The organism is Phyllobacterium brassicacearum, from assembly GCF_003010955.1.
Taxonomy (GTDB): domain Bacteria; phylum Pseudomonadota; class Alphaproteobacteria; order Rhizobiales; family Rhizobiaceae; genus Phyllobacterium; species Phyllobacterium brassicacearum.
The window spans coordinates 57,672-115,119 of sequence record NZ_PGGO01000007.1 but is presented as its reverse complement, the minus strand read 5'-3'; the positions used below and the strand labels follow the sequence as shown (position 1 = coordinate 115,119).

Below are 57,448 nucleotides of genomic sequence, written 5' to 3'. Positions count from 1 at the left end.
CGGCTTTGGAATGATGCAGGATATCGAACGCATCTGCATGCACCCAACTTCCGAGGATCGCGACTGGTTTCCTGAATTTGCTGGCAATGGCGATTGGCGCGCCACGCTCAAGGATGCCTGGGCCAACCACCGGGACGAGTCGTTCCTTCTACAATATCTGAGCCCGGCCTTGATCCGGAAAATGCGTCTGTTTGCACTGGATGACGAGGCAAAGGAGAACCACTATAAGGTCGCCTCGATCCATAATGAACGCGGCTATGAAAAGGTTCGCAGCACCCTTTCCCGAAACTACGATCTCGGCATGAACCAGCCAAACATACAGGTTGTGGACGTAGACCTCCTTGGTAACAGGCAATTGCGCCTGCAACACACCGTGCGGGAAGGCATCGTACTCAGCGAAAGTGCACGCGACTCGACGCTGCGGCATGTGCGTCGTCTTTGGGGTTATAACGTGAGTCTCGTTGGGGTCGAGGCAAATTCAGACAAGATTCTCTACGAGACCTCGACTGACAAGCTTGTGGGATAGGCGGACACTCGCTCCCACCTTGCAAACGACTACGAGGAGACGCCGGTGCCGGGTGAACGCAAGGCAATACTCGTCCGGATAAGAGGAAGGGTTCAGGGGGTTAGTTTTCGCGTCTGGACGCGGATGGAAGCGGAAAAACTCGGACTAACGGGTTGGGTACGCAACGAAGCTGATGGTAGCGTCGCCGCACTCGTTGCCGGGTCGGATGCGGCGATAGAAATGATGCTGGCACAGTTCTGGAAAGGACCACCCGGCGCGTCGGTTGCCAGCGTAGTATTCGAGACCGCCAAAATCGGCGACATCCCAGGCACATTCAGCATCACAGGCTAACGAGATTGTGTCCTTTGGCAACGCCGCACGATATGGTGACGTTGTCATATTTGGGGCCGATTCTAATGCGTCGCATAATACTCTTCCGTCATGCCAAATCGGATTGGCCCGAGCGGGTCGATGATCATGATCGGCCGCTTGCCGAACGCGGCCGACTGGCAAGCCCGCGGATGGGTCAATACCTAGCCAAAGAGAAACTCCGGCCCGACCTCGTCGTAACATCGTCGGCGCGCCGTGCGAGAGAAACGTGGCAGCTCGCGCGGTCCGCTTTCAAGCAGGATATTCCCGAGAAGATCGAACCGCGCATCTACGACGCCGCGCCTTCCACGATCTTTGAAACCATCAAACAAACCCCGCCCGATGTTCGTGTGCTGCTGCTCGTTGGACACAATCCCGGCTTTCACGAACTCGCGCTCAGCCTCATCGGAGAAGCGCGACCGGCAGACATGTCAAGGCTACAGCATAAATACCCGACGGCCGGACTTGCCGTGATCGATTTTGATATCGCGGCCTGGACAGAGCTGCGCGAGCACCTTGGCCAACTCGAACGATTTGAAACGCCGAAATCCGTTCAAGGCAGGTAGCACACACGGTCGGCTCGCTGGGCTCTGCGTCACATCTATAGCCTGTCTGCGGATGGGGAGCACGGAGCTTAATCCAGTCCTTGCGGCCACTGGCGGCCGTTAAGAATGCCGTTGGCTAACGAAATCTCGATGCATGACTTTCTTGATCAAGATCCGCAGGTCAGAGAATATTGCAGAACTAATTGGAATACTAATCTATCAACAATAAGTATTATACGCCGTTTATTAAAAAGATTAATGAAGTCTTAAGGTGCTTGACACTGCTTTTGACAGCGTGCTTATTTTGCTCTGCAAGTTGTAAGACGTTATCAACCGCCCTCCACAATTTGTAGTCTGGCCACAGCTTTAAAAGAGCTCTCGGAAAGGTATAATCGTGTCAAGTAGTAACGTATCACTGATTGAATCCTCGATTGCACCGGCCAGCAGCCCTTTAGTAGAACGACATACAACAATCGATCACTGTCATGCAGTGTGGAGTCAATTTGGATTACGGATCCCGCGTGTAGCGCTTTTTCCGGACGCAGTCGTCCCGCACTCGCGCTACCTTCGCGAAGTGTTTGATGTTGTCGACAACGGCGACGTCGACGCTGTTTTGCTGACCAATGACAAGCAGCTGTTTGCCCTGGACAAGTTCCGCAGCGCGCGCGATTTGTTCCTCGTCCCGGTAATAAATGTAACCGGAAAATCCAGCCCCGCCGCGGACGTGAATTTCAATCTGAGGAACGCTCAATCCTGGGTTGAAACCGCGTCTCGCATCAAGCAGTTCTCCGAGCGGCGGGCCCGTCTGTCGTACCGGTTTCATTCACCCAGTTCACCAGCCGTACGTATGCTTGCATACCTGTTCGTATCAGGGGACGACCTCACCCCGGTGAGACAGCCGGACTCCCCATATTACTTTGCCTATAAGGGCTTTCCGAATACGCGCTCGACGATGCTGGTCGCGGAGGCGCTTGCCGACAAAGGTTGGCTGGAACGGAGCTTTTTTGACCGGCATCACGAATGCGCGGGCTGCCATTCCCATCGTTTGATTGTTCGGGAGGAATGTCCGGCTTGCCATTCGCCGAATCTGTCGGAAGTGGATCTGATCCATCACTATAGCTGCGCAAAGCTGAGCCCGGAAGACGATTTTCGTCGGGGAACTGCGCTGGTTTGCCCGAAGTGCAGCAAGCAATTGCGCCACTATGGCAAGGACTACGACAAACCAGGGCGTGTCGAATTCTGCGGCCGGTGCCAAAAGACAACCTCGGAACCTGCGATCGGCTTCGTCTGCCAGGATTGCGGAATGCGGGTGGATGGCGATGCGGTCAACGTAACTGACGTCTTCTCGTACTCCTTGTCGGATCAAGCTGGAGCATTGCTCGCAACCGAAACGGCCGAAGTCGAGTATTTCCCCAAGGCCCTGTTGCAGGCCTTCCCCGATGAACTCCAGAGGAGAGTTCTTCAGCTCTCCCACTCCAAGGAGTGCGCACCTGATTTCGTCGTCGCGGAAATCCAGTACGGCGCGCGGGACGACTTGCTTCGAAACAAAGGCGAAGCGGCCTTCCGTTCAATGCGAAAACTCTTGGCTGATAATCTTCAGGGATTACTCGGCGACAATGCATCCGTCCACTCATCGCACGACCGGGATTATGTGCTTTTCCTGGGTGTCGACGAAACCGGGCTGGGTGCCTACTCGGCGAGCATGTTGAATCGTTCTGAGTCCGTCCTGTTCGACAAGCTGCATCCTACGTTGCTGGTATTGTGGTCTGGACGTGAAGGAACAGAGCGGTGAACGATCTCGATATTGGATTGTCGTTTCTTCTCAACCAAACAACCGCAAGCCTGGTTGCGGTCTTTTGGTACACGCTGATCTTTGATGTCCCCAGATACGTTCTGCCATTTGCTTTTGCCGCCGTCACGATGCGCAATCGCGCCTCCGGCGATGACCCGGCACCCACGATTCAGGAGATTGCGCCCGCCGGGGTAAGTATCGTTCTCATCGGTCACAACGAGGCCGACTCAATCGGTGCATGTGTTCGTTCCTTGAAGGAACAGTCCTTTTCAGATTTTGAGATCGTCATCGTAAGCGACGGCTCAACGGATGGCATGAGCAAGGTCGCACGGGAAATGGTACGGAACGGAGAGGCCACCTGCATTCTTTCCACGGGCGTTCGAGGCGGAAAGGCGAGCGGGACCAATCTCGCATGCGAGATCGCGCGAGGCGACATCATCATCAATATCGACTGCGATTGTTCATTCGACCGGTTCGCAATCGAGCAGCTTCTGAAGCCGTTTGAAGACCCAAGGGTTGGTGCAGCTTGTGGCGACATTGCCCCACGCAATGCGAATTCCAGCGTCGTTTCGCAGTTTCAGGAAATAGAATATCTGGAGTCCATCTCCGTTGGCAAACGGTTCAGCGCAGCCATCAACCAGGTGACATGCGCCTCTGGCGCCTTCAGTGCGTTTCGCCGGACAGCCCTGCGCGAGGTCGGCGGGCTGGACGTTGGCGGCGGTGAGGATCTCGATGTCACCTTGCGGTTGAGGCAGGCGGGGTGGCGCATTGCCTATGTGCCGGATGCCGTATGCTATACGGATGTTCCCGTCACCGTTTATAGCTACATCCGGCAACGCCTGCGCTGGGAGCGCGACGCGGTATGGATCCGGTTTCGTAAACATCGCCGATTACTGAATCCGTTCAATCCGAAGTTTCGATTGGCCGAAGCCTTTCATCAGTGCGACTTCGTGCTGTTCAATGTTGTCGGGACTTGCATATTTCCCGTCTACGTTGCCTGGGTTGCGATCAATTTCGGTGCGCTTGCTATTCCGATCCTGATTGCGATGCAAATCGCACTGCTGACCTTGGACGCGTTTATGCTGGCGCTATCGTGCTGGACGACCGGGCGTGACACTTTCTGGCGAAACCTGCTGTTCCTCCCCGGCTACTCGATATTCATGTCTTACGTGATGCGAAGCGTGCGCCTCCTGGCCTACATCGACGAGTGGTTTTTCTCCGGATCCCACCGGGACAACTACACCCCCTTAAAAGTCCGTCACGAACGTGCATGGTGAGGCTCCCAAATGAAATATATCCGAAAAAGACTACGCATCGATAACCTCGACAGGCAACAACGATCTGCATCCGGAAGATTGGGCAGGTCGGTATACTTGGCAGTTTTGGTGGCGTTTGCTCTCTGGCTCGGCAATTATCTGGTCGGTAGCATGTTCATACTGTCGGCGGACGGTATTGTCCTGAACCAGCGTTTTGCGGTTTCCGCGAGCTATCCGGCGACAATCACCAAGGTACTCGTCAGCGAAGGGGACAGCGTTACCGAGGGAATGCCCCTCGTTGAGCTCGAATCTTTCGAGATGGTGAAGGAGATTGCCGAACTTTCAGTCCGCACGAGCGAACTTGCCGTAAGGGAAGGCGAATTGCGCGGGAAGGCGACCACAATCATGCAACTCTTGCCGCTGGCGCAGCGATCGGCGCGTGAAAGCAACGACGCAGTTGCTCGCCTTGACCGGGTTTCCGCACGAGGCCTCGTGCTGGGCGAGAGGCGCGACGAAGCTCTGACGGCCAATTTTCAAGCCGCAGAACGTTATTCCGGGCTAACAGCTCAGGCCACGGTCACGGAAAACGAACTTCGGGTTGTCGAGAAGTCCAGGCAAGGCGCCGCCGATGCGGTCAGCAAGCTGGAAGGGATTTATAATCAGGGCAAGATAAGAGCAGCGGCGTCGGGAGTCGTAGGCTCCAAAATCCCGGTCCCGGGACAGGTCGTGCGCCTGGGGGATGAGCTGCTTCAAATCAATGGAGGCAAGTCCTATCTGTTTGCTTATTTGCCTGAACAGTATCTCTTTCCGATCACGGCGGGCATGAAGGTCGAGGTTAGCGGTGGCAACAACCGCACAACCGGAACGATCGAAAAGGTATTGCCCATCGCGGATGCATTGCCTGCAGAATTCCAGAACATGCTTCGGCCGCGTGATCGGTCCCGCCTGATCCGCATCGCACTGCCCGAAAATCACCCATTTGCAATGACCCAGAAAGTGGTCATTCGAGGCTGCGTCGCCGGCTGGTGCTGGGTACAGTAGTCCTGGAGCAGCCGGGGGGCCCTTGAGGCTCTCAAATCATGGCTGGCGAATACGGGCCCGATATGACCGTTAAATTCGCCGCGGGTTGACACCGATGTGTTCACTTGAGGCTGGTCATGATACGCTAGGAAACTGGCATTGAAATGACGCAATGCGCCCCGCTGTTCAGCCCGCATTGCTCTGGGTGTCGATCATTTACAAAGAAGCTGGAGAACGACGATGGGCCTTCGTATAAACGATACTGCACCGGATTTCACCGCCGAGACCACGCAGGGAGAAATCCATTTCCACGATTGGATCAAGGACAGCTATGCCGTGCTGTTCAGCCATCCGAAGAATTTCACACCGGTCTGCACGACCGAACTCGGCTACATGGCTGGGCTTGCCCCCGAATTCGCGAAACGAAACGCCAAAATCATTGGCATTTCGGTCGATCCCGTTGAGAGCCATGACAAGTGGAAGGCTGACATCAAGGCCGCGACCGGTCATGAGGTGGACTATCCCCTCATCGGCGACAGGGACCTGAAGGTAGCAAAACTTTACGATATGCTGCCGGCCGAGGCAGGCGACACATCGGAGGGCCGCACACCGGCCGACAACGCAACCGTGCGTTCCGTTTTCGTTATCGGCCCCGACAAGAAAGTGAAGCTCACGATCACATATCCGATGACGACCGGCCGCAATTTCGATGAGATATTGCGCGCCATCGACAGCATCCAGCTGACCGCGAAGCATCAGGTGGCAACACCTGCCCAGTGGAAACAGGGCGAGGATGTCATCATCACGGCGGCGGTGTCGGACGAGGATGCTACACAACGCTTCGGCACATTCGAGCGCGTGCTGCCCTATCTGCGCAAAACCAAACAGCCGGTAAACTGAGCGCAATCAATCTTTGCCAAGGGAACCTGCCGGACCATGAACATGGGCCCGGCAGCTTGTATCGGATGCCCAAGCAATCTGATAGTGATGAATACTGCTGCTTTTTGAGAAGAGACCCGTCGACTTCCTGAAGGGTACAGGAATGGCAAAGAAAAGCCGAGAGTTAAAGGTTACGCGCATCGAGCGGACAGGTCTCTATGCGGCGCGTCAGTTTCTTGACCGTGCACTTGAGGAAGCGTTGAAGCTTCGGATCCCTTTTGATGTCTATTTTCAAGATCCACTGGTTGCCGAAGAAAACCCCAAGCTAGCATTTGACGAAGATAATTTCGTTCCCTGGGAGCCCGGTATCGGGGATGGACCAACGAGCGCGCGTTTCGCCGTCGTCGATTATGACGGCAGCACCGAGATGCTGTCACCTCCGGCACGTTGGGACGAAAAGCTCAACGCCTTCGTCGATCCGAAGGGAAAAACTCTCAATCGGCACAACAAGGATTCCTTGCAGTTTCACCAGGTTAACGTATGGGCGATTTTGCAACGTGCGCTGGACTTTTTCGAGAATGGTTTTGGCCTTGGACGACCCATTCTGTGGGGGGTTGAAGGCAGCCGATTGATCGTCGTTCCCCATGCTGGCTATGGTGAGAACGCCTTCTACGACCGGCAGAGCAAATCGTTGCAGTTTTACTACTTCGACCGCGACAAGGAGCGCATCTTTACGTGTCTCTCGACCGACATCATCAATCACGAATTCGGGCACGCCGTGCTGGACGGGATACGGCCACACTTCATCGAATCCGTTCTCCCGGAGACGGCAGCATTCCATGAATTCATGGGCGACCTCACTGCCATTTTGATCACATTCCGCAACAACGCCTTTCGTCAGCAACTCATTGCCGAAACAAAAGGGGATCTGGAGAGTGAAAGCACGCTTTCGAAGCTTGCCGAGCAGTTCGGCAAGCATGTTGTGAACAAGCCCTATCTGCGCAGCGCCAGAAACGATCTGAAATATGCGGACGTCGCAAACGATCAGCGACCGCATTTTATGTCGCAGGTCCTCACTGGAGCGATGTTCGACATCGTCCTCCGACTGTCCAAATACTATGTGGCCGAAAGAAATCGCACAGTGCCTCAGGCGTTCTGGGATACTATCCAGCGCATGCAGAACATGGCTGTTCAGCCACTCGATCTGCTCCCGCCCGTTGACGTCACTTTCCGGGACTACGCATTGGCCGTGTTGCGCGCTGAGGAGATCGCCAATCCGACGGACCCCGACGGCTACCGCGTCATGATGCTTGATGTTTTCGAGCGCCGGGGCATCCTCGAACCATCCGAAACTGCCGCACTCAAAATCTCGCATCATGTGTTCGATCGTCTGGATTTGGATGTCTTCTATGACGTCGACAGGATTGCGAGTTCTCGTGCCGAAGCATATCGCTTCCTCGATGATAATCGCAAAGCACTCTTCATTCCCTATGGCGCTGACATCGTCGTCGCTGAACTTTGCACGGCTCAGAAACTCACCCGGCAGGCGCGACGGCAGCCCAGGCAAATTCTGCTTCAGTACATCTGGCGGGAAGATATCATCCTCAAGGGTGATGAGTTTGGCCGCTTCAACGGGCAGATAGCGAGCTTTCTCTGCGGAGGTACGCTTGCCCTCGATGAAAACGGCAACGTCCTGGCATGGGCGCGCAAGCCTGGTACTCTTCCACTTGCCCGCCCAGGCAAAGCGGCTGACGAGGAAGCCCAGGAAGGCAAGAAACGACGTGACGCTTTTCTTGCCGCCTTGGCGCAGCGCATCAAAGCAGGACGTATAGGCACAGCAATCGGTGGCGAAAGAGGATTGCTGGCGAAAAGCGTGGCGCCTCTTACATCGCGCACGGTCAACGGAGCGGTGCGGTTTGAACTCTCACCCCACATTGGCATCCACGACGATGAACATGATGTGCTGGGAGGCCGCTCATGGCAGATAAGCTCCTAGTCAGGGCCTATAATGTTGAGGTCGGCGACTGCTTGTATTGCCGTATTCCGAAAGCACACACCGTCGGCAACATGGTCGATGATTTTCACATATTGATCGATTGCGGATCGGTCGGTGGTATCATCCACCTGAAGGCCGCAATCGAAAATCTGCAAACCATGTTGCCCGATGCAGGGAACAGCAAGAAGCGTCTCGATCTGCTGGTTGTCACGCATGAGCACAAGGACCACATTGCCGGCTTCGATCCGGAGTTCTTCAAGCGCATCAAGATTGAGAACATCTGGATGAGTGCGGCAATGGACCCAGCGCATCCGCAGGCTTCAGCGACCCATCAGCTGCATGACATGGCGACGATTGCCATGCGCAACATCGCGCGCATGAATGTTGCCCTGAGTCCGGAGTTGCAGGACCTTGTCGCGCTCTACGGCATTGACAATGATGGTGCCACGGAAGCCCTGCGAACGACCTTGCCTGCGGCCAATGGTATTGCGCCAACCTATGTTCACGCCGGGATGACGCCAGCCGAGCTCGGGCTATCGTCGCTGACCGGCACGACAATCAAGGTCCTCAGTCCGGAACGCGACATCGATCACTTCTATCTTGGCAAGGATTCCGACGAAATACTTCACGGGTTCTCCTCCTCCATCGTGAGCCTGCGGAACACTTCAAAGAAGAAAACAGAAATGTTTCCCGCAAACATCGGCAAATCAGATTTCCGTCAGCTGCAATCCCGCATGATGTCCGGTGCTTTCGCCTTTGCTGAATTGTCGAGCACCGTCACCAACAACACAAGCGTTGTCCTTCTCATCGAATGGCAAGGAAAGCGGCTGCTCTTCGTCGGCGATGCAGAATGGAATACGACCTTCCGTGAGGCGAAGGCGAATGGTGCCTGGAACGTCATGTGGCACCAGCGCAAGCCAGAGCTGAACGCCGCGATCGATTTCTTGAAGATCGGCCATCACGGCAGCGAGAATGCGACACCCTGGAACGATCAGGCCGATGGGCAGGTGACTGAGCCAAGTGCGATACTCGATGCCATATTACCCTTGCCGGCCAACAATTCCCGCCCCACGGCGAAGGCTGCCGTATCGACAAAACGCAAGAACTACGAAACGATACCACGCTCGGAACTTCTCAAGGAGCTTGGCAGGCGCGTTCAAAACGTACGGAATTATCAGCAGCGTCTCGGAGTCGCTGCTTTCGATCTTCCGAAATATGACGAGTTCGAAAAGAACTGGCTCGATGCCCCTCAACCTTGGCGGACAGATTGCGAGAATGCCCTGAGCGGCAATGATTTTGTCGACATCGAGATTGAGAGCTAATTCAGGCCAGCGCATCCGTACGAGCCGACCTTATCAGTGCCCGATACCGGCGCATGTCTGGATCAGGGACGCGACTTAGCGGTCGTGTCCTTTTCGGGCTCTGATCGCATACCGATGTTGAGTAGTCCTCGCCCATCCCTTCAGCAAGCTGAAATTCTTGGACTGTGCACGGTGGATTGCGCGCATGTTCGTATCAATCGCGACATCGGCGAAGCCTGTCTGACGCAGCAAGTCCGCCACGGCGTCGGCGCGTGCGCCTTTTGAGAAATGCACGCGAGAGAGAATATTGCGATGGGTGTCCAAAAGATCCGGCGAGCGGACCGCGTCGGCCTTCACGATTCCCAAGTGTTGGCAAACAGTGGCAAATCGGACGATCAGCCGCTCCAACCGGTTCGAATTGACGAAATCCCCGTCAACGATGAGCAATGTACCGCCGGGTTTGAGGATGCGAAGCCATTCGGCAAAGGCGGCAGCTGGATTAACCAGCGTCCAGACCAGGTGCCGATTGATGATGGCATCGTATTGGTCCGTTGGCTCCATCGTGTTCTCGGCATCGCCCAGACGGAAAGCAATCCTGCGTCCCCGGGCTTTGGCCTTGGCGCGTGCGAGCTCAAGCATTGGCTCCGCCCAATCGATCCCTGTTACCTCGAAGCCGAGGTCATCCATGAGGTGTGACACGACACCTGTTCCACTGGCGAGATCAAGTGCTTTACGCCCCCTGCCCTCGCCCAGATGCCTGAGGATGAGATGGTGCCATGCGGCACGCTCGTCCTCGGAGAATATCTCGTGCCCGGGCGACTGATCAAAGGTTGCGGCACGCTCCGACCAATAGGCTTTGATTTCGTCACGAAGATTGAAATTGGATCCGTGCGCTAGGTTGTCCATCGTGACGTCCTGTGGGTTTGGCTGGAAGCGTTCTAAAAGATAAATGTTGACGGTTAAAGTCATGAAATAATAGAACGCATCAGCTTTCCACTGGAGTTACGAAGAATGCGTTTTCTTGGCAAGGCGGCTTTGGCTGCCATGGGTCTGACCATTTTCTTTTCCGACCATGCTCTTGCGGAAAAGATCACCATCAAGGATGTGACCGGGCGCGATGTTGAAGTCAACGCTCCAGTCGGACATGTCATTCTTGGGGAAGGCCGGCAGATTTATTTCGTCGCTGCGCTCGATAAGAATGAACCGTTCAAGCGTATAGTCGGCTGGCGCGACGATCTGACAAAGGCGGATCCCGAAAGCTACGCTGCCTATCTCGCGAAATATCCCGACATTGCCAAACTCCCGACCTTCGGGGGCATGAAGGACGGGACATTCGACGTGGAACAGGCGGTCGCATTGAAGCCGGACGTCATCATCATGAATGTCGACGCCAAGACTGCAACGGAAGAAGCAGGCTACATCGAGAAACTCGGCAAAGTGGGTATACCGCTGGTCTATGTCGACTTCCGCGAAAAGCCGATGGAAAACACCGAACCGAGCATGCGCATTATCGGCAAGCTCTTCGGCAAGGAAGCAAAGGCCGAGGAATTCATCAAGTTCCGCGCCGATAATATTGCCAGGGTCACTGACATTCTGACCCGGGAAAATCCGGCGAAACCGCTTGTCTTCATCGAGCGTGCCGGAGGCTATTCTGACGATTGCTGCATGTCATTTGGCAATGAGAACTTTGGCAAAATGGTCGAGTTCGCTGGCGGCACCAATATGGCCAAGGACATCATTCCAGGCACGTTTGGCACGGTCAATCCAGAGCAGATCATAGCCTCGAACCCGGATCAGATCATCATCACCGGCGGCAATTGGCAGGGCTATGTCCCCGGCGGTGACTGGGTCGGCGTCGGCTACGGCGCGGACGAAAAGGAAGCGCTCCGCAAGCTGGAGAACTTGACGAAGCGTCCTGCTTTCACAGGCGTCAAGGCGGTCAGAGAGGGCAATGTCCACGCCATCTGGCACCAGTTCTACAACAACCCCTACCAGTTCGTCGCCATCCAGGAGATCGCCAAGTGGTTGCACCCGGATCTCTTCAAGGATCTGGATCCCGAGACGACGTTTAAGGAATTGCATGAACGTTTTCTGCCGCTTCCGTACAAGGAAGGCTACTTCGTCTCTCTGCGCGCCGAAGGCTAGCGCGCAGCGGCTCCCCGCTTTCTTTAAAGAGGTTTGCAGATCATGACATTGAAGACAACGCTCCTGGCTTTCGTGGCCGCCATCTTGACAATGGCAACTCCAGCCGCTGCTGAAAAGACCGTCATTACCGACGTGGCAGGGCGAAAGGTCGAACTGGAACTGCCGGCAAAGCGCGTCCTGGTTGGCGAGGCGCGACAGATCCATGTGATCGCGGCACTGAAGGGCGAGCACCTGTTCGACACGATCGTCGGCTGGCGCGATGACATGATCAAGAAGGACCCGGACTCATATGAAGCTTACCTTGAGCGTTTTCCGGCGCTCAAGGACCTGCCACAAGTCGGCTATATTCCAAGCGGTACCTTCAGTTTGGAGGGAGCAATCGCCCTCCAGCCGGACGTGCTGACCCTTAACATTGAGGCGCAAAAGTCCGCTCAGGAATCCGGTATCGAGGAAAAGGCGGCCGCTGCTGGTATCGCGATCGTCTATCTCGATTTCCGGGTCGATCCGGCCAAGAACAGTGAAATAAGCGTCGAACTGCTCGGCAGCATCTTTGGCGAGCCCGCGAAAGCACAGGAATTCATCGATTATCGCCGCGCCCAGATTGCGCTCGTCACCGATCGCCTTGCCAGAACAAGCGACCTGGTACGCCCCAAGGTCTTCATTGAACGCTCTCCCGGAATCTCCGGAGACAATGTGTGCTGCCGTACCTTCGGGCCAGCCAATTTTGGTGAGATGGTGGAACAGGCAGGCGGCCATAACATCGCGAACGACGTGCTGAAAACCACCTTTGGCGATCTCAACCCCGAGCAGATCATCGTCAGCAATCCCGACCATGTGATCGTCACGGGCGCCAACTGGGCAGCCGAATCCGACATCAACCAGTTCGTTCACGTCGGACGCGGCGCTGATCCTGCCAACGCCCGCAACAAGCTGGAAGCCTTGATGCAGCGCCCCGCCTTCTTCAGCCTCGCAGCGGTAAAGAATGGCAAGGTTCATGCCGCCTGGCACCAGTTCTACGGTGTTCCGTACGAGTTCATTCCGATCCAGCAATTTGCCAAATGGTTTCATCCCGAGTTGTTTGCCGACATCGATCCCGACAAGACCTTCCGGGAGTTCCATGAACGGTTCCTGCCGGTCACCTACAAGCCGGGATACTTCGTGTCCCTTCCTTCCGGTGGAGAGTGATGGTCACTGTGGCAGATAAAATTGCAGCCGCAGAAGGGCACGGTCGTTACCGTGCCCTGGTCTTGCGCCGGTTGCTGCTGATTGGCGGCTTGTGCATTGCACTGTTCCTCTCTGTCGCCATCGACATGGCGCTCGGCCCGGCAAACTACGCGCTTTCCGATGTGCTTAAGGCCCTGTTCCAGTCGAGTACAGTCAGCGACCAACTTCGGGTTGTCATCTGGGATATCCGAATGCCGATTGCTCTGATGGCGGTAACCGTCGGAGCCTCGCTTTCGGTTGCAGGCGCGCAGATGCAGACGATCCTCGCAAACCCGCTGGCCAGCCCGTTCACGCTTGGCATATCCGCGGCGGCCGGGTTCGGCGCAGCACTCGCCCTGGTTGGCGGGATCGCAGTATTTCCGGTAGCAACGCAGTTTATGGTGCCGGTCAACGCCTTCCTTATGGCGATGCTGGCAGCGCTTTTCATCCATTTCGCATCAACCATGCGCGGCGTGACCGTTGAAACTATCGTCCTTCTCGGCATCGCCCTGGTCTTTACTTTCAATGCGCTCCTGTCGCTGCTCGAATATCTCGCCTCCGAGCAGGCCCTCGCGGCAGTCGTGTTCTGGACCATGGGAAGCCTTACCAAGGCCACCTGGCCAAAGGTTTGGGTCACCGCGGCAGTTCTCGTTGTGACACTCCCGCTCTTCGCCCGCCGCGCCTGGGCATTGACGGCCTTGCGGCTCGGCGAAGACAAGGCAGCCAGTTTTGGCATCAATGTTCGCCGCTTGCGGCTTGAGACCATGATGACGGTGAGCCTGCTCGCCGCCATACCGGTTTCCTTCGTCGGCACGATCGGCTTTGTCGGTCTTGTTGGTCCGCATATCGCGCGCATGCTTGTCGGTGAAGATCAACGCTTCTTCCTGCCGGCGTCGGTGATTTGCGGTGCGCTTCTCTTGTCGACCACCTCCGTCGTCAGCAAGACGCTCATCCCAGGCGCTGTCCTCCCCATCGGCGTCATCACGGCACTTGTCGGCGTTCCGTTCTTCTTTGCGCTCATTTTCACACATCGGAGGCGTTCATGGTAGGGTTGGCGCTTGAAGGCCTCGGGGCCCGATACGGCAAACGCATCGTCCTCTCCGGGGTGAACACCGGATTGCTGTCTGGCGGCGGCATGACCGCTGTGATCGGACCGAATGCGGCAGGCAAATCAACCCTGTTCAAGCGCATTGCCGAACTGACGTCGGGACCGGGCCTCGTGCATCTGTCCGGCACCGCCGAGGGCAAGGATACCATCTGCTATATGCCGCAGGACACGGGAGTCAACGCAGTGCTTACCGTTTACGAGTCGATTCTGCTCGCATCCAAGCAGGGTTCAGGCTGGAAAGTCCATGACAGCGAACTACACGAAATCGACCGTATCCTCAGTGCGCTGAGGATCGACGATCTCGCCTTCCGCAGCCTCGGCGAATTGTCTGGCGGTCAGCGGCAACTCGTATCGATTGCCCAGGCACTCGTGCGCAAACCGGAAATCCTGCTAATGGATGAACCGACATCGGCGCTGGATCTTTTTCGTCAGGTGGAAGTCCTCAGCTTCATGAAGAGCCTCTCTGCCCGCTCGAACATGGCCGTGATGATTGCACTGCATGATCTCAACCATGCCTTGCGCTACTGCGACAATACAATTGTCATCGCCAATGGAACGATGATCGCCAGCGGTCCGACCAGCGACGTTATTACGCAAGAGCTGCTGCGCGACATATATCGCGTCGATGCCCGGATCGAGAATTGTTCGCAGGGACGGCCTGTCATTATTGTCGACGGATCATTGACCTAGCCGAAGCACGCCTGTCGCAATCACAACTCACCGAGTTGCACGAGCATCCAGCACATGCCTGCCACGGCTATCGCCAGGAGCGAGGCGATCCAGACGTGAACGCCAAACCTGACCGTTCCCAAGGCCGACGCATAGACAGCCTTGGCCACGGTATTGGAAAGCACCGCAAGACCTATTGCCAGTGATGCAGTTTGAGGTGAAAGCGTTGAGAGCATGCCTGTAACCGTTACTGTCGCGGCATCCACGTCGGCAAGACCAGACAATGCGGAAGCAATCAGCAGGCCCCCATCGCCAAAGAACTGGCTCGCAACGCGAACGAGAAATCCGACCCCGACAAGCAGCAATGCCATTTTGACGACCTCGACGAGGTCGAAGGGATTTTTCACACTGAGCTCGGGATGTTCCGCAGCGCTCCGTCTTGCTATCAGATAGGCGTATCCCAACATGGTCGCCGCTCCACCAACAAGCACGGGCAGCAACAGCATGGTGAGGGGACGTGCCAACATGGCCACCAGGAACATGGTGCGAAGCATGGAGACACCCCCTGCACTGATGGCTCCGGCAGCGAGAGGCCGGGCCAGGTCTTCTGTTAAAGACCGGCGAGCGTTCGAAACTGTTGTTGCCGTGGACGAAATCAAACCTCCAACGGCTCCTCCGACGATTTCCCCCGTGGCGCTTCCGAGAATGCGCACGGCGGCGTAACCGCAAAAGGAAATTGCAGCGAGTGCAATGACCATCGTGAGGATTCTTGACGGCGAAATGCCACCGAATGGTCCGATTGGCTCGGACGGGACAATCGGAAGGATGACGAACGTCAGGGCGAGAAGAATCACCGCTGAACGCAGTTCCGTCCAGCGAAGTTTTCGCATGGCTGCATGCAGAAAATCCCGGCCCGCGAGCACGGCGACTAGCGTAACCCCTCCTGCCGAAGCGACCGTCATATCTCCAAGGACGGCGACAACAGCGAAGGCGAATGTCAGCATCGCCGCAACCACAGATGTCACGCTATAATTTTGCTCGGCAATCGCCTCACGCAACTGAAACAGCGTGAATACGAAAGTAAGTGTAATCAGAAACCCGATGATGATTATTCCAGAGAAACCTCCGGGAGGCGTGATCGAATGCTCGATGAGGCCAGTTGCGCCGCCCAGCATGCCGATCAGCGTAAATGTGCGGATTCCAGCGGTGCGGCTACCGTCGTCCTCATCCTTTTCACGCCAGTGTCGCTCGACGCCGACAGCTGCGCCGATCGCGATCGCCAATCCCATACGTTGAAATATTTCAAAGTCTTCCATGATAGGAATATCCGCCCGATACTCCCCTCTCGTCAATCGATGCGGATTCTATCAGATCACAATCTCGGGCAGTTCGGTTTTCGCAGCCGTCTGCAGGTGTTCAGCCTCTTCCTGCTCAATCCACCGATAGGGAGAACGCAGCCGCGTTCCGACCGGTCCCCAGTTGCCGATGGCAGCGAGCAGCTTGTCGAGTGCCGCATTGGAATAGCCAAACTTCTGCCTGAACGGCACGATATGCTCGTCCATGAACCTGCATATTCGCTGCTCGATCTCAAGCGCAGCACCAATGTCGTTCTGCATCAGTTCCGTCCAGTGTTGCGCGCCGCGTGGGCTGAGGCAGGCAACATTCGAAAATGACCCGGCAGCCACCCCTTCCCCGACTCCGGTTGCGAGATGGTGTCCGGGAACGAACAATGAGACCCCGTGCACGTGCTGCCGGGCATCGGCATACCAGTCCTTGCCGCCATCGGCGAGCTTCACTCCGACGACCCCCGGTGTGTTGGCCAGAACGACGCCGAGTTCCGGCAGCGAAAGCACACGCTTTGCGTGGGGCGGATTGTAGAGGATCAGCGGGATTCCGTTGGCAGTGTCACTTGCCCTGTTCAGGAAGTCGATCGCTTCCTCGTTGGTTACGGGCCACCAGTCCGGCAATATGACCTGGATGGCGGCAGGCTGCAGCACCGCGGCGCGACGCACGCGATTGAGCATGATTGCCGGGTCGGGCTGGCAGGCGCCGATGATGAACGGCATGCCCGCTTTTTGGCAACGCTCGGCCAGCATCAGCTGAATGCGATCGAACTCTTCCTCAGTCTGGTTGTGGAATTCGCCTGCGGTGCCGTTGGAGTAGATGCCATCGACCTTCGCGTCGATCAGGATATCGATTTCGACGCCGAGTTTCCTGAACTCAATCGCATCGTCCGCCTCGATGGGCAGCAGCAGGCTGGCCCAATTGCCCCTGATCGCATGTTCTCCTGATTTCACATTGAGCTCCTAGTTCAGATCGTCGCGGATACAGGCCTTGAAGTGGCCCGGCCCCACTTCGCGCAATTGCGGCACCGCGCCACCGCAGGCCTCAAGCGCGTTCGGACAGCGCGTGCGGAACACGCAGCCGCTTGGCGGGTTGGCCGGGCTCGGAATGTCGCCTTTCAAGATCTGCCGGTTACGCGGTGCATCGGGATCTGGCGACGGGATCGCCGAGAGGAGCGCCCGTGTGTATGGGTGCTGCGGCCGCGCATAGAGGTCAGCGCTCGGGGCAATCTCCATGATCCGGCCCAGATAGAGCACGATGACCCGGTCGCAGATATATTCGACCACCGCCAGATCGTGCGAGATGAACAGCATGGTGAGGCCGAGCCGCTGCTGCAGATCGCGCAGAAGATTGATCACCTGCGCCTGGATCGACACATCCAGCGCCGACACCGGTTCGTCGGCGACAATGAATTCCGGCGCGAGCGTCAGCGCGCGTGCAATGCCAATGCGCTGGCGCTGGCCGCCTGAGAATTCATGGGCATAGCGATTGATCGCGTCTGCCGGCAGGTCCACCTGTTCCAACGCGGCGCGCGCCCGGTCAACACGCTCCTTGCGCGTACCGATGCTCTGGATGTTCAGCCCCTCCGTCAGGATTTCGCCGATCGTCATGCGCGGTGAAAGGCTCGCGAACGGATCCTGGAAAATATACTGCATTCGGGGCCGCGTCCGCCGCATCTGCGAGGACGACAGCTTGGTAAGCTCCGTTCCGTCGAATTGAACGCTGCCGGAGGAAGGTTCCACAAGCCGTAAAACGGAGCGCCCGATCGTCGTCTTGCCGCTGCCGGACTCCCCGACAAGCCCCACGACTTCGCCTTTGGCGATATCGAAAGAGATGCCTTCGAGGATGTTGAGCCGCGTGCCGCGCGAGACATAATGCTTGGCGAGGTCGCGGACAGAAATGAACGGCGCAGCTGTCATTGACCGACCTCCTGCCAGCGGATGCAACGGCTTTGATGTGCGGGATCGACGGCGGCGAGCCCCGGCACCGCCACCCGGCAGGCGTTGATCGCAAACCGGCAGCGCGGCGAAAATGCGCAGCCATCCGGCATGTTCGCAAGGCTCGGCATCACGCCGGGGATAGCCGCCAGTTTTTGTCCGGCATGTTTCAAGCGCGTCGCCTCCCCTAGCCGCGGCATCGAGGCGAGCAGGCCGAGCGTGTAAGGATGGCGCGGGTTGCGGAAGACCTCAGCGACCGGACCTTCCTCCACAATGCGCCCCGCATACATGACTGCCACGCGGTGCGCGATCTCCGCCACCACACCGAGATTGTGGGTAACGAAGAGCACGCCCATGCCACGCTCGCGCTGCAACGTCAGCAAGAGGTCGAGGATTTGCGCCTGGATCGTCACGTCGAGCGCGGTCGTCGGCTCGTCGGCGATCAGCAATACCGGGTCGCAGGCCAGCGCCATGGCGATGGTTGCGCGCTGTCGCATCCCACCCGAAAGTTCGTGCGGGTACTGCCCCGCCCTTCGCCTCGCGTCGGGAATGCCAACCTGTTCCAGAAGCGCGATGGCCGCATCCATAGCCGGCTTGCGACTGGCGTTGCGGTGGATGCGAATGGGTTCGGATATCTGATCGCCGATCGTGAAAACCGGATTGAGGCTGGACATCGGCTCCTGGAAGATCATGCCGATATCATCGCCGCGGATTTTCCGCATCTGCTGCTCGTCCAAAGCGACGAGATCCCGCACCGAACCATCCTTGCTCCTGAAGCGAATGCTGCCGGCCGCTATTGCGCCGACATTGCGGGTCAGCAACCGCATCACCGACAGGCTCGTCACCGATTTGCCCGAGCCTGATTCGCCCACCAGCGCAACGGTCTCGCCAGCGGCTACGGTCAAATCAAGGCCGTTGACAGCCGTGATCTCGCCGCCGCGGGTCCGAAAGATCGTCCGCAATCCGCGGATATCAAGGATAGGTTCGAAGGGCGCGTTCATTTCCTGTCTCAGCCAAGCAGGCCTGTTGACCGCAAAATCACATCGATCCTTGCAGTCTCGGCTTCGTCGAGCGCCGCGCGCGGCCGCGGCATGACGTTGGTGGCGATGACCCCGAGGCTGCGCATCGCGGTCTTGAAGGCGCCGGCACCGGAAGCACCGTCGCTGACCCTGCCCTGCGCAACCCATACGATCTCGAACAGGCGGCAAAGACGCTCCTGTTCCTTGCGTGCGGCAGCCCAGTCGCCGCGCTGGGCGGCATCCCAAAGCCGCACATAGCCATGCGGGTCAACATTGGCGAGCCCCGGCACCACGCCATGGGCGCCCATCTGCAGCGCATTGTCGACGACGATCTCGGAACCCGTCATCAGGAAGACGTCTCTGTACTCGGCAAGATCGAGCAGCGCGTAGCGGAAATTGCCATCATCGCCACTGGAGTCCTTGATGCCGATGATCACGCCTTCCCTGGCAAGCGTCGTTACTGTCGCGCGCGCCAGCTTGACGTGCACGCATACCGGGATGTCATAGGCTACCAGCGGAATGTCGACGGCGTCCCTGATATAGCGGAAATGGTCCAGCGTCTCGGACTGGCTGGTGACCGTATAGAATGGCGCCGTCACAACCACGGCAGCAGCCCCGGCGGCTTTGGCAATCCTGGCGTGGTTGATCACACGATCCGTCGTCGGATCGATAACACCCGCTATCACCGGCACGCGTCCATTGACCACTTTCACCGTATGCTCAAGGATTTCCTGCCGCGTCCGCTCATCGTGGAACACCACCTCGCTGGTCGAGCCAAGGACGAAGACGCCATGGCTCCCTCCCCCGATCAGGTGTTCGAGAACCCGCGTGTAGGATGGATAGTCGACCGTGAAATCCGGATTGAGCGGCGTTACGACGGGAGGAACAACCCCATGGAATTTTGTCATTTTGCTTTCTTTCGTTGTCAGTTCAGTTCGGCACGGGGATCGAATGCGTCCCTCAGACCATCGCCTATGAAGTTGATTGCAAGGACGGCAAGGACCAGCGCTCCACCGGGGAACAGCCATTGCCAGGGAAATTGTTCGAGCACCGCCGTTGAACGCGCCGCATTCAGCATGTTGCCCCAGCTGGCAGCGGGAGGTGCAATGCCGAGCCCAAGAAACGACAATCCCGCCTCGAGCAGGATCGCGTTGGCAATCTGCAGCGTGGCGTAGACGACGAGAATATCGATCGAGTTCGGCAGGCCATGCCGGAACAGCAGATGTCCCAGCCCGGCCCCCATGCCGCGCGATGCCATCACGAAATCACGCTCGCGCAGTTCGAGCAGGCGTGAGCGGATCATGCGCGACAGTAGCGGCCACGAGAGCAGCGAGATAACCAGAACCGTCGGCCAGATACCCGTGCCGGCAATCGATGCCAGTACCAAGAGAAAGATCACCGGCGGCAGCGTCATGACCAGATCGACAAAGCGCATCGTCACAGCATCGGTCCAGCGCCCTGCAAGCGCCGAGATGGCGCCGACAAGAAAGCCAATGATCGCCGATATCACTGTGGAGGCCACCGCCACAAGGAGCGAAATACGTCCGCCCTCGAGTACTCGGGCGAACACGTCCCGACCGACACCGTCGGTGCCAAACCAGTGTGTCGCCGTTGGTCCGCTGTTCATGGCGAGAAGATCAATGTCGTTTGGCTTGAACGTCCACCACAAAGGATAGGACAAAATGAGCAGCAACATCGGCACGATAACGCCGACACCGAAAAGCGCCGCCCGGTTGTGCCCGAAGCGATGGAACGCGCGGGCGGTCGGTCCGGGGCTCGGGCGCGGTGTTCGAGCAAGCATCTCAGCCCACCTTGATGCGCGGATCTATGACCGCATAGGTGATATCGGTCAAGAGATTGACGACGATGACGCAGGCCCCGATGATCAGCGTCGAGCCCATGATGACAGGATAGTCGCGTGTCTCGACCGCATTGACGAGAAGCAACCCCATTCCCGGCCAGTTGAACACACTTTCGATGAAAATCGCGCCGCCGATCGCAAGTCCGATCGTCGATCCGATCAGCGTCACGACAGGCAGCAGTGCATTGCGCAAGGCATGCTTGGCGATGACCCAGAATTCCTTGACGCCCTTGGCACGCGCCGTGCGGACATAGTCCTGGTTGAGCACTTCCAGCATCGAAGCGCGCGTGTAGCGCATGATCAGCGCGGCTTGGGCAATGGAAAGCAGTGCCGCCGGCAGGACCAGATGATGCAGCAGGTCGCCGATGGAGAATTCGGCGCCGGGTGTCAGCATGCCCCCCGACGGTGCCCAATTCAGGGAAACGGCGAAGATATAAAGGCCGATCAGCGCACTCAGGAATGGCGGGCTGGAAATGCCCGCTAGCGCAAAGACCGAGAACGACAGATCCGCGACGGAATTCCGCCGCACCGCGCTGACAACGCCAGTAATGATGCCGGCCATGATGGCCATGACCAGCGCAGAACCCATGAGCAGGACTGTTGGCGCGATGCGCGACAGCACCAGGCTTAGCACCGGCTGGTCCTGCCGCTTGATCGAGAAGCCCAGATTGCCGGTAAGCGCCTCCCTGAGCCACGCCACATATTGTACCGGCAAGGGCTGGTCGAGCCCGAGCTGGCTACGCAGGTCCGATAGCTGTGCTGGGGACATCGGTATGTTCGGATCGATATAGGCATCGATCGGATCACCGGGCGTGAGCCGCAGGAGCAGGAAGATCAGCATGCTCAAGGCGATGAGCATGCCGGCTCCGATCAACAGGCGGCGAAGGCTGTACTGAAGCATTTTGATTCCATCTTGCCGGGGTGACCTAGGTCACCCCGCACTTTCAAGGGCTCGACTATTCGCCGATCGACCATTTCTCCGGATGGGCCGCGTAGGGTCCACCCCCCGGAGCCGGTGTCCAGATGAAATCCTTGAGCTTTGACGACACAACGCCATAGCGGTTCGCCACCCACATGGTTGCCCATGGCAGATTCGCATTCATCACCTTGCACACATCCTGGTAGCGGGCATCGCGTTTGGATGCATCCGGTTCGGCAAGTGCCGCATCAAGGGCTGAATTCAGTTCCGGCATGCGCGCCCGAACGACGTTCGGGCCTGCAGGCGGAATCTGCTTTTCATTGAGGCCGACATTGATGCTGCCCGCGTCCGGCCCGTTCTGCAGACCCGCATAGACCATCTGGAACTGCGCAACATCGGGCTTCGGATTAAGCACGATGCTGTTATAGGTCGGCGTATCGACTGCGCGCGGCACGACATTGATCCCGACCTGCGCCAGCATGGCCTGCACCGCGGCAAGCACATTGGTCGCCAGCGGCGTGGTGTAATAGGTCAGAAGTGTAATCGGCTTGTCGCCGTTGATGTCGGCCCAGCCAGCTTCTTCGAGCAGCTTCTTCGCCTTCTCCGGATCATAGCCATATGTGTCGATACCCTGCGGTATCAGCTGGTCGACGACATAGGCACAGTTTGCCGGTTTGGCAGCACCGGCATAGAGACTCTGGATAATTGCATCGCGGTTAATCGCATACATTACGGCCTGGCGGACACGCACGTCCTTCCAGATCGGGGACTCATGGTTGAAGCCGAGATAGTTCACGACATAGGAATCGCCTTCGATCACTTTGAAGGCCTCATCACCCTTGAACGTCGACACATCATTCGAGTCGACGTAGGTGAACTGGATTTCACCCGCACGCAATGCCGCGATAGCGGCCGCCGGATTGGCAAAATACCGGTTGATCACACGCTCGAGCGCCGGCTTTCCTCCGCGGTAATCGATATTGGCAGCAAGTTCGACATACTGGTCAGTGACGTATTTGGTGAATTTGAATGGTCCAGTACCGATTGGCGCAGTCGACCACCAGCTGTTCTTGGCAAGCTGGTCGACAGGAATGGCGGCCAGAGCATGCTCGGGCAGCATCATCACCTTGGTCATCGTATCGAGCGTGCTTGCGCTCGGAGCACTCAGCTTCACCACCAATGTGTGCTCGTCCGGCGCTTCCACTGACGCAATCGCTTTCAACCGCGCAGCAAGCACGGACCCCGATCTTGCATCCATGGCGAGTCCCATGGTGAACTTCGCATCCTTGGATGTGAGCGGCTTGCCGTCATGCCATTTGGCATCAGCCAGCTTGAAAGTGTAGGTCAGCTGGTCTGCACTCACCTCGTAGGAGTCCGCCAAGACGCCAACCACCTTTTGCAGCTTCTCGTCATAGGCGACCAACGGCTCAAAATAGACGCTGAGCCAGGTAAATCCGGCGGTCGCCGCAAGCGGGTTGAAATTGCCCTGGAAACCTCCCGGTCCCACGTCAAACCCGCCTGAAAGCGTCGCTGCCTGCGCCGGTCCTGTCGAAAGGCCGGCCGCTCCCGCCAGCGCAACGGATATCGCCAGCGCCGAGGCTATTATTCTCAGTTTCATGGTATCCTCCCATTGGATGAATCGATCTTGTTATGTGCAATCACCCGAGCGATTCCCTCGTAATGACTGTCGAGACGGTTGCGTGCGTCTTCGAGATTTCTGGCTTCGACCGCATCAACGATTGCTTCGTGGTGGCGCCACGTAGCCATCGGATCGGTGTTTTCGAGATTGACGAAGTCGGACGCCTTGTAGAATGCGAGCCAGAACACCTCGATGAGCCGCACCAGCGTCTCATTGCCCTGGCAGCGGAACAGCAATCTGTGAAACTGCCTGTCCTCCTCGACGAATGCCTCATTGCGTTCAGCATGGACGCGCATCTGGGCAACGACCTGCCGCAGCTCGCGGATATCTTCGTCGGGAATCAACTGCAGTGTCTTGCCGATGAGCCCGACTTCCAGCGTGCGGCGAATTTCGAGCACTTCCTCGACCTGGCGCAGTGCATCGCCGAGACCATAGGCGAGATTGTCCAAAAGCGGCTCGAAGGAGAATGCCTTGACGAACACCCCAACCCCTCGCCTCGACTCCAGCACTCCCAGCGACTCCAACGCCTTGATCCCTTCACGAAGGGAGTTCCTGCTGACACCGAGCTGATTGGCAAGCTCTCCTTCCGGCGGCATGGGCGCGCCGGCTTCGAGACCGTTTTCATTGATGTAAGCGCGCAGGCTCTCCTGCACGGAAACGTGGAGCAAGGGCGCGCGATGCAAAGGCTTCAGCGATTTGAGGGTCATCATTGTCCCGATCTTCTCAATGCCGACTACATAACCACTTGTAGGATATCTGTCAACAGGACATTGTCGATCCCAATATGAACAAGGTTCGATGAAATCGCTTGTAGTACTCGCAACGCTATCTGATAGAGTTGCCCTCAGAGATGCCTGGAGGAAGAATGACCAGCAAGAATGTCGAGCCGCTGCGCCCCCTCGGACGCGGGTCGGGAACACTGATTTCGCCTGCCTCGGCAGCGCGCTGGCTGATCGTCGCCATTATTGTCGCCGGCATCTATTTCTTTCACGGTTTCCTGGTTCCCGTTCTTGCGGCGCTCGTCATTGCGTTTGCCAGCTGGCCAGTCTTCAGGCGTCTGCGGATGGCACTGGGTGGCAACAAGACCGTTGCTGCCATCGCTGCGATCCTGCTTCTGCTCACATTTATCATCGTCCCGGTCGCCCTGGCAGGGGTCTACGCCGGCAATGAAATTAGCGAGTGGGTAAAATGGGCGGTCGAAGTCAACAGGTATGGCGCCCCACCGCCGCAATGGATCGTAGGACTGCCGCTCATTGGTGAGTGGCTCAGTCAAATGTGGGTTCAGCATGTCGGGCCTCCAGGCGCCCTTGGCCATCTCCTGCAAATCGGTACCGGCGCGAACTTCGGAAGCATCTACCGGGCGGTAGTCATCGCCGGTGGCGGTGCATTCACTCTGCTCCTGACGACGATCTTCATGCTCATCGCCCTCTTCTTCATCTTCAAGGATGGCGAAGCATTCGCGGAACAAATCGACCGGTTGGGGGAGCGGCTGTTGCCAACGCGCTGGGAGCGCATATCGCGTGTTGTCCCGGCGACCATCAGTTCGACCGTCACAGGCATGACCATCATCGCCATCGGCGAAGGTGTTGTCCTTGGAGGCGCCTACTGGATTGCTGGTGTTCCGTCACCGGCAACGCTCGGAGTTATCACGGCAATCATGGCCCTGGTTCCGGGCGGCGCGCCACTGTGCTTTTCGCTCGTCTCCCTGTATCTCGTCGGTAGCGGCTCGCCATTGGCGGGTCTGTTGCTGTTCATTTGGGGTTCGACGGAATTGTTCATCGTTGACAAGACGCTGCGCCCCAAACTCGTAGGCGGCCCCGTCAAGCTGGCGTTCCTTCCGACCTTCTTCGGATTGATTGGCGGCGTGAAGACGATGGGGTTCCTCGGACTGTTTATCGGACCAGTCCTGATGGCGCTGCTGGTGGCGATCTGGCGGGAATGGCTGCGGGAAATCGGCGCCGATGAGCGGGATGAGCCTCTCACGGCTGATAACACAGCACTCACCCTGAACGACACCAATAGCAATATCAAGGAATTGAGCGCCGGTTATCAGAGAAAAAGCGACTGAGTGCTCTACCGGCCGATGGCCTCGCCCGTGCTCTTCAGGAAGAAGTGCATCTTTTCAGGGTCGATTGGTACGTTGATGATATCATCATGGACGATCGCAGAACCGGCCGGCACCTGTGCCGTAAAGGCGGCAGAACCCGCCGTGCCAATGGCAAGTGTGTGAGGTCCAAGCGGTTCGACGTCAGCGACCTTCACCGGGATTGTCGGGAAGGAAGGAACCGCCGTCATGGTGTGCTCCGGGCGGATGCCCAGCACGACAGGATTACCGACCGCATCGGCAAGTTTGCCGGAGCGGCTTGGTGGAATGGGAACCAGGACGCCATCCGCGGTACGGAATTCCAGTGCAGTGCCGCTCTGCTCCAGTGAGCCCTCCAGGAAATTCATGCTTGGCGCACCGATGAAGGCAGCGACGAACAGGTTCTTGGGCAGCTCGTAAAGCGTTATCGGATCCGCCGCCTGCTCGATACGGCCCTGGTTCATCACCACCACACGATCGGCCATGGTCATGGCTTCCACCTGATCATGGGTTACGTAGACGATAGTGGTTTGCAGCCGGCGGTGCAGGAGTTTGATTTCGGTACGCATTTCGATGCGCAGCTTGGCGTCGAGATTGGACAGGGGTTCGTCAAAGAGGAACACGTCGGGCTGGCGGACAATGGCACGGCCAATGGCAACGCGCTGGCGCTGACCACCCGAAAGAGCGTTCGGCTTGCGATTGAGATAGGCCCCCAGATTAAGAATGCGTGCCGCTTCGGAAACTGCCTTTTCGATCTCGGCCTTGGTCGTACCGCGCACCTTCATGCCGTAGCCAATGTTTTCGGCAACAGTCATATGCGGATAAAGCGCGTAATTCTGGAACACCATCGAACAATTGCGCAGGCCAGGACGAAGGGCTGTCACATCGCGGTCGCCAATGCGGATTTCACCCGATGTGGCCTGTTCCAATCCTGCGATCATCCGCAAGGTGGTGGTCTTGCCGCAGCCGGAAGGGCCAACGAGAACTACGAACTCCTTGTCCGCGATCACCAGATCAAGCGGCGGAATGACCGAAACGCCGCCAAAAGATTTGGTGACCTGCTGCAAGCGCACTTGGGACATGCTTTGTCCTTCTCCAAGAGAGTTGAAAACCCGCCCCGGTATATGTCCGGGGCGGGAAAGATAGCGCCCACTTATTTCTGCGGCAGGCCCATGGATGCACGATAGGCAGCAAGCTGCTTGTCGCGTCCAAACTCATCCGTCAGCTTGTTCCACTGGGCTGCGACGCTGTCGAGTGCCTGCTGCGGTGTGACTTCGCCTGCAAGCGCCTTGGAAAGCTCGATCTCGAGGATTTCGGTATAGGAGAAATAGCCCGGCAGACGCATGTCGAGAGCGACATTCTTTGCCGTCACCGAGTCCTTCTGGGCGCCGAGATACTCCTTCGCCTCGCGTTCGCTGAACAGTTTCGACCACAGATCGATTTTGGTTGTGTGCGAGATGCGGTAAGGGTTCACACCCGTCCCGCCAGTGATCGCGGCCTGGCCGGAGACTTCGGGGCTTGAGAGATATTTGATGTAATCCCACGCAGCTTCCTGCTTCTTGGAAGAAGCTGGAACTGCGGCCTGCCAGCCGCCAAACGCCATGAACGGTGACTCCACAACGTGGTCGAACTTGTCCCACTTCTTGGTCTTGTAGTTCCAGATCTCATCAGAGCCGGGCAGCAGGGCCGATCCGACATTTCCGGAGACTTTCGACTGCTTCGGATCCGCAGCGATCACACCAGTATCTCCCCAACCGATCGACTCGGCTGCCTGGCCGCCGGCAAAGGCCGCATTCACTTCGCCGAAGGAGAAGTTCAGCGCGTTGGGCGGCGCCAGCTTTGACGAACGGATATATTCCTCAAGACCGCGAACCCAGCCAGGATTGTTGATCTGCGTATCCATCGTGTCCGGATCAAAGAACATGGAGCCCTTGTGATCGGGATGATTGGTGTAGGGGGCTGCATGGCTGAAGAAGAACCAGAACTGCTGGCCGCCGCGGCGGAATGCTTCGGCAGTGCCCCAGACACCCTTGTCGGGTTGCTGGAAGAACTCGGCGATGTCGAGATATTGCTTCCAGGTCTTGGCCGGCGCCAGATCATAGCCGTACTTTTCCTTGAAGGCCTTCTGGTTGTCCGGGTTTTCGAAGAGATCGATACGGTATGTATAGGTATGCACGTCACCGTCCATGGTCTGCGACAGGACCTTGCCATTCCAGACCATCAGCGATTCCCGATAGACAGGTGCTATGTCTTCCCAGTCAGCCCCCGACTGCATCGCCGTCGGCATTTCCGATAGATAGTCGGTGAAATCCGGTGCCCAGGCCGGCGCAAAGGCGATGACGTCGAAAGTGTCCTCACCCGATGTCAGCGACGTGACGATCTTTGGATAGAGTTCAGACCAGGGGAACTCCACCACATTGACCTTGCCGCAGGTCTTCTGTTCCCAACCCTTGGCGGCAAGCTGCAGCGCCGAGGCGATATAGGGGCCGGTTTGGGTCGTGGCCGACAAAGTCACACCCGTGTAGTCCGGGTCGCATGCCAAAGCCGACGTGGCGCCGGACATCGCGAACAATGCCACGGCCGTTGAGCCTAATAGAAATTTCCTCATGTGTTTCCTCCCTGGATAAAATGACGAAATGTGGATGGACGGTCACTTGATCGCACCCAAAAGCAGACCTGACCGCATCAGCCTGCTCAAAATGCCCGCCATGATGACCATGGGTATGATTGCAACCAGAGCGGCTGCCGATATTGCCCACCATTCATCGCCCCGCTGGCTGTTTTGTCCGGCGACAAGAATGGGGAGCGTCTGCCACCTCGAACTGGTGAGGAAGAGCGCAAAGAGAAACTCGTTCCATACGAAGGCAAGCGTGATCATGAATGTCGCAATCAGTCCCGGCTTGGACATGGGCAGCACGATACCGAAGAAAATGCGCCAGGTCGGAACGTTGTCGACCATCGCCGCCTCTTCGACTTCGACCGGCAGGGCCTCAAAAAAGTCGCGCATCAGCCAGATCACGATCGGCAGCGAGAAGGCGACATAAGCAAAGGTCAGCCCGATATACGTATCGACCAGCTTGAACCCCATCTTGCCGATTTCCGTATACATAAGGAACAGCGCGAAGGCGGCGACGATCGGCGGAAACATGCGCTGGCTGACGAACCAGAACACAATGTCGCTGTTGCCCAAAACCGGCCCGGGAAGCCGTACTCTGCTGGACCCGACGGCCAGGGTCAGCGCAGCAACGAACGCATAGACCAGCGACGGCCCCTGGCGCAAACCAAGGAGATTGTATCCTATCAAGTAGCCGCCAAAAGCGACGATCACGAACAGGAGCGCAGTCAGAAGCTTTAGTTCAAAGTCAAAGCGCACCAGCGCATAGGCCGCCATCGATCCGATCGCCGTAGCGAGAAGCGATGCAGACAGACCGACAATCGTGGACGCGATGAATGTGTTGTAGAACTGGCCACGCTGCCCCGAAAGAAGTTCGTTCCAGGCCGACAGGCTCGGTTCAAAATCCACGAAGGGAATGAAGGTCGGGCCCCCGACCACACCGAGCGGCGATTTGAACGACGTGATGGCCACCCAATAGAGCGGGAAAAAAGTGAAGGCCAGCCAAAGCAGGCATCCTGCGAGTGCCCACCAGCGGCCATTACCCTTGAGTGCGCGCACGCTCATTTGTGCTTCTCCAGATAGGGCTTCAGGATGGCAAGATAAACGACGCCGATGATGGTAATGAAGATGAGGAACAGGAAGGACAGCGCCGAGGTGTAGCCAAGATTGAACTTCTTGAATCCCTCTTGATAGGCGAAGAGCGTCAATGTTTCCGTGGAAATGCCGGGGCCCCCGCCCGTCATGACAAAGACCGTATCCATGATCTTGTAGCTCTCGATCAGCCGGATGAAGACGACCGCAACCGAAATTGGCAGCATCATGGGAAACGTAATGCCCCAGAATTGCTGCCACGGACTGGCATTCTCAAGGGCCGCCGCCTCGTAGACATCGTCCGGGAGCGTCTGCAATCCCGCCAGAAGCATCAGGATGACGAAGGGCGTCCACTGCCACACCTCGACCGAGATGATCGCGCCGATGGCCCATTTGGTCTGCGTAAGGAACGGAAGGTTCGAGAAACCGAGGACGGTCATGAATTCGTTGAGTGGACCCATCGTCGGATTGAGAATCTGACGCGCGATCAATGCTACGGCAACCGGCGCCACGAGCATCGGCAACAGAAAACCGACACGAAAGATGCCTTCACCGGGAACTCTGGCGTTGAGCGCCAATGCCACTGCGAAGCCGATGACATACTGCAAGGCGACCGCAATAAAGGCGATCACCGATGTAGTCCAGGCAACATGCCAGAAGCGCGGATTCTGCAAGAGCTCGGCGTAGTTGCCGAAGCCCACGAAGCGCGGCGGGATCGGTGGCACGAGGCGCAGGCTCATGAAGCTCGTGGTCAAAGAATAGATCAGCGGAAAGATAGAGATGACCAGCACGATCAGCAGGGCGGGCCAAATGAAGACATGCTTGATCGGGTCGTTACGGGTCATGCCACACCTCGCCTTCAGACCGTTTCCGGCGGTATCACCCCTTTGGTGAACAGGAAGCAACCGTAGAAGCGGGTCTCGCCTGTGGTGATCACACAATAGGCCTTTTTGGCTTCCTCATAGAAGGCGAAACGCTCGATGCCATACATTGTCGCGGATTTCCCCTCGGCCGCATCGATTTCCACTTGGACTTCCCGCTGTACCGGTGGGATCTCATTTGGTGCTCCCATGATTTCCATGCGTCCTGCTGACGGTTGCAACGGTGTGTCCAGTGGCATCACCGACAGGATGGCCTTGATTGCGCGCGCAGCCGAAACATTGTCGATCCGCAAAAGCTTGCCGAGCCGCGTCTGCCGCGCGATTGCATCGGAAGGGAAATTGGTGTCCGAAACGACCAGGGTATCGCCATGTCCCATGGATCGCAGCGCATGCAACACATTCGCATTCAGAGCCGGGTCGATATTCTTGAGCATGGAAGTCCTCCGCTGATAGGTCATTCCCTGGCAAACCATGCTGAGGAATGTTTCAAATAATCTGCCTCGACACAGAACCAGTGCGCGTTGGCCTGCCGGTCGATCTGCATAATCGACAAAAGCCCATTCCAGATTTCCGCCGACCGGCCATCACCGGTGGGTCAAACGTTCATCTATTCCGAAGTGCCACAGTGCATCCACATCGTTGTGCGCGGCAAGTATCTTCGCAATATGTCTCCCAACCTGGTCCGGTGCTGGCCACACCAGCGGCACATCCACCAGATCAGTGAGTTTTGTAACATTTCTCCCGTACTTTTGTTATGTTTCCATCAAAACTGTTCACGGTCAAGTAGCCGTCCAGTTGTCCCTGCATTATACCCGTGACACGTCAGCCGGCATGAGCGATATCCGTTTCGCCTTCCTCGGTGATGAGTGACGAGAACGCGTCCATTGGTGCAAAAAAGGCTGCCTTGAGCTTACCGATCTTGCTGCTGTCAACCACAAGAAAACTCCTCTGCGCCAGCGAGATCACCTTCTGCTTTACCGGCGCCTCGTGAAAATGCGCACAACTCGCTCCCCGGTTCAAATCGACCCCGGCGGCCGAAATAAACGCAGTGTTGATCCCGAGATGATCCAGTGTTTCGAGGCCCGATGCACCGGAGAACGACGCCGAAGACGGATAGTAAAGGCCGCCAAGCATGACAACATTGGTATTTGATCGACGGGTCAGCTTCTCGGCCACGTTGAGGGCATAACATACCGCTGTTATTGAATAACTCTCAGGAACGTAGTCGATCAAACTGAGCAGCGTGGTGCCGCAGTCGATGAATATCGTATCGCCGGGACCGATATGTTTGGCGGCGTGTGCACACGCTTCCCTCTTTGCGGCGGCATGACTATCAGCGGCCCTCGCCAATTCATATGGGACGTCAGCATCGAGATCGGCGGCAGGCACGATATGACCGCCGAGATAGCCGAACTGGTCGGGATGTTCAGCCACGTCGCGCCGAACCGTCATCTCCGATACGTTCAGCAGCGATGCTGCTTCCTTAAGATGAAGCACCCTTCGCTCCAGGAGAGCGCCGGATAGATCGACGATGCGTTTCGCTTTGCGGCTAACCATGAAGTACCCTCCATTGAAAACCTGAACGCCGCGCATGTCCTGCGGCAAGTTTTGCAATTTTGTGATAAACATAACAAGCCAAACACAAATGACAATGCGGCTTCACCCGGCCAGGCGAGCGTGGTCTGGGCGGCGGGTACCGATCTCGCTGCGCCCAGATTCTTCGCGGAGGTCCCTGATTCCAGGAGATATCTCATCCGGATGTTCCTCGGCCTATTGATCATAAGGGATCTTATCATCGGCACAGTACGGGTACGCTTGATCGTCAGCACTACTGGCCCCGACAATATAGGTCAGAAGATCGCACATGCGCTTGGGGGGATTTTCGATCATACCGAATGGTGGCGCCCAACTTTGTACCTTCATGGTCATCAATTGCCTGAGCGGCGCGAGATGCAGCTTGCCGCGTTCGCCGACAAGCGCGAACGCATGGGCTAACTCGTAGAGGCGGCGCTTGGTCTTCCAAGGAACGATGCTGTCCTTTGCAGACAAGGTGTCTGCCATCATCCGTTCTATGCGGTCCAGCGCCAATGGGTGACCGGCAGCAGCAGCAATTTGTGCGGCGCTTGTTCCCATAGAGTCATTCGCGGACATTTGCTTATATGCAAGCTCGGCATATTCAGCCGATCTTTCACGGAAACCAGCCAGAACGGATCTTGCCAAAGGTCGAATATCTTCACTCTCGAAGATCCCGGACTGCTGTGGCAAATCATTGAATGCCGAATTGGCAATTGCCGTCACGACATAGGGGTCTGGTTTACTGAGCCGGGCCGCCAAATTCAGGTCGTACTCCGTCAGTCGTCCCGGTTCGAGCATTCTGTATTCGGAAACAAGACGTGCGACCCGATCATATGTGCCCTCAGGACCACAGACATTGACGGTGTCTTCGGCGCGCCTTCGAAGAAGGCCTGACCCCAAAAATTTCATTGCGCCGATGCCCAAGCTGTTTAGTCGCCCTTGAACCACCTCCAGCGTTCGGACGGCAACTGAGAACAACGCCATCTCATCGGCGTTTGGCTCAACACATCGCTCAAAAGGATTCATAGAGAGCGGAATTGCGTCGCCAAGCTGGACGGCCTGCGCAGATTTTTGCACGACGATCGAGCATCCAATGACGAAGCCTGCACCTATCAAGAGCAGGGCGAGACCCAATCGTTGGATGGCGACCTTCATCAAGGTTCTCCAACAAGGTTTAGAAACATTAGGTGCTGGTCGCCAATAAGCTTTGATCGGGTGCCCAGATACAGCAATAGCTGTTAATACTCTTTTAAACCGGGCCAGCCAGTTCCCCCTCAAGCCGACTACGCGGCCGGTAACGGCATCAAAGTCATCCGACCCCCGCACCCATTTTTCCTAAACGATTGTTTTTCAATCGCTGCATCCGCCATACCGAAGCTAAACTCACATTTCCTTCTGCTACACTTTGTTAACCATAATTCGAAGCCAGAATTACAACGCCGCCGGGCAGCACTCAGAGATGTGCTTCCCGGCGATCGTCAACGCTTCGTTACCAGTCGAACATGGGTACCATTTGCCCGCAGCTGGGCGAGAACCATCGGCCATACCGAAAACTCTCCCCTCGCCGCCTTGTCGGTGAGCGATCGCAGGTAGCCGCCGGCGGAATTGATCTGCTGCGCTCTCTCAAGGATACACGCCATGACGATCGCGGCGTTCTCCTGCCCGAGAATATCGCATGCTTCTTCATAGGCTGACGGACTGACACCGAGCATCGAACGAACGACGACGGCCGCGGCCATCAGATCGGACCAACTGCCAATACCGTGTTTGGCGTAGGCAGCAATTTCCGGACACGCCTGGCAAACAAGGCCAAGTGGGACCGGCTTGACGGTCTCCGGACTTGTAGCGCTGGCATCCTGCAGAACAGCGCTTATCGTTCGTGTTGTTGTTATTGGTTCATCTGTGGGATTGCCGCCAGATTTGGCCTCCAGGGCTTGCTCGACCTTTGACCCTTGGCTTTCTGGAAAGCTGGGTTCAAGTTCAGTGGTGGATTGGGTATTTGAATTTTGTTTGTGGCGCTCAGAATGAGACTCTTTGGCGCTTGTTTTTTGAGAATTCAGTTTATTTTCCAACAGATTGGATATCTCGAGATGGATGCATTCCAGACCATCGACAGCTGGCTCCAGATCGTCGATCGTTGCCTGGCGTGCGATACCATCGATAACAGCGCGAAACCGCGCGTAATGGGCGCTCCAGTCAGTTTCTGGCAGTTCCTCAAAGCCGAGCTCGATCAGCTTGACGATATCCCGGCGCAAGAGCGTCACGCGCTCCTTCATCAGCTTGAGCTGCAACCGCTCTTTGCGCACGCGCTCAGCCATAGCGTCGATTTCGGCCGCCTGCACTACAAGCGGAGATAGGGAGAAGCCAAAAGCCTCGCCGCCCTCCCCTCCCCTCGACCGGCGGGCATACCGCTTGCCGTTGGGACTATCCTTGCGGAAGATCAGGCCGGCTTCCACGAGCGCGCTCAAATGACGCCGCAGCGTTGCCGGCGCCATGCCATGGGCGCGCAAGGACAACTGAGCATTCGACGGGAAGACGACGAGGCCGTTTGCCTCGTTGAGCTCCGCCTGCGGATAGAACGTCAGAAGCGCGTTAAGGACGACGAGTGCCCTGTCGGAAACGCCGATCAGCACCCTCGCCTCGCAAATGCTGCGAAACAGCTTCCATTTGTCGATTGACGCCTCCGGATCGACCTCCTGCGCCAATGCCTGCGTTGCCAGCATGCCAAGCGACATCGCCCGCCGCCCGAAGGGCGTCGTGAGTGCATTTCCCGTCTGCATTGTCTTTCACCTCTCATTAGGCAAAAGAAATCCACTCGCCAAAACGACGCCAAAAAGTCTTGACACTGATTCGGGGAAATGCGATTCTCGATCTTGCTAGAGATATGAGAGAAGCCTTCCGAGACAGCGATGTTGAGGTGGGCTTTTTTCTTTTGCGGATTACTCTCCTGTGTTCTTTGCGACTTCCGATTCCTTGAAGGCCTGATAAAGCTCTTCGAGATTCTCGGTAATGTAAGCGCCGAAGCGGGACGCGTTCTTGGCTTTCAAGGCCAACGTGAATGCCCTGCCCGTATCGGTGATATTCGCGTTCACTGCCTTGTCTTTTGACGCCCAGGCCTTCGCGGCCGGCCGGGCCGTCTTCGCCGGGCGGTTCGAACGGGTCAGAAAGTCGAACAATGCGTTGAACCGGGCATCGCCAGTCTCCGCAGCGAAATCCGCTGAGGCAACGAATGCCCTCGCCTTGGCCTCATTGCCCGGGACTTGCAGGAGCTTCGACAATTGCCACCAGCGATCGCGGCCGGTCGCCTTGGCCGTCCCGATGGCGAGAATGATTGCCTCCTCGATATGCGCAGCGACGGACTGCATCTTGGAGAATGTTGTCGCGTCGAGGGCTAGCGCCGATTTGATGACCGGCTGGTCATAGCCGAGATCGGCGAGCCGCTTGGCAAACAGCGCCCGCTCGATGAACGATAGGTTCGAGCGCGCGGCGTTTTCCTGGCCCTGTGCAATGACGTGGTCTTGATCCGCCAGCGGCTTGACGACGGCACGGACCTGCCGTCCCAGGTGTTTGGCGACTTTGACACGCCTGTGGCCGAAGACGATCTGGTAACGCCCCGAAGCTGTCGGGTGCGGCCGCACGAGAACGGGGGAATCCTGCCCCCTCTCCCGGATCGCCACCAGCAGCTCCTGGAACGCCTCATCGTCCTGGTCGAGCCGGTCGGCAACGAATGAACTGTCGACGATATCCGGATCAAGCTCGACGACGCTGCCCTTGGCAAGCTCCTCGAACGAACTCTTGATCGAACGCGAAGCGCCGTTCACGACATAGGACAACGCTTCATTGCGCTCCACTTTTGGCGGTGCGGGGTTCATCACGCTGCTGAAAATATCCTTACGGGCCATCTAGCTACTCCCGCCTAAGCCTAACTCTATGATTTCACGTGTGAAACCTGCTGTTTTTACCGTGGTAAACCGCTTTTGCATCTCAACGCCCCCATGCCCGGTGCACGAGAGCGGCAATCTCGGAATTCACCGCATCCAGGGCTTCGATCGCACGCTCGTAGGTGGTGCGCGTAAAGCTGGTCTTCTCGACCTCGTACAGCGTTTGCTTTGTCAGCCCGGCGTCGGAAACGGCCGTCGACTTCAGCATCGGGTTGGTCAATATTTCCTCGGCCAGCATCGATTGCATGAAGCCAACCATCTGCGCTTGCGGAATGTCCATCGGCTCGTAGCGGGTAATGAGGTAGCGGAACCAATCGAGTTCAACGCGGGCCCCTGCCTGCTTGACAGTCTTGAGGATGCCGCCGAGCATCAGCAGAAACTGCGACATCGACATGAGATCGAGCATCTGCGGATGGACTGTGATCAGCACCGATGTCGCTGCCGACATGGCCGTCAGTGTCAGGTAGCCGAGTTGCGGCGGGCAATCCACGATGACCACGTCATAACGATCGTCGACCTCGTCCAGTGCAGTTGCGATGCGGGTGAAGAATTGCCGCCCGTCGCGCGACGTCTTGTCCTGCATGGCAAGGGGCGTGTCGTACTCATATTCTTGCAGTTCGAGATTTGCCGGAATGATGTCGAGGCCCGGGAAATTGGTGGGCACGATGACGTCGGCGATCGGCCGGCGCTCCTCGTCGTAACGGATCGACTCGTAGAGCGAAAGGTTGCGGTCGAGCTCAGGCTGGAACCCATGCAAAGCTGAGAGCGACGCCTGGGGATCGAGGTCGATAGCCAGGACGCGGTGCCCGGTCAGCGCCAGATACTGGGAAAGGTGGGCAGCCGTCGTCGTCTTGCCGGATCCACCTTTGAAGTTAACGACAGCGATTACCTGCAACTTGTCGCCCGCCTTGCGGTGCGGAACGTATTTCTTCACTTCCGTGCGGCCATTGCGGTCGAGGTAATTGCGCAGCTCGAGCATTTGCTCTGCCGTGTAGGAGCGGCGCCCGGAGGCAGCCTGGGCCGGAACGGGGCCCTTACCCTCGAGGTGCAACCGCTTGAGGTTGTTTTGTGTCACGCCCAGGTAGTGGGCGACTTCTGCCATCGAGAATTGCCGCAATGTCTTCCTGGCATTCGGCGGAAACTTTTCCATCCGAAGCTGGTTCAGCCGGCGAGAAATCTCTGCACCCTGGTCGAGAATCTTGTCATCAAACTCGAACTTTGGCAGAGGCATTGCGATGTTCATCGGAATCGAAACCTCTAATAGCGCTTTTTCATAGCGATCCTTCTAAGAACCGCCATTAAGCTCCGATTCGATTGATACGGCAAGAAATTTTGGGTTAACAAAAGGTTAACGCGGCTGAAGCCCACAGCTTTGCTGAAATGGCCTGCCGCGTCCAGTCAGTTGGCATGCGCGGCAATCGCCTGTTTTCATTCGAGAAATCCGCTGCTTTTACCGCAGTAAATCCCGGTCTGCGGTAAAAGCGAAGGCTGCAGTCTAGGACTTGTCCGCGGCGGCCTTGCGGGTTTTGTCGTCTTCGACAATCTCATACCACATTGCATTCAGAACGGCGAAAGCCGCAGCGAAAGGCAATCCGAGAAGCCAGGCGAAGTACCACATGTTCTAGTCCTTTCGTTAATAAGCGTGACCGCTCTCGTCCTTGATCGCTGCTTCCTCCACCTTGCCCCACAGGACACGGTAGACCCAGCTCGTGTACATGACGATCAGCGGAATGAAGATCGCCGTCACCACCAGCATGATGAACAGCGTCATATGGCTGGATGATGCATCCCATACTGTCAGGCTCGACCTCGGGTCGATTGACGACGGCAGAATGAAGGGAAACATCGCAACACCGACTGTCGAGATGATGCCGAAGATCGAAAGCGCGCTCGACAGGATCGTTGCTTCGCGCCCTGCCTTCAACCCGAGATATGCACCGGCGGCGCCGACGACTCCAAAGACAGGCGCGAGTAAAAGCCATGGATGGCTTGCATAATTGGCGAACCAGGCGCCGGTCTCTGCGGTTACGGTCTTCGCGAGCGGGTTGGAAGGCCCCACCCGATCGATGGTGCTGGTGATCCGGTAGCCGTCCACGCCAAGCCAAAGGACAAGGCCCGCCAGGATGAAGAGCACGATTGTGGTTACTGCCGCAAGGACACCATATTTCCTCGCCCGCTCGGCAACAGGTCCCGATGTCTTGAGCACCAGCCAGGCGCTGCCATGCATGACAAGCATCGCGACGGACAGCAAACCACACACCAGCGCGAACGGATTGAGCAGTCCGAAGAAGGTGCCCTCGTAGAAGATGCGCAGGTCACTGTTCAGCCGGAACGGAACGCCCTGCAGCACATTGCCGATGGCGACGCCGAAAATCAGCGACGGTACGAAACCTCCGATGAACAAGGCGCAGTCCCAGCCGGCCCGCCAGGTGTCACTATCGCGCTTGGAGCGAAATTTGAAACCGACCGGCCGCAGGATCAGCGAAGCGAGGATGAGGAACATCGCCAGATAAAACCCGGAGAACGAGACCGCATAAAGCGGTGGCCAGGCGGCAAAAATCGCACCGCCACCCAGGATGAGCCAGGTTTGGTTACCCTCCCAGACGGGGCCGATCGTATTGATGACAATGCGCCGCTCCATGTCGTTCTTCGCCACGAAAGGCAGCAGGGTGCCTGTGCCAAGGTCAAAGCCGTCAGTGACGGCAAAGCCGATCAGCAGCACACCGAGGAGCACCCACCAGATCAAGCGGAGTGTGTCATAGTCGATGAGTTGATGCAGGATCATGATCGCTTACTCCGCCGGAACGATGTGGGGGGAAATGAGTGTGGCCTCCGGCTCGACGTCGGGTTCCGGACCCTTGGTGATCGCCTTGAGCATCAAACCCATCTCGATAATTGCAAGAACCGTGTAGATCAGCACAAAACCTGCGATCGATATGAGCAGCGACGTAGCGCCGAGGTTGGAAACAGCCGCAGCAGTCGGCAGAACGCCCTCGATGACCCACGGCTGCCGGCCAAATTCGGCAACCACCCAACCAAGTTCAGCTGCAACCCAGGGGAGGGGGATGGCCAGGACCGCAATCCGCAACAACCACGGATAGGCATCGATCTGACGCCGTATCGAGAGGATGAAGAAGGTCGCGGTCAAAAGGATGAAGAACATGCCCAGCCCGACCATGATCCGGAACGACCAGAACAATGTCGGCACGTTCGGAACGGTGTCCCAGGCCGCCTTCTCGATTTGAGCATCCGTCGCCTGGCGCGGATCATCCACGTAACGCTTCAAGAGCAGGGCATAGCCGAGATCGGCACCATTCGCCTCGAAGGCATCGCGCACTTCGGCTCCGACAGTTGTCGTGCTGCCTGCCTCGCGAATGCGCTGCAAGGCGTCATAGGCAAGGATACCCTGACGAATGCGAACCTTGGCGTGATCGACCAGTTCTTCGATACCTGGAATGACCGTGGTCAGCGAACGCGTGCCGATCAGTCCCATGACCCACGGAATATGAACCGCATAGTGGGTTTCGCGCGCCTCCTGGTCGGGGAAGCCAAAAGCGGTAAATGCTGCTGGTGCCGGCTCCGTCCGCCACATGGCTTCGATCGACGCGAGCTTCATCTTCTGATGCTCGGTGGAAAGATAGCCGCTCTCGTCACCAAGGACGACGACCGAAAGCGAAGCAGCAAGGCCAAAGGATGCAGCCACGGTCATGGAGCGCTTGGCAAGCTCGATATGCCTGCCCTTCAGGGCATACCAGGCGGAAACGCCGAGCACGAAGATGGACGCCGTCACATATCCGGCAGACACCGTATGAACGAACTTCGCCTGAGCGACCGGATTGAACAAAACCTCATAAAAATCAACGACTTCCATGCGCATTGTCTGCGGATTGAAGGCGGAACCAACCGGGTTTTGCATCCAGCCATTGGCGATCAATATCCACAGTGCGGAGAAGTTGGATCCCGCTGCAACCGCCCAGGTCGCGGCGAGGTGCCCGACCTTCGACAGCTTGTCCCAGCCGAAGAAGAACAATCCGACGAATGTTGCTTCGAGGAAGAAGGCCATCAGGCCCTCGATCGCCAGCGGCGCCCCGAAAATATCCCCGACATAGTGGCTGTAATAGCTCCAGTTCATCCCGAACTGGAACTCCATGACAATGCCGGTGGCAACGCCCATGGCAAAGTTGATGCCAAAAAGCGTTCCCCAGAATTTTGTCATCTGGCGCCAGACGACCCGGCCGGTCATCACATAGACGGTCTCCATGATGGCAAGGAGAACCGACAGGCCCAGCGTAAGTGGCACAAAGAGAAAATGATAAAGAGCTGTGATCGCGAATTGCAGGCGTGAAAGCGCCACGATGTCGAGTTCCATTTCTGTTCGTCGGGCTGTCCCGACCCCCTGTTAGCGGCATGCGTATACGCGAATGCCGGATAGGTTAGAGGCTCTCAGTCCGGCCGGAGCGCGGCAAGAGCCTCATCGAATTCCTTCTCTCCACGGCGCGCGGCGCCTGTAATACGTCCGCGCTCCAGGTTGACCAAACGATCGGCGAGCATCGCCTCCCGCCGGATATGCGTGGCGATGATTATGGCGCGTCCAGCCATCCGGGCACTGAGACGCTGCAGCACATCATGCGCTGTTTCCCGATCGAGGCCTTCTGTCGGCTCGTCCAGAAGCCAAAGCGGCGTGTCGCGCAACAGGAGCCGCGCCAATGCCAGCCGGCGCGCCTGACCTCCGGAGAGACCAAAACCCCCTTCGCCAAGCATCGTGTCGAGACCGGCAGGTAATGTGGAGACGAAATCTGCCAGCCCCGCCACTGCCAGGACATGGCGAAGACGCGCGTCGTCCGCGCCGGGATCCGCGAGCAGGAGATTGTCGCGCAGGCTATCCTGGAACAGTTCTGTCCGCTGCGTCAGGAGCGTTGCGGGGAGACATTCAACCCGGCCGGCCTCCGCTTCGATTTCCCGTGCAACCAGCGCCAGCAGCGTCGATTTACCTGCACCGCTGGCACCGATGACCGCAATGCGTTCGCCGCGACCGAGCGATAGCGACAAATCATGCAGCGAAGGGAGGGACGATCCGTCGTAACGAACCGTGACCCTTGCCATTTGAACCGCCCGCGTTGCCTCCGGCAAGGCGCTCGATGCGGGGGAGGGGAGGGGGGCAATGCTCGGTCCGATGCGTCGCGCGGCAAGGACGGTACGGCCAAGCTCAACCGTGCCGCGGCGCAGCCCTGCAAATGGCTCCAGCGCCGCCAGAGCGATGAGGAGAGCGAGGGCGGCAACGGGGGCACCAATTGTGCCAGCATCGGCCAGGGTCGCGACAGCGAAGAGTGTACCCCCGAGCAAGCCGGCCGATGCAATACCAAAACCGGCAGTGACAAACATTTCGACACGGTTGAGCGCGTCATCGCTTTGCGTTAACCGGCCATCCGCGACGCCTACGGCAACTTGTTTGGCGGCGAGCCGCCCCGCCATCGCCAGATCCGTTTGCCCCGCAACAAGATCAATCGTCTGGGATCGGAGTGTCTCCAACGCGTGGGCGCGGCGCCGTGAAGGGGCCTTGGCGTATCGTGCCGCAATGAGCGGTATCCCAAATCCCGCGAGGATCAGCCAGGAACCGGCAGCAAGCCCCAACAGCGGATCCATCAGTGCCAGCGCGACGGCGACAACGAGTGCGGTACTGAGTGCGACAACTGCGGGGACGAGGACGCGCAAATAGAGCGAATCGAGAGCATCGATATCAGATACCAGGCGGAAGAGGAGCTTTGCCGGACGCTGTAGCAGCATTCGTGCGGCTTGTGGTTGTGCCCAGTTGCGGAATAGCCGCTCGCGCAAACCCGCCAGCACGCCAAGTGTCGCATCGTGAGTGACCAGTCGCTCGCCGTAGCGGGCGGCCGTACGGGCCAAAGCCAGGAAGCGTATGGCGGCTGCCGGCGCAAACACGTCGAATGCCAATGCCGCTGCGGAAGAGAGACCGGCGATTGCTGTGGCCGTAATGAACCAGCCGGACAGACCAAGCAGGGCAATACCGGCAAAGACGGTTATTGCTGCCAGCACGGCGCCTGCCGCAAGCGCGAAACGACGTTCTCCAAGGAACAGAGCAACAATGGGCCGGAAAGCGCTCCAGAGTGCCATTATGCGGCCTCCAGCGAGGCTTCCGGCTCAAGAGCGATGACCCGGTCCATGCGGCTGGCCAGCACTGGATCATGTGTCGCAACGATCAGCGTTTTTCCAGCAGACAGCGCAAGGAGGCTTGCCGTGATCTCATTTGCAGTCGTCGTATCGAGGTGAGCTGTTGGCTCGTCCGCGAGTATAAGCCGCTTCTCCGGATCGGCGGCAGCGCGGGCCAAGGCAAGCCTCAGGACCTCACCACCGGAGAGACCGGTGCCGCCTTCTCCGATCTGCATCTGCCCGCGAGCGTTGGCAACGCCCTGGAGCCCAGCAATGGCAAGTGCGGCATCGACACTCTCCCGGCCAATCTCGGGCCTGCCCAAGGCGATATTGTCAAATACTGAGCCGGCAAATATATGCGGCTTCTGGCCGACCCACGCGATCTGCGCACGCAATTCTGCGGCTGTTGCTGGTATCAGCGTCACCCCGTCAATTGCAATCCGGCCATTTTCATAGGGTGCCAATCCGGCGATCAGCGCGAGAAGGGTGGATTTGCCCGAACCGCTGGGGCCAAGCACAGCCACGCGCTCACCGGGCGAGATACAGAGGTCGAAATTCTCGAATGTCAGGAGACCGCTGCCGGCATGCCGGAATGAGAGCCCATCGATACAGACCTCAGGAATACCGGTGTTTGAGCGCGAGCCGTGTTGCTGATCACTTTGCTTGGCGCCGAGCATGGTAACGCCGTCCTGTGACAGCCGATCCAACGCAGCCATCGCCGCCTCGCCCGATGCACGATCATGCCAGACGGAAGACAATTCCCGCAGCGGCTCGAAGAACGCCGGGGCAAGGAGCAGGATGAACAGCCCTTCGTTCAGGCTCAAGCGGCCCCCCCAGGCGCCGAAATTCAACTGCCCAAGGAGATGGAAACCAATATAGACGGCGACCATAGCGACGCCCAGTGCGGCGAACAACTCGAGCACCGCCGAGGACAGGAACGCTATCCGAAGCACCGCCATCGTGCGATCCCGCAGCGATTCGGCATTGGCTCTCAGCCGTTTGGCAGTCAGATCGACCGCATCGAGCGAACGGATCGTCGCGAGGCCGCGCAGGCGGTCGAGCAGGAACGCATTCATTCCGCCCATCTCGACCAGTTGTTTCTCGCTTGCGGCCTTTGCACGCCAGCCAATGAGCGCCATGAAAAGCGGGATCAGCGGCGCGGAAACCAGCAGCACCATTGCTGCGACCCAGGAAAGCGGCAAGACGCACAGGAAGATGGCGATCGGGACAATGGTCGCCTTCAATCGCGCAGGGCGAAAGCGCGAGAGATAGGGGACGATCGCTTCCGCCTGCTCGGCGAGCACGCTTGCCGCCAGGCCGGAGGCGGGCCGGTCGATATCCAGCGGCGAACGGGCCGCAAGCGCGGCCGCTGCCGCTGTGCGTTTTTCAGAGAGCACGCGGCGGGCGGTGCGAAAAGCGAGGCGATTACCCACGGCGTCAAGCGCGGCCCTGAAGATGCCGACGGCGACAACGCCCGCTACCAGCCAATGAATGTTCGCCAAACCCCTTCCGGCGGCAATATCGCCGACGCCAGCGGCAAGCAATGCTGCCTGGGGCAACCACAGGAGTGACGCGAGGACCTGAATGAGCGACGCGATCTTCACGGCCCGGTTGCCGGTCGCATCATGGGACATGGGCCCGCTCGCCGAAATGATGCCCTGCTGTTTCCGGTCGTCAGCAGAATCGCTCGGCGCTCGGCGCGCAATCGAAGATGTGTCTGCTGCGGGTCCCATGCCATCAACCCTTTTCGGTGGTGCGCTTCGACCTGCCGAGGGACACGATCTTGTCCTTCGCCTCCAGCAGTCTTGTAACTTTCGCCCCCAACGTCAACAGGGTCGCAAGCCGGTCGGTCTCCAGCTGTTTGACGTCCTCGTACCAGGTCGTCAGTTGCTCAATGAGACCGTGCATTTCGCTCATGCGCGCCTGGGCGTGACGCTCGGCCTCGCTGGCCGGCTGTTGCATGAGGATTTCACGCAGCACCGACAGCGTTGGATCAACTTCACGCTTCTTCCGCTCCTCGGCAAGGGTGCGCAATATCTGCCAGACATCGTCCGGCGTCATGAAGAAGTCGCGGCGGTCATCGGGGAGGTGCTTGAGCAGCACGAGGTTCCAGGCCTGCAGCTCGCGCAAGCTCATCGACACATTCGAGCGAGAAATGCCGAGCGCTTCGACAATTTGCTCGGCATTGAGCGGCTCGGGCGAAACGTAGAGCAGCGCATATATTTGGCCGACAGTGCGATTGATGCCCCATCTGCTGCCCATCTCGCCGAAATGGAGAACGAAAGACTGAACGAGAGGCGGCAAATTCATCTGTTTTCCAGTGTCAACAGTGATTTCAGTAATTACTGAAATCACGATACTTAACGACTGGTAAATTTGCAAGTGCGGCAAAAGCGCAGGAAACAGGGAAGGGGCGGGCAAACAAAAAACCCGGCCGATCATGAGGATCGGCCGGGCTGAAATGCGGAGATCGCGTCAGGTGACTGCCGCAGGTGAGTTTGCAACAGTCTCTTAATTAAGGCCGAGCTTGCCGCGCAGGGTCGACAGGTCTTCCGCGAGCGTATTGACTTTTGCAGCAAGCACCGCGCGGTCATCCTCGGTCAGCTTTTCATAAAGCTGGTAACCGTCCGCAGTCTTGTACTTGGCCAAGGTGGCATCGACCGCATCGAAGTTCCCGGATACTTTGGTGACGAACGCACTGTCGTCCTTTTCAATCAGCGGACGCACGAGATCGAAAATCTTGCGCGAGCCGTCGAAATTGGCCTTGAAGTCCCAAAGATCGGTATGGCTGTAACGATCCTCTTCGCCCGAAATCTTGGTTGCGGCAACTTCTTCCATCAGCACGGCTGCTCCGCCAACCACCTTCTCCGGCGGCAAGGTCAGATCGGTGATGCGCTTGTTGAGTTCCGTCACGTCGGCCATCAGTTTGTCGGCGAATGGCTCCAGATCCTTGGTGCTGTTCTCGGCGAACAGGCCGTATTCGATGCGGTGGAAGCCGGTGAACTCCGGATCCTTCTCGGCCTTTTCATGATCATCGGCACGGGAATCAATCGAGCCGTCGAGATCGCTGAACAGTTCGGCAATTGGTTCGATCGCTTCATAGCTCATGCGGGTGGAGCCAAAGAGTGATTTCGCCTTATCGACGTCGCCGGCCTTCACCGCATCCGTAAATGCCTTTGTGTCGGTTACCAGCTTTTCGGCGTTCTCCGAAACATAGATCTTGTAGTCCGCAATCGGCTGAACCAGATCGAGCGGAGATACTTCGGCCGAGGCGGCCTGCGGCAAGGCGGCAGCGGTGAGAGCAAACAGACTTGCAGCAAGAGCAAACTTTAGTTTCATCGTTGGTTCCCTTCAGGATTTGATGCGGGTCACGGCGTGACCGGTTGCTTCCAAGAGTGTCCGACCCACAAAGTCGGTTTCGTCGAGTGGGCCAGGAGGTGTAAAGAAAAAGCCGCCGCCAATCGGCTTGATGTATTCCTCGAGCGGCTCGCCATCCAGCTGCCGCTGCACGGTGATGAATCCCTTTTCCAGATCAGCCTGATAGCAGATGAACAGAAGCCCCTGTTCAAGCTGGCCGGACTTGCTGACGCCGTTCGAATAGTTGAATGGCCGCCGCAAGATCAGATTGGCATTGGAAGCTGCGGTGCGCATATTTGCCATGCGGATGTGTGCATCGAGCGGTGTGACCTTGCCTTCCGAGTCTTTGGAATACTCCGGCACATCGTGCTCGGTCGTTCCGCCAAATGGCGCGCCGGTCGCCTTTTTCCGCCCGATGATGCGCTCCTGCTCGCCGAGCGGCGTCCGATCCCAGCGCTCGACGAAATTGCGGATAATGCGCACGGCCTGATAGGTCCCGCCCCGGGTCCAGGCCGGCTCGTCGCCGCCTTCGGATACCCAGACGATCTTGTCCATCAGCGCAGCATCGTTGGCATCAGGATTTGCCGAGCCGTCCCGGAAGCCGAGAAAATTGCGGGCGCTCTCATGAGTCCCGTTCGGTTTGGGCGGCAGAACAGGCACCGAGCCCTCCTGCTTCCAGCGCAAAACCATCAAGTCGGGCAGGTTCTTCAGGATATCGCGCAGTGCGTGGATATTGGTGTCCGGCGTGTTCGACGATATCTGCAATGCGAGGTCGCCGTGACACAGATCTGCGTCCAGGGCATCGTTTGGCGAGGCCTTCATGCGTGAGAGCCGTACGGGCTTGTGCGGCAACAACCAGTCGCGTTGATCGAAGAACGAAGACCCGAGCGATACGGTCATCGTCAGATTGTCGGGTGGGACCACCGGCCCAAGCAGCCCGGAATCCGCAGGCGGCAGCTTGTCATCGAAAGCTGGCGGCGTTCCACCTGCCATGAGAAAAGCGATACGCTCGGAAATCGTCCTGAACAACCGCTCGACTTCCGCCGGGGTCTTCGCCAGCACATGAAATGATGCGATCATTCCGGCTGCCGGGCGCGGCGTGACAATGCCCGCCTGGTGCTTCCCGTAGAATGGCTGGCGTTCCTGCGTCTTGTCGCTGACAGGCGCGTCCGTAACCTGTGCACCCTGGTTCACGGCCGCAGGCGCCCTGTTCAGCGCTGCAACAAACGCACTACCTGCGGCGCCAACACCAAGCAGGATATTGCGGCGATTTGTGATCAATCCTTTGTCGTTCTTTGTCATGCCCGTTACTCCAGTCCAACGGCGGCATTGAGCTTGCCGATCGCTTCGGCCAGCGCTTGCACTCTCTGCGCGAGTGTCTTGCGGCTCTCTGCATTCACATTGTCAAAGGGTGGATAGCCATCCGGCCCGCGAAGCGCCTTCAATGCGCTGTCGGCATCGGCCATCCGGCTATCAATATCGGTGACGGCCTCCGGAGCGGCCGGCATGGCGACAGGCTTCAACAAAGCCATCATGCGCGAAACCCCGGCGAGATTGGCCTCGATATCCGCAAGATCAGTTTTGGCGTAGTGATCTTCGCCAACGATGATCTTCGTTTCGGCGATGGAAGAAAGCAGGCGCGCAGCACCCTTTGCGATCTGCTCCGGTGGTATGCGCAAACCGCGCATCCGGTCTTTTAGCGCGGAAACGTCAGCCAAAAGCTTCGCCGAGACCGGAGCCAGCCCATCGAGACTGTTCGAAGCATAAAGCCCGTACTCGATGCGATGGAAACCAGTGAAACCCGGATCCTGCTCACGCTTCTCCAGATAATCTGCCACGGGGTTGACGGCATTGTGGAGATCGGCGAAAAGATCCGCCATTGGCTCGATTTGGCTGTAGGGAGCCCGCGCCTTTTGCCAGGATTCGCGGGCTTTCTCGAGATCACCCGCCTTGATGGCATCGTCGAGCGCCTGGGTCGCCTTCACCAATGCATTCGCCTGCGTGACAAGAAATACCTGAAACTCGGCCAGCGGCCCGAGATAAGCCCTGAGCGCAGGCTTGGCTGCCTCCGCGTCGGCCTCGGCTGATGGAGTAACGTGCAGCGTCCCGCGCGGACTATTGAGCAGACCGCAGGTGATTTCGTAGTCACCCGCCTTAAGCTTTGCCTGGAGCGTCTGGCTAAATCCCGGAACGATATTCTCGCGCTCTTCGACCACCATCACGCCGTCGAGAATTTCCCATTCAAGCGCCCGGTCCGAGTTGTTCACGATCGTGAATGTGGACCGCCCGGCAGGTACCGTGATCGCATTGGGCGTGCACGTACCATCCTTGATGGTGACGACAATGGTATCGGCTGAATTTCCGGATTTGGTGCCCTTCGATGCATAATAGAACGCCAGGCCGCCGGCGATGACAAGTCCGGCCGATCCGACGACGGCAAGTTTCATCCATCTCTGCGATGAGGGGGAGGCGGAGCCGGCAGATTGCGTCATGAAGCTGTTTTCCGATCAGTTTGTGGGTCGCGACGCCGTCGCGGCGGTTTCACGCCCGCCTGCAGGCCGCAGAAACATGAAGATGCTGATGGCCAGGAACCCGACATAGACAATCACTTCGCCCAGTGTCGGCATGTCCTGATAGCCGAACATTCCGGACAGCAACGTGCCGAACGGACTGCTGACGGGCAAAACATGGCTCAGGTCGACGACGACCGTCTGAAGGCTGTTCCAGACGCCAGCCTCATGGAAATGGCGCAGCGTGCCAGCCAGTATTCCGGCGGCGACGAACAGAATGAAAAGGCCGGTCCAGAAAAAGAAGCGGCGAAGATTCATTCGGATGCCGCCGGCATAGATACCGTAGCCCAGCACCACCGACACAAGAATGCCGAGAACAGCACCGAGCAGGGCGTCATTGTTTGTGCTTTGCTGGAAAATGGCGAGCAGGAAGAACACTGATTCCAGGCCTTCGCGCGCCACGGCAAAGAACACCAAGGCAATCAACGCCGAAGCCTGTCCCGTTGAATGGGAAAGCGCTGAATCGATCGAGGCATGGAGTTCCGACTTGATCGAGCGCGCCGCCTTGCGCATCCAGAATACCATCGACGACAGCACGGCCACCGCGATCAGCCCGACGATCGCCTCAAAGAATTCCTGGGCCTTTTGCGGGAATTGTGCGCTGACCATCTGCAGTCCCGCTCCGACGAACAGCGAAAGCGCTACGGCAAGCAGGATCCCGACCCAGACGGCAGGCATCCAGGCGTCTCGTCCAGTCTGCTTCAAATAACTCGCGACGATGCCGACGATGAGTGCGGCCTCAATACCCTCGCGAAGCATGATCAGAAATGGAACAAGCATCTATCAAAGTCCCCGGCGCCAATCTTGGCGTCCTTATCGGACGCGTGTGGCGTCGGGGAAGTCATAGACCGTCGCGAAAAACGAAGCAATAACAATATATTAGAAGAATTCTAATCAATAACCGGAGGAAATTTGTCAATTATTTCCGTATGTTGAGTACTTTTATCCACTATCGGATGCGACCTGGAATAGAAATGCACAGGCCCGCTGCCGCATGGATTGCACAATTTTGGATCGGGCAACTACCCTCTCTTGGGGGGGAGGGCAATGAAGCAACGGTCTGTTGAGATTCGCGTCAGGGCGCGCCGAAAATGGTGATTTTCGAGAACCGGAGCGCAGTGAACTTTTCGGTTCATGAGCACCGGATCGCAGAGAAGCGCCATTTGCAGGCCGTCATGGCGTGAATATCAACAGACCCTAGTGTCCGACACTCGCCACACCCAGCAACTGATCGACCGTATCGCGATCAGCCGCGAGCTGTTCCGACGTGCCATCCCAGACGATACGGCCGCGTTCAAGGATGATGACCCGTTCGGCGAAGTCGAGAGCGCTCTGTATGCGCTGTTCGACAAGCAGGATGGTCATTTCGCCGTTGGAAGCAAGGCGCGAGAACGCCGCCATCAATTCCTCGCAAATGACCGGCGCCAAACCTTCAAGCGGTTCATCCAGCAAGAGCACAGTCGGCTTGCCGAGGATCGTGCGGGCGGTGGAGAGCATTTGCTGCTCCCCGCCCGAGAGCTTCGCCCCGGAATTCGCGCGCCGCTCATAGAGCCGGGGAAACATGTCATAGGCTTCCCGCAACGCGCTACGTGGGCGGCCCTTCAGCCCGACGAACAGATTTTCCTCGACAGTCAGCGAAGGAAAGATGGCGCGCGATTGCGGCACGAAGCCAAGTCCGTTCCAGGCGCGGCTTGCGCTGTCCATCGAGGTCAGATCCACGTCACCCAGTCTGATCGTGCCGTCATAGCGTCTGGTCTGACCGGCGAGGGTGGCAAACAATGTGGTCTTGCCCACCCCATTGCGGCCAAGGACGGCAATGCGTGAACCTGCCTCAGCAGTAAAGGAGACGTTTTCGATGACACGCGTCGGCCCGTAACCGGCGCTCAGCTCTTTGATCTCAAGCCGCGCTGCTGGCATGCCCATAGCTCCCCAAGTAAGCTTCGCGCACCCGCGCATCTTCGGTGACTTCGCGCGGCGACCCGTCGAAGATGATTTCTCCGGCCGCCAGCACGATCACCCGTCTGGCAAAGCGGAAGACGAGATCCATGTCGTGCTCGATCATCAGGACAGCCAGGTCATCCGGCAATTGTGCCAGGGCATTTTCGATAAGGAATGTATCGCTGTGGGGCACGCCTGCAGCCGGTTCGTCCAGAAGCAGCACCTTTGGCCGCAACGCCATTGCCAAGGCGATTTCAAGCAGGCGCTGCTGGCCATAGGCGATCTCGCTGACCGGCGTCCGTGCCAGCCCCACAAGATTGAGCGTCTCCAGGATTGCATAGGTCTCGCGCATCACGTCCGGCATGGCCTGGAACGTTCCTGCGACCCGGCCGGATTTACCCTCCCGCTGCAGAATTGCCAGTGCCACATGCTGCTCCGGCGTCATATCGGCAAAAAGCCGCGTCACCTGGAATGAGCGCACGAGCCCGGCCCTGACACGCAGCATCGGATTAAACGTGGAAATGTCCTCTCCATCCATCAACACCTTGCCGGAATTGGGTCGCAAATGGCCTGTCACCAGATTGACAAAGGTGGTCTTGCCGGCGCCGTTCGGGCCGATCAGCGCCACCCGGTCACCTTTTTGCAGTGACAGCGAGACATCGCGCGTCACGTCCAGCCCTCCGAAGGACTTCTTCAGCCGGTCGACTTGAAAAAGCGCCGTCATTTGCCGCCCTTCCTGTAGCGTTCCACAAGTGCAGCGGCAGTACCGTAGAGGCCCTTCGGTGCAAACAGAACCACAGCGATCAGCAGTGCCCCGACAATCGTCAGCCAATGAAATGGATTGGCAGCGGAGACAAAATCTTCAACCCCAATGAAGACGATGGTGCCAATCAGTGCGCCGAAGAGCGTGCCCACCCCGCCAAGCACCAGCATGACCAGCGCCTCGGCAGAATTGGTGAAGCTCAGGCTGTCGAGACCGACGACCTGCGTCGATACGGCGTTGAATGCGCCGCCAATTCCGGCCACGACCCCGGATATCACGTACATCTTTATAAGAGTCCGTTTCACCGACGCGCCCATCGCACTAACACGGACAGGGTCCTGCCGGATACCGCGGCAAAGCAAGCCAAACGGCGAGCGTACGAGAATGCGCAACAGGACAAAGATGACAATCAGGAGGACGATTCCGAACACATAGGCGGTACGGCCCCACAGGTCGAATTCGAAGAGGCCAAGGATGGGATCGGGTGTGATGCCTGCCAGCCCATCGCTGCCGCCAGTATAATTGGACGCCTTGTTGGCCGCCTCGTGGAAAAGATGGATGATCGCTATCGACAGGACGAGTTGCGCCAATCCATGGCCGCGCAAAATGACGACTCCTGAAACGAGCCCGGCGACCGCGCCTCCCACCGCTCCTATGGCAATCATGGTGATTGGTTCGGTTACCCCGAAATGTGCCGCAGCAATACCGGCTGCATAGGCGCCGGCTCCGAAGAGCGCGGCATGACCGAGCGTCGCGACGCCGCAATAGCCGGTGACAAGGTCCAGCGACAGCACAAACAGCATGATGGCGATCATGCGTGTCAGCAGCGCCAGATTGTTGGGAAAGAGAAAGTACCCAACTATGGCCGCAGCCAGGATGATGGCGATGCCAACGAGATCGCGCAGCCAGTTGCTGCTCGCCGCGGGTAGCGGCTGGATGATCGTTGCCGATGTGTTGGTGATGCTCATTTCGCTCGCCCCATCAATCCACGCGGAAATACCCACACGATCGCGATCACTGCTAGATAGAAGAAGAATTCGCCGTATTCCGGCACGAGATAACGGCCTGTGGTGTCTATGGCCCCAAGAAGCAGGCAGGCAATCAAGGCGCCAGGGATGGAGCCGGCTCCGCCAACCGAAACCACCACAAGGAATGTCACCATATAGCGCAGGGCGTAATAGGGCTCGACCGGGAGCAGCTCAGCGCCGATCACTCCGCCAAAGGCGGCGAGACCGACAGCCAACGCAAAGCTTGCTGCGTAGACGATCTTGGTGCGGACGCCGAGCGCCGCCGCCATCGCCGTATTATCCACCGAAGCGCGCAGTTTGACACCAAAGGAGGTGCGTTCGATCAGATACCAAAGCCCGAGAGCGACGGCGACACCGCAGAAGATGGCGAAGAGCTTGTGCGCAGCGATCGTGCGGAAACCGAGGTCGACCGGCCCCTGCAAATCCGGGGGGAGGGGGATAGTCTTCAGCGTTGGCCCGAAAACATAATTGGCGATGCCTATAACGCAGAAGGTGATGCCGATCGTCATCAGGACCTGCGTCAGCTCCGGCGCACCATAAATGCGCCGGTAGAGGAACCGCTCGAGCGGGATGGCGATGATGATGGTTCCGGCGACAGCCAGGATCACCGCCAGACCATAGGCAAGGCCGAGATCCCGCGCCGCATAGGACGCGATGTAGCCGCCGATCATGGCAAAGGCGCCGTGGGCAAGGTTAACCACCCGCATCAGCCCCATCGTCACCGAGAGGCCGATAGAAATGACGAACAGGATCATCCCATAGGCAAGCGCATCGACGCCAATGCTGAAGAAGGTCTGCATCAGATCATCCTGTTAGAAACTATCGGCACCGCATCCCGCTCCCGTTATTTCGCGGCGGCCAGACCGGGATCAGGCTGCTTTTCAAACGTCTTGATTTCCTTGTTGTAGTAGCCGCCATCATCACCCTTGGCGACCTCGCGCAGATAGATGTTCTGGGTGATGTGACGCGTTTCAGGATCGATCGACACGGGTCCGCGCGGGCTTTCCCAGGCAAGGCCTTTCACGGCTTCGACCGCCTTCTCTGCGTCCTGCTTGCCACCGGTTGCCTCGATCATCTTGGTGATGACAAACATGCCGTCATAGGCGCCGACCGACGGGAAGGAGAGTTCCGCTGGATTGCCGATCGCCTTTTGCGCCGCGGCGACAAATGCCTTGTTTTCCGGAGAATCGTGCGCAATCGAATAATGGAAGGTCGTCAGGATGCCGACGCCTGCATCGCCGATGGCCGGAAGATCGGATTCCTGTGTCAGGTCACCGGGTGCGAGAAACTGGATGCCGGCCTGCTTGAGACCATTCTCATTATAGGCCTTGACGAAACCTAGTGTGGTCGGCCCGGACGGCAGGAAGGCAAAGACCGCCTGCGCACCGGAATCGCGGACCCTTTGCATGATCGGGCTGAAGTCGTTGGTCGACAGCGGCATGCGGATGGATTCGACGACGGTGCCGCCTTCCTTCTCGAAGGTGGTCTTGAAGGCGGTCTCGGAATCAACGCCGGGGCCGTAATCGCTGACAACGGTGATCGCCTTTTCGACACCGCGTTCGCGCGCAGTCTTCGCCATGGGAGCGGATGTCTGCCACGTCGTGAACGACGTCCGCACGACCAGCGGGCTCTTCGTGACGATCGCAGAAGTGGCCGCATTCATGATGACCATCGGCACATTGCCCTGCTTCAGCAGCGGCGTCACCGCCATTGCGTCCGGGGTAAAGTAGAAGCCGGCGAGGTATTGCACACCTTCCTTGACCACCAGTTCCTGCGCCAGTGCCTTCGACTGGGCTGGATCAGGTTGCGGCACGTCCCGGTAGAGTATCTCGATCGTGTTCTCGCCGACCTTGTTGCCGTGCTCGGCGAGATAGGCGTCGATGCCTGCCTTGAAATTCTTGCCCTGGATTGCGAACGGGCCCGAGAACGGACCGACGACCCCGACCTTGATCACCTCTGCATAGGCACTCGCAGTCATCAGCAATGATGCAGCTGCCGCCAGTATGAGCTTTTTCATGTTTCCTCCCTCTTTCAACTTTCGTTTTGCCAGACCATGTCTCCCGCGATCATGGTCGAAATTTCACCTATCAAAAATCTGAGACGCGCCTCGCGGCATTCCGCACTTGCGCCAAGTGCTCATACGCCGCTTGCATTGGTACCCTCTCCCAAACTCATGATTGAGCCGAGCAACGCAGTTGCAGAACGCAGGGCGGTTACCGTGGTCGTGACCATCGACGGCAATATCATCCATTCCAGGGTCCAGGCCGCACCCGAGCGTTCCTGCTCGTGGATCAGCGCCTGGTGCATGCCTGAAATCTGTGTGGCGTTGTAACGGGCGAGCGAGACGAGCAGCTCGGCAAGGACCGGGTTCTGCTTATGCGGCATGGCAGACGACTTGCCGCCGCCTTCCAGGGCAATTTCATCGCCCTCCTGCGCAAGGAGGGATGTGTCCTGGCCGATCTTGCCAAGAGAACCCGAAACCTGTGACAGCAGATCGGCGAAATCTACGATCATGTCGCGCTGATTGTGCCATTGCGGCAGGCCTTTCAGACCAAGTATTGCGGCCACTCGCTCGCGGACCGCCGACCCCTTATCCCCCAGCTTGTCCAGCGTTCCCGCGGGGCCCCCGAATTGAATGACGGGGAAATTCTGCCTGAGCCCATCAAGCCTTTGGCGATGCCTTGACAACGGTCCGCGCCAGGCCTCTATACGGTCACGCACTGTGATCGGAACGGCCGCCTGCATGCGGGTGCGCCCCATTAACCCATTGTTTCCAAACGCTCTTTCCAACCGATCGAGCTCGGATAAAATATCCGACAAGCCCTCATTCAAGCATACAAGCACTGGCTTGAGCCGAATCATCAGGCTGGTGTCGATGACGTCCTGGCTGGTGGCGCCCAAGTGCAGGGATGTACGATATTCTGCTGGAACTGTGCCGCGCAGTTGGCGGATAAGTTCCGGGACAACAACACCATCTTTTGCAACCGCCGATTTCAAAGCAGCGATATCCGGGACGAACGTCTTGCATGCATTTGTGATCGTCTCAGCCGCCGCATAATCGATGACCTTCTCGGCAGCTTCCGCCTGCGCCAACGCGGATTCGAACGCCAGCATCGCAGCAATGTCATTCTCGACAGAGAACCACCGAGTGGCCTCTTCATCGCCGATCAGTCCCGACAGATACGGGTGGTCGAAAGGACATATGCTCATCGCTTACACATCGAAAAAGATGGTTTCCTTGTCGCCTTGCAGATGAATATCAAAGAGATAGCTCGATCCGTCGCGCTTTGCGATCAGAGTGGGCACACGGTTTTTGTGCTCGATCCGCATCAGAATCGGGTCCTGGTCATTGGCCGCTTTCTCATCGTCGAAATAGATCCGCGTCTGCAATCCGATATTGATGCCGCGAGCAACAATCCAGACCGAGACATGAGGCGCCATCAGCCGCCCATCCTTGTATGGAACCTGGCCCGGCTTTATTGTTTCGAAAACATACTCGCCGGTTTCCATATCGGTCGGGCAGCGGCCCCATCCGGTAAAATTCGGATCGGCCGCACCACGCAATTCCGACGGGCTGTTGTAGAGCCCATTGCTGTCTGGCTGCCATATTTCAAGCAAGGCGTCGCGCAACGGCGTTCCGGTTCCATCAAAAACACGGCCGCGAATGGTGATCCGCTCGCCAAGCGTCTTGTCATTGACCATGGCAACGCCGAGATCAGCCTCGTAAACACCTGTAATGCCTGAGAAATTCGGCGTGCAGCCAATATGAACGTATGGCCCCGCCGTTTGCGACGGTGTTTCTTTGAGGAACCCCAATTGCTGGACCATCAGTTGCCCTCCATGCGGTTCTCGAACAGTGTCGAGCGGCGGCCGCGCAACACGATGTCGAACTTGTAGGCGCGGGCATCCATCGGGATCGTATTGTTCATATCGAGAGGAGCAATGAGCTGTTCGATGGCCGTCTTGTCCGGAATCGATCTGACGATCGGGCATTTCCAGATCATCGGGTCACCTTCGAAATACATCTGGGTGATCAGGCGTTGTGCGAAGCCGTGACCAAAGACGGAAAAATGGATGTGGGCGGGACGCCAGTCATTCACGCCGTTCGGCCAGGGGTAGGCGCCTGGCTTGACAGTACGGAACCGGTAATGGCCGTCCTCGTCGGTGATCGTACGTCCGCATCCACCGAAGTTCGGATCGAGCGGCGCTATATATCCTTCGCGCTTGTGCCGGTAGCGGCCACCGGCATTTGCCTGCCAGAATTCCAGCAGCGCACCAGCAACGCCCTTGCCGCGCTCGTCGATCACACGCCCATGGACGATGATGCGCTGACCGATGGCACTTTCGCCCGGCTTGGCAAAATTGTGGATGAGATCGTTGTCGAGTTCACCAAGAATGGAATGGCCGAACACCGGGCCGGTGATCTCCGACAATGTGTTATCAAATGAAAGAAGTGCCCGCTGCGGTGAACGCACGACACTTGTCTTGTAATCCGGCGTATAGGCCGGCGGGTGCCACAGCCTGTCGCGCTGGAAAAAAGCACCGGTTTCCGGTTTCCTGTTGGACATTGCCGCCTCCGTCACGCTGCCTTTCCAGCTTCCAATTCCTTGTAGACCTGTTTGGCCAGCTTGATCGCGTGATTTGCTGCCGGCACACCCGCATAGATCGCGACGTGCAGCAGCGCCTCGCAAATATCATCCTTCGTTGCGCCCGTATTGGCCGTGGCCCGGATGTGCATGACCAATTCTTCATCTTGCCCCAGTGCCGCCAGCAGGGCGATTGTCACGATCGAGCGTTCCCGCTTGCTCCAGCCAGGACGCGACCAGACATGCCCCCAGGCGGCTTCCGTGATCAACTCCTGAAATGGCTTGTCGAAATCTGTTTTGTTCAACTCGGCATTGTCGACATGGGTATCGCCCAATACGATCCTGCGCGTCTCCATGCCCTCGGCATAGCGGCGAGATTGAACGGCCGCACCCGTCATGATTTTCCTCCAAGCTGGAATTCATCGATGAAGGCCCGCATCACGGCACTGAGCGCTTCGGGCTGCTCGACACAGGGAATGTGCGCTGCAGCCTTGATCACCTCGTAGCGCGCGCGGGGGATGAGTTTGGCAAGCTCCAGCACAACGTCTGGCGGTGTGGAACCATCCTGATCGCCGACAACGCAAATTGCCGGAACTGCAATTCGCGACGCAGCTTCGGTGAAATCAGCGTCGCGGATTGCGGCACAGGTGCCGATGTAACCGTCAACCGGTTGGCGGACGAGCATGTTGCGATAACCCGCAAGCTCATCTCGGCGCTGGGCGTGAAAAGTCGGCGTGAACCAGAGCTTGAAGATGTTGTCGGCGATGGATTCGATCCCATCCTTCTCGACTGCTGCAATGCGCGCGGCCCAGCCTTCGGCTGTGCCGATCTTGTGCGCCGTATCACAGAGGATCAATGCCCGCACCAAATCCGGTCGCGTCGCGTATAGGCCCTGCGCCACGAGCCCCCCAACTGAGAGACCGCAGATGACTGCGCTCTTGACCTCCAGATAATCGAGAAGCCCGGCAAGATCACCAACATGGTCATCGATGGAATAAGGCGGCTTGCCAAGATCGGATAGGCCGTGCCCGCGCATATCATAGGTGACGATGGCAAAATCGCCGACAAGACGAAGGATAACGTCGCGCCAGATGCGCAAATCGGTGCCAAGCGAGTTGGCAAAGACCAGGACCGGTCTGCCTTCAGGCGCACCGATCAACTGATAGTGCAGCGTGATGCCGTTGATAGAAGCGAATTGCACAGAAATCCTCCCAATCTGCAAGAGTGACAATGGAATATACATTTGGTTCAGTAAAATGATATCTTAGCACATTCCCTTAACCCATGGGTTATGAAAAGCGATGATCGACAGCCGCATCAAATTCCGCCACCTTCAAACATTTTT

56 protein-coding genes (2 of these 56 only partly in view) are annotated in these 57,448 nt (G+C 57.9%); 15 read left to right on the top strand and 41 right to left on the bottom strand.

Features of this window, described 5'->3' with window-relative positions; translation table 11 throughout:
* The 3 genes from CU102_RS11100 to CU102_RS11090 all read left to right on the top strand — a co-directional run.
* Window positions 1–526, top strand: partial view of a SpoVR family protein gene (locus CU102_RS11100; RefSeq protein ID WP_106711164.1) — the final stretch only. Its footprint begins 1,025 nt before the window's first position; 526 of the gene's 1,551 nt are visible here — the last part of the coding sequence; its start codon lies off the left edge, out of view; it ends in the stop codon at window positions 524–526.
* Between the two features lie 45 nt (window positions 527–571).
* A complete protein-coding gene (locus CU102_RS11095) occupies window positions 572–856 on the top strand; it encodes an acylphosphatase (protein ID WP_106711163.1) in 285 nt (94 codons plus the stop codon).
* A gap of 65 nt (window positions 857–921) precedes the next feature.
* Complete coding sequence (locus tag CU102_RS11090; RefSeq protein ID WP_106711162.1) at window positions 922–1,440, top strand: SixA phosphatase family protein; 519 nt, start codon at window positions 922–924, stop codon at window positions 1,438–1,440.
* A gap of 487 nt (window positions 1,441–1,927) precedes the next feature.
* Here the strand turns inward: CU102_RS11090 and CU102_RS11085 are convergent, their stop codons facing one another.
* Window positions 1,928–2,242 (bottom strand): hypothetical protein, encoded by a 315-nt coding sequence (locus CU102_RS11085; RefSeq protein WP_106711161.1) that lies wholly within the window; start codon window positions 2,240–2,242, stop codon window positions 1,928–1,930.
* Between CU102_RS11085 and CU102_RS11080 the strand changes: the two genes are divergently transcribed.
* The 6 genes from CU102_RS11080 to CU102_RS11055 all read left to right on the top strand — a co-directional run bounded on the left by CU102_RS11080 (window position 2,144) and on the right by CU102_RS11055 (window position 9,684).
* Window positions 2,144–3,211 carry a TackOD1 domain-containing metal-binding protein gene (locus CU102_RS11080; RefSeq protein WP_280951895.1) on the top strand — a complete coding sequence of 356 codons (1,068 nt, stop codon included), beginning with the start codon at window positions 2,144–2,146 and terminating at the stop codon, window positions 3,209–3,211. The two genes, CU102_RS11085 and CU102_RS11080, sit on opposite strands and share 99 nt — an antisense overlap.
* Window positions 3,208–4,488: a glycosyltransferase family 2 protein gene (locus CU102_RS11075; protein ID WP_106711159.1), complete on the top strand. Its 1,281-nt coding sequence runs from the start codon at window positions 3,208–3,210 to the stop codon at window positions 4,486–4,488. Before CU102_RS11080 ends, CU102_RS11075 begins: the two co-directional genes overlap by 4 nt.
* Before the next feature lie 108 nt (window positions 4,489–4,596).
* Complete coding sequence (locus tag CU102_RS11070) at window positions 4,597–5,508, top strand: HlyD family secretion protein (RefSeq protein WP_245425297.1); 912 nt, start codon at window positions 4,597–4,599, stop codon at window positions 5,506–5,508.
* Between the two features lie 219 nt (window positions 5,509–5,727).
* The gene (locus CU102_RS11065; protein WP_106711157.1) at window positions 5,728–6,387 is read left to right on the top strand and encodes a peroxiredoxin; all 660 of its coding nucleotides are present in this window, start codon (window positions 5,728–5,730) and stop codon (window positions 6,385–6,387) included.
* A gap of 142 nt (window positions 6,388–6,529) precedes the next feature.
* Window positions 6,530–8,362, top strand: coding sequence for a gluzincin family metallopeptidase (locus tag CU102_RS11060; RefSeq protein ID WP_106711156.1), 1,833 nt, complete (start codon window positions 6,530–6,532; stop codon window positions 8,360–8,362).
* Window positions 8,344–9,684, top strand: coding sequence for an MBL fold metallo-hydrolase (locus tag CU102_RS11055; protein WP_106711155.1), 1,341 nt, complete (start codon window positions 8,344–8,346; stop codon window positions 9,682–9,684). Before CU102_RS11060 ends, CU102_RS11055 begins: the two co-directional genes overlap by 19 nt.
* A 75-nt stretch (window positions 9,685–9,759) precedes the next feature.
* On the opposite strand, the gene CU102_RS11050 is transcribed toward CU102_RS11055, so the two are convergent.
* Window positions 9,760–10,569 (bottom strand): class I SAM-dependent methyltransferase, encoded by an 810-nt coding sequence (locus CU102_RS11050; protein WP_106711154.1) that lies wholly within the window; start codon window positions 10,567–10,569, stop codon window positions 9,760–9,762.
* 105 nt (window positions 10,570–10,674) lie between these two features.
* On the opposite strand from CU102_RS11050, the gene CU102_RS11045 reads away from it, so the two are divergent.
* The 4 genes from CU102_RS11045 (at window position 10,675) to CU102_RS11030 (ending at window position 14,809) form a co-directional block, all read left to right on the top strand.
* On the top strand, window positions 10,675–11,808 hold the full coding sequence (locus CU102_RS11045; protein ID WP_106711153.1) for an ABC transporter substrate-binding protein: 1,134 nt from the start codon (window positions 10,675–10,677) through the stop codon (window positions 11,806–11,808).
* Between the two features lie 90 nt (window positions 11,809–11,898).
* Window positions 11,899–12,993, top strand: a complete 1,095-nt coding sequence (locus CU102_RS11040; RefSeq protein WP_245425306.1) for an ABC transporter substrate-binding protein — start codon at window positions 11,899–11,901, stop codon at window positions 12,991–12,993.
* Complete coding sequence (locus CU102_RS11035; protein ID WP_166648374.1) at window positions 12,993–14,060, top strand: FecCD family ABC transporter permease; 1,068 nt, start codon at window positions 12,993–12,995, stop codon at window positions 14,058–14,060. The genes CU102_RS11040 and CU102_RS11035 overlap by 1 nt, the downstream gene beginning before the upstream one ends.
* Entirely contained in the window at window positions 14,054–14,809 is a 756-nt protein-coding gene (locus CU102_RS11030) for an ABC transporter ATP-binding protein (protein WP_106711150.1), read from the top strand. Before CU102_RS11035 ends, CU102_RS11030 begins: the two co-directional genes overlap by 7 nt.
* A 20-nt stretch (window positions 14,810–14,829) precedes the next feature.
* On the opposite strand, the gene CU102_RS11025 is transcribed toward CU102_RS11030, so the two are convergent.
* From CU102_RS11025 to CU102_RS10985, 9 genes are read right to left on the bottom strand one after another with little or no spacing between them, the layout of a single operon-like run.
* Entirely contained in the window at window positions 14,830–16,104 is a 1,275-nt protein-coding gene (locus tag CU102_RS11025; protein WP_106711149.1) for an MgtC/SapB family protein, read from the bottom strand.
* A gap of 51 nt (window positions 16,105–16,155) precedes the next feature.
* Window positions 16,156–17,085: a dihydrodipicolinate synthase family protein gene (locus CU102_RS11020; protein WP_106711148.1), complete on the bottom strand. Its 930-nt coding sequence runs from the start codon at window positions 17,083–17,085 to the stop codon at window positions 16,156–16,158.
* 9 nt (window positions 17,086–17,094) lie between these two features.
* Window positions 17,095–18,051: an ABC transporter ATP-binding protein gene (locus CU102_RS11015; RefSeq protein WP_106711147.1), complete on the bottom strand. Its 957-nt coding sequence runs from the start codon at window positions 18,049–18,051 to the stop codon at window positions 17,095–17,097.
* Window positions 18,048–19,070, bottom strand: coding sequence for an ABC transporter ATP-binding protein (locus CU102_RS11010; RefSeq protein ID WP_106711146.1), 1,023 nt, complete (start codon window positions 19,068–19,070; stop codon window positions 18,048–18,050). Before CU102_RS11010 ends, CU102_RS11015 begins: the two co-directional genes overlap by 4 nt.
* 8 nt (window positions 19,071–19,078) lie before the next feature.
* Window positions 19,079–19,996, bottom strand: coding sequence for a dihydrodipicolinate synthase family protein (locus tag CU102_RS11005; RefSeq protein WP_106711145.1), 918 nt, complete (start codon window positions 19,994–19,996; stop codon window positions 19,079–19,081).
* Window positions 19,997–20,013: 17 nt separating this feature from the next.
* Window positions 20,014–20,889 (bottom strand): ABC transporter permease, encoded by an 876-nt coding sequence (locus tag CU102_RS11000; RefSeq protein WP_106711144.1) that lies wholly within the window; start codon window positions 20,887–20,889, stop codon window positions 20,014–20,016.
* A gap of 1 nt (window position 20,890) precedes the next feature.
* Window positions 20,891–21,850, bottom strand: coding sequence for an ABC transporter permease (locus CU102_RS10995; RefSeq protein WP_106711143.1), 960 nt, complete (start codon window positions 21,848–21,850; stop codon window positions 20,891–20,893).
* A gap of 55 nt (window positions 21,851–21,905) precedes the next feature.
* Window positions 21,906–23,486 carry an ABC transporter substrate-binding protein gene (locus tag CU102_RS10990; protein ID WP_106711142.1) on the bottom strand — a complete coding sequence of 527 codons (1,581 nt, stop codon included), beginning with the start codon at window positions 23,484–23,486 and terminating at the stop codon, window positions 21,906–21,908.
* Window positions 23,483–24,214: a FadR/GntR family transcriptional regulator gene (locus CU102_RS10985; RefSeq protein ID WP_106711309.1), complete on the bottom strand. Its 732-nt coding sequence runs from the start codon at window positions 24,212–24,214 to the stop codon at window positions 23,483–23,485. Before CU102_RS10985 ends, CU102_RS10990 begins: the two co-directional genes overlap by 4 nt.
* Before the next feature lie 158 nt (window positions 24,215–24,372).
* On the opposite strand from CU102_RS10985, the gene CU102_RS10980 reads away from it, so the two are divergent.
* Window positions 24,373–25,575: an AI-2E family transporter gene (locus CU102_RS10980; RefSeq protein WP_245425296.1), complete on the top strand. Its 1,203-nt coding sequence runs from the start codon at window positions 24,373–24,375 to the stop codon at window positions 25,573–25,575.
* Between the two features lie 5 nt (window positions 25,576–25,580).
* Here the strand turns inward: CU102_RS10980 and CU102_RS10975 are convergent, their stop codons facing one another.
* The 30 genes from CU102_RS10975 to pcaD form a co-directional block, all read right to left on the bottom strand.
* A complete protein-coding gene (locus tag CU102_RS10975) occupies window positions 25,581–26,672 on the bottom strand; it encodes an ABC transporter ATP-binding protein (RefSeq protein WP_106711140.1) in 1,092 nt (363 codons plus the stop codon).
* 71 nt (window positions 26,673–26,743) lie between these two features.
* Window positions 26,744–28,198: an ABC transporter substrate-binding protein gene (locus tag CU102_RS10970; RefSeq protein WP_106711139.1), complete on the bottom strand. Its 1,455-nt coding sequence runs from the start codon at window positions 28,196–28,198 to the stop codon at window positions 26,744–26,746.
* A 42-nt stretch (window positions 28,199–28,240) separates the two neighbouring features.
* Window positions 28,241–29,269: a carbohydrate ABC transporter permease gene (locus tag CU102_RS10965; RefSeq protein WP_106711138.1), complete on the bottom strand. Its 1,029-nt coding sequence runs from the start codon at window positions 29,267–29,269 to the stop codon at window positions 28,241–28,243.
* Window positions 29,266–30,141, bottom strand: coding sequence for a carbohydrate ABC transporter permease (locus CU102_RS10960; protein ID WP_106711137.1), 876 nt, complete (start codon window positions 30,139–30,141; stop codon window positions 29,266–29,268). Before CU102_RS10960 ends, CU102_RS10965 begins: the two co-directional genes overlap by 4 nt.
* A 14-nt stretch (window positions 30,142–30,155) precedes the next feature.
* Window positions 30,156–30,611, bottom strand: coding sequence for an RbsD/FucU family protein (locus CU102_RS10955; protein WP_106711308.1), 456 nt, complete (start codon window positions 30,609–30,611; stop codon window positions 30,156–30,158).
* A 388-nt stretch (window positions 30,612–30,999) separates the two neighbouring features.
* Entirely contained in the window at window positions 31,000–31,734 is a 735-nt protein-coding gene (locus tag CU102_RS10950; protein WP_106711307.1) for a DeoR family transcriptional regulator, read from the bottom strand.
* A gap of 213 nt (window positions 31,735–31,947) precedes the next feature.
* On the bottom strand, window positions 31,948–32,907 hold the full coding sequence (locus CU102_RS10945; protein WP_106711136.1) for a hypothetical protein: 960 nt from the start codon (window positions 32,905–32,907) through the stop codon (window positions 31,948–31,950).
* A gap of 323 nt (window positions 32,908–33,230) precedes the next feature.
* A complete protein-coding gene (repC, locus tag CU102_RS10940) occupies window positions 33,231–34,532 on the bottom strand; it encodes a plasmid replication protein RepC (RefSeq protein ID WP_106711135.1) in 1,302 nt (433 codons plus the stop codon).
* A 159-nt stretch (window positions 34,533–34,691) separates the two neighbouring features.
* The gene (repB, locus tag CU102_RS10935) at window positions 34,692–35,654 is read right to left on the bottom strand and encodes a plasmid partitioning protein RepB (protein ID WP_106711134.1); all 963 of its coding nucleotides are present in this window, start codon (window positions 35,652–35,654) and stop codon (window positions 34,692–34,694) included.
* A gap of 82 nt (window positions 35,655–35,736) precedes the next feature.
* A complete protein-coding gene (gene repA, locus CU102_RS10930; protein WP_106711133.1) occupies window positions 35,737–36,936 on the bottom strand; it encodes a plasmid partitioning protein RepA in 1,200 nt (399 codons plus the stop codon).
* A gap of 252 nt (window positions 36,937–37,188) precedes the next feature.
* Window positions 37,189–37,311: a cytochrome bd-I oxidase subunit CydX gene (cydX, locus tag CU102_RS10925; protein ID WP_106711132.1), complete on the bottom strand. Its 123-nt coding sequence runs from the start codon at window positions 37,309–37,311 to the stop codon at window positions 37,189–37,191.
* A gap of 15 nt (window positions 37,312–37,326) precedes the next feature.
* Window positions 37,327–38,478 carry a cytochrome d ubiquinol oxidase subunit II gene (gene cydB / locus CU102_RS10920; RefSeq protein ID WP_106711131.1) on the bottom strand — a complete coding sequence of 384 codons (1,152 nt, stop codon included), beginning with the start codon at window positions 38,476–38,478 and terminating at the stop codon, window positions 37,327–37,329.
* Between the two features lie 6 nt (window positions 38,479–38,484).
* Window positions 38,485–40,062 carry a cytochrome ubiquinol oxidase subunit I gene (locus tag CU102_RS10915; protein WP_106711130.1) on the bottom strand — a complete coding sequence of 526 codons (1,578 nt, stop codon included), beginning with the start codon at window positions 40,060–40,062 and terminating at the stop codon, window positions 38,485–38,487.
* Between the two features lie 74 nt (window positions 40,063–40,136).
* Window positions 40,137–41,825: an amino acid ABC transporter ATP-binding/permease protein gene (locus CU102_RS10910; protein WP_106711129.1), complete on the bottom strand. Its 1,689-nt coding sequence runs from the start codon at window positions 41,823–41,825 to the stop codon at window positions 40,137–40,139.
* A complete protein-coding gene (gene cydD, locus CU102_RS10905; RefSeq protein ID WP_106711306.1) occupies window positions 41,825–43,495 on the bottom strand; it encodes a thiol reductant ABC exporter subunit CydD in 1,671 nt (556 codons plus the stop codon). The genes CU102_RS10910 and cydD overlap by 1 nt, the downstream gene beginning before the upstream one ends.
* Window positions 43,496–43,598: 103 nt before the next feature.
* On the bottom strand, window positions 43,599–44,171 hold the full coding sequence (locus CU102_RS10900; RefSeq protein WP_106711128.1) for a GbsR/MarR family transcriptional regulator: 573 nt from the start codon (window positions 44,169–44,171) through the stop codon (window positions 43,599–43,601).
* A gap of 201 nt (window positions 44,172–44,372) precedes the next feature.
* Complete coding sequence (gene efeO / locus CU102_RS10895; RefSeq protein WP_106711127.1) at window positions 44,373–45,200, bottom strand: iron uptake system protein EfeO; 828 nt, start codon at window positions 45,198–45,200, stop codon at window positions 44,373–44,375.
* A gap of 12 nt (window positions 45,201–45,212) precedes the next feature.
* A complete protein-coding gene (gene efeB, locus CU102_RS10890; RefSeq protein WP_106711126.1) occupies window positions 45,213–46,520 on the bottom strand; it encodes an iron uptake transporter deferrochelatase/peroxidase subunit in 1,308 nt (435 codons plus the stop codon).
* Between the two features lie 5 nt (window positions 46,521–46,525).
* Window positions 46,526–47,665, bottom strand: a complete 1,140-nt coding sequence (gene efeO, locus CU102_RS10885; RefSeq protein WP_245425295.1) for an iron uptake system protein EfeO — start codon at window positions 47,663–47,665, stop codon at window positions 46,526–46,528.
* A gap of 60 nt (window positions 47,666–47,725) precedes the next feature.
* Window positions 47,726–48,568 (bottom strand): iron uptake transporter permease EfeU, encoded by an 843-nt coding sequence (efeU, locus tag CU102_RS10880; RefSeq protein WP_106711124.1) that lies wholly within the window; start codon window positions 48,566–48,568, stop codon window positions 47,726–47,728.
* Between the two features lie 417 nt (window positions 48,569–48,985).
* A complete protein-coding gene (locus tag CU102_RS10875) occupies window positions 48,986–49,705 on the bottom strand; it encodes an ABC transporter ATP-binding protein (RefSeq protein ID WP_106711305.1) in 720 nt (239 codons plus the stop codon).
* On the bottom strand, window positions 49,686–50,450 hold the full coding sequence (locus CU102_RS10870) for an ABC transporter ATP-binding protein (RefSeq protein WP_106711123.1): 765 nt from the start codon (window positions 50,448–50,450) through the stop codon (window positions 49,686–49,688). Before CU102_RS10870 ends, CU102_RS10875 begins: the two co-directional genes overlap by 20 nt.
* Window positions 50,447–51,457, bottom strand: coding sequence for a branched-chain amino acid ABC transporter permease (locus tag CU102_RS10865; protein WP_106711122.1), 1,011 nt, complete (start codon window positions 51,455–51,457; stop codon window positions 50,447–50,449). Before CU102_RS10865 ends, CU102_RS10870 begins: the two co-directional genes overlap by 4 nt.
* Window positions 51,454–52,317: a branched-chain amino acid ABC transporter permease gene (locus CU102_RS10860; RefSeq protein WP_106711121.1), complete on the bottom strand. Its 864-nt coding sequence runs from the start codon at window positions 52,315–52,317 to the stop codon at window positions 51,454–51,456. Before CU102_RS10860 ends, CU102_RS10865 begins: the two co-directional genes overlap by 4 nt.
* A gap of 44 nt (window positions 52,318–52,361) precedes the next feature.
* Window positions 52,362–53,534 carry an ABC transporter substrate-binding protein gene (locus CU102_RS10855; RefSeq protein ID WP_106711120.1) on the bottom strand — a complete coding sequence of 391 codons (1,173 nt, stop codon included), beginning with the start codon at window positions 53,532–53,534 and terminating at the stop codon, window positions 52,362–52,364.
* A gap of 119 nt (window positions 53,535–53,653) precedes the next feature.
* The gene (locus CU102_RS10850; protein WP_106711119.1) at window positions 53,654–54,727 is read right to left on the bottom strand and encodes a 3-carboxy-cis,cis-muconate cycloisomerase; all 1,074 of its coding nucleotides are present in this window, start codon (window positions 54,725–54,727) and stop codon (window positions 53,654–53,656) included.
* Window positions 54,728–54,730: 3 nt separating this feature from the next.
* Window positions 54,731–55,345 (bottom strand): protocatechuate 3,4-dioxygenase subunit alpha, encoded by a 615-nt coding sequence (pcaG, locus tag CU102_RS10845; RefSeq protein WP_106711118.1) that lies wholly within the window; start codon window positions 55,343–55,345, stop codon window positions 54,731–54,733.
* On the bottom strand, window positions 55,345–56,085 hold the full coding sequence (gene pcaH, locus CU102_RS10840) for a protocatechuate 3,4-dioxygenase subunit beta (protein ID WP_106711117.1): 741 nt from the start codon (window positions 56,083–56,085) through the stop codon (window positions 55,345–55,347). The genes pcaG and pcaH overlap by 1 nt, the downstream gene beginning before the upstream one ends.
* Window positions 56,086–56,096: 11 nt before the next feature.
* Window positions 56,097–56,501 (bottom strand): 4-carboxymuconolactone decarboxylase, encoded by a 405-nt coding sequence (pcaC, locus tag CU102_RS10835; protein ID WP_106711116.1) that lies wholly within the window; start codon window positions 56,499–56,501, stop codon window positions 56,097–56,099.
* On the bottom strand, window positions 56,498–57,304 hold the full coding sequence (gene pcaD, locus CU102_RS10830) for a 3-oxoadipate enol-lactonase (RefSeq protein WP_106711115.1): 807 nt from the start codon (window positions 57,302–57,304) through the stop codon (window positions 56,498–56,500). Before pcaD ends, pcaC begins: the two co-directional genes overlap by 4 nt.
* A gap of 100 nt (window positions 57,305–57,404) precedes the next feature.
* Here pcaD and pcaQ point away from each other — a divergent pair, with 100 nt between their 5' ends.
* Window positions 57,405–57,448, top strand: partial view of a pca operon transcription factor PcaQ gene (gene pcaQ, locus CU102_RS10825; protein WP_106711114.1) — the 5' portion only. It continues 880 nt past the right edge of the window; the window shows 44 of its 924 coding nt (coding positions 1–44); it begins with the start codon at window positions 57,405–57,407; its stop codon lies beyond the right edge, outside the window.

Coding starts and splice junctions, on each gene's coding strand:
- repA (WP_106711133.1), bottom strand. CDS start 36,936: ATGAACATCGCAATGCCTCTGCCAAAGTTCGAGTTTGATGACAAGATT.
- CU102_RS10965 (WP_106711138.1), bottom strand. CDS start 29,269: ATGAGCGTGCGCGCACTCAAGGGTAATGGCCGCTGGTGGGCACTCGCA.
- CU102_RS10865 (WP_106711122.1), bottom strand. CDS start 51,457: ATGAGCATCACCAACACATCGGCAACGATCATCCAGCCGCTACCCGCG.
- efeB (WP_106711126.1), bottom strand. CDS start 46,520: ATGACAAAGAACGACAAAGGATTGATCACAAATCGCCGCAATATCCTG.
- efeU (WP_106711124.1), bottom strand. CDS start 48,568: ATGCTTGTTCCATTTCTGATCATGCTTCGCGAGGGTATTGAGGCCGCA.
- pcaH (WP_106711117.1), bottom strand. CDS start 56,085: ATGTCCAACAGGAAACCGGAAACCGGTGCTTTTTTCCAGCGCGACAGG.
- CU102_RS10955 (WP_106711308.1), bottom strand. CDS start 30,611: ATGCTCAAGAATATCGACCCGGCTCTGAATGCGAATGTGTTGCATGCG.
- CU102_RS11035 (WP_166648374.1), top strand. CDS start 12,993: ATGGTCACTGTGGCAGATAAAATTGCAGCCGCAGAAGGGCACGGTCGT.
- CU102_RS10900 (WP_106711128.1), bottom strand. CDS start 44,171: ATGAATTTGCCGCCTCTCGTTCAGTCTTTCGTTCTCCATTTCGGCGAG.
- CU102_RS10990 (WP_106711142.1), bottom strand. CDS start 23,486: ATGAAACTGAGAATAATAGCCTCGGCGCTGGCGATATCCGTTGCGCTG.
- CU102_RS10970 (WP_106711139.1), bottom strand. CDS start 28,198: ATGAGGAAATTTCTATTAGGCTCAACGGCCGTGGCATTGTTCGCGATG.
- CU102_RS10980 (WP_245425296.1), top strand. CDS start 24,373: ATGACCAGCAAGAATGTCGAGCCGCTGCGCCCCCTCGGACGCGGGTCG.
- CU102_RS11085 (WP_106711161.1), bottom strand. CDS start 2,242: ATGAAACCGGTACGACAGACGGGCCCGCCGCTCGGAGAACTGCTTGAT.
- cydD (WP_106711306.1), bottom strand. CDS start 43,495: ATGTCCCATGATGCGACCGGCAACCGGGCCGTGAAGATCGCGTCGCTC.
- CU102_RS11060 (WP_106711156.1), top strand. CDS start 6,530: ATGGCAAAGAAAAGCCGAGAGTTAAAGGTTACGCGCATCGAGCGGACA.
- pcaG (WP_106711118.1), bottom strand. CDS start 55,345: ATGGTCCAGCAATTGGGGTTCCTCAAAGAAACACCGTCGCAAACGGCG.
- CU102_RS10975 (WP_106711140.1), bottom strand. CDS start 26,672: ATGTCCCAAGTGCGCTTGCAGCAGGTCACCAAATCTTTTGGCGGCGTT.
- CU102_RS11045 (WP_106711153.1), top strand. CDS start 10,675: ATGCGTTTTCTTGGCAAGGCGGCTTTGGCTGCCATGGGTCTGACCATT.
- CU102_RS10915 (WP_106711130.1), bottom strand. CDS start 40,062: ATGGAACTCGACATCGTGGCGCTTTCACGCCTGCAATTCGCGATCACA.
- CU102_RS10850 (WP_106711119.1), bottom strand. CDS start 54,727: ATGAGCATATGTCCTTTCGACCACCCGTATCTGTCGGGACTGATCGGC.
- CU102_RS11030 (WP_106711150.1), top strand. CDS start 14,054: ATGGTAGGGTTGGCGCTTGAAGGCCTCGGGGCCCGATACGGCAAACGC.
- CU102_RS10855 (WP_106711120.1), bottom strand. CDS start 53,534: ATGAAAAAGCTCATACTGGCGGCAGCTGCATCATTGCTGATGACTGCG.
- efeO (WP_106711127.1), bottom strand. CDS start 45,200: ATGAAACTAAAGTTTGCTCTTGCTGCAAGTCTGTTTGCTCTCACCGCT.
- CU102_RS10875 (WP_106711305.1), bottom strand. CDS start 49,705: ATGCCAGCAGCGCGGCTTGAGATCAAAGAGCTGAGCGCCGGTTACGGG.
- CU102_RS10950 (WP_106711307.1), bottom strand. CDS start 31,734: ATGGTTAGCCGCAAAGCGAAACGCATCGTCGATCTATCCGGCGCTCTC.
- CU102_RS11055 (WP_106711155.1), top strand. CDS start 8,344: ATGGCAGATAAGCTCCTAGTCAGGGCCTATAATGTTGAGGTCGGCGAC.
- CU102_RS10860 (WP_106711121.1), bottom strand. CDS start 52,317: ATGCAGACCTTCTTCAGCATTGGCGTCGATGCGCTTGCCTATGGGATG.
- CU102_RS11000 (WP_106711144.1), bottom strand. CDS start 20,889: ATGCTTGCTCGAACACCGCGCCCGAGCCCCGGACCGACCGCCCGCGCG.
- CU102_RS10995 (WP_106711143.1), bottom strand. CDS start 21,850: ATGCTTCAGTACAGCCTTCGCCGCCTGTTGATCGGAGCCGGCATGCTC.
- CU102_RS11010 (WP_106711146.1), bottom strand. CDS start 19,070: ATGAACGCGCCCTTCGAACCTATCCTTGATATCCGCGGATTGCGGACG.
- CU102_RS11065 (WP_106711157.1), top strand. CDS start 5,728: ATGGGCCTTCGTATAAACGATACTGCACCGGATTTCACCGCCGAGACC.
- efeO (WP_245425295.1), bottom strand. CDS start 47,665: ATGAAACTTGCCGTCGTCGGATCGGCCGGACTTGTCATCGCCGGCGGC.
- cydB (WP_106711131.1), bottom strand. CDS start 38,478: ATGATCCTGCATCAACTCATCGACTATGACACACTCCGCTTGATCTGG.
- repC (WP_106711135.1), bottom strand. CDS start 34,532: ATGCAGACGGGAAATGCACTCACGACGCCCTTCGGGCGGCGGGCGATG.
- CU102_RS10985 (WP_106711309.1), bottom strand. CDS start 24,214: ATGACCCTCAAATCGCTGAAGCCTTTGCATCGCGCGCCCTTGCTCCAC.
- CU102_RS11005 (WP_106711145.1), bottom strand. CDS start 19,996: ATGACAAAATTCCATGGGGTTGTTCCTCCCGTCGTAACGCCGCTCAAT.
- repB (WP_106711134.1), bottom strand. CDS start 35,654: ATGGCCCGTAAGGATATTTTCAGCAGCGTGATGAACCCCGCACCGCCA.
- CU102_RS10960 (WP_106711137.1), bottom strand. CDS start 30,141: ATGACCCGTAACGACCCGATCAAGCATGTCTTCATTTGGCCCGCCCTG.
- CU102_RS11090 (WP_106711162.1), top strand. CDS start 922: ATGCGTCGCATAATACTCTTCCGTCATGCCAAATCGGATTGGCCCGAG.
- CU102_RS10910 (WP_106711129.1), bottom strand. CDS start 41,825: ATGGCACTCTGGAGCGCTTTCCGGCCCATTGTTGCTCTGTTCCTTGGA.
- CU102_RS11015 (WP_106711147.1), bottom strand. CDS start 18,051: ATGACAGCTGCGCCGTTCATTTCTGTCCGCGACCTCGCCAAGCATTAT.
- CU102_RS11025 (WP_106711149.1), bottom strand. CDS start 16,104: ATGGAAGACTTTGAAATATTTCAACGTATGGGATTGGCGATCGCGATC.
- pcaC (WP_106711116.1), bottom strand. CDS start 56,501: ATGACGGGTGCGGCCGTTCAATCTCGCCGCTATGCCGAGGGCATGGAG.
- CU102_RS11040 (WP_245425306.1), top strand. CDS start 11,899: ATGGCAACTCCAGCCGCTGCTGAAAAGACCGTCATTACCGACGTGGCA.
- cydX (WP_106711132.1), bottom strand. CDS start 37,311: ATGTGGTACTTCGCCTGGCTTCTCGGATTGCCTTTCGCTGCGGCTTTC.
- CU102_RS10945 (WP_106711136.1), bottom strand. CDS start 32,907: ATGAAGGTCGCCATCCAACGATTGGGTCTCGCCCTGCTCTTGATAGGT.
- CU102_RS11050 (WP_106711154.1), bottom strand. CDS start 10,569: ATGGACAACCTAGCGCACGGATCCAATTTCAATCTTCGTGACGAAATC.
- CU102_RS10870 (WP_106711123.1), bottom strand. CDS start 50,450: ATGACGGCGCTTTTTCAAGTCGACCGGCTGAAGAAGTCCTTCGGAGGG.